The following is a 57,671-nucleotide window of genomic DNA, read 5'->3' on the forward strand; positions in this document are numbered from 1 at the left end:
CCTGGTTTAGCTTGATTTTCTGCACCTGGTTTAGCTTGTTTTTCTGCACCTGGTTTAGCTTGATTTTCTGCACCTGGTTTAGCTTGATTTTCTGCACCTGGTTTAGCTTGTTTTTCTGCACCTGGTTGAGTATTAGATTGTGTATTTCCAGCTTGTTCTACTTTAAATTGATCTTTATTTATATTTTGTTCAAAAACTTTTGAAACTTGTTTTTCCTTTGATAAAGTGTATTTTACAGTAATATTGTTTTTTGTTTTTGTTGCTTCTTTAAATGTAACAACAACACCATCTTTTGTTCCTGAGAAAACAAAATTTTTATCAGTTAATAAAGTTGGCACTTCAGAGAATTTTGTTGCATTTGCATCTTTATATGCAACTTTTATTTCTTTGTTAATGTTTTCAAAATTTATGTTGTTAGCATTTTCTTTAACACATGAAGCTGCTAACATTGATGGGATAATTATCATTGAACCTAATGATAATGTTGTAAGCAAAATTTTTTTACTTTTTTTCATTTTTTTGGATCCTTTAAAATATTAAAATAATTTATTTTTTGTAAATTTAATTAAAGTAAAATTGTTGTTATAAACCACAATAATTATACATCTTTATACTCATTTTATACACAAAAAAATACACAAAGCAACATCAAAATCTTGTTTTTTTAAAATTTATAAATAAAATTCATTTTTCCAAAAAAATGCAAAAATATTAAAAAAAGCAAATTTTGCTTTTAATTAATATGAAAATATTATTTTTTAAAAAAATTCACAAATTCTCTAAACAACATAATAAAATATTTAAAAAACTGAAAAATTTTTAATTTTTTGTGTTTGATTACAGTACAAATTGATAAATTACTTAAAAATTTTTTTAAATTCGCTTTTTTCTTGAGTTAAATTTGCTAAAAATCATATTATCATTAAACTTTATTCTGGGTTATCTAATACAATAATAATTTTTGCATTATTTTTGCGTGATAATTTTTTATTTAAAATAAAAATTTGTTCAGATTCTACCCTTTATCATCTCGTGTATGTTTTATTCAAATTATTGAATTTAAATTATTAAGTTATTTATTATTTTGTCTTTATTTTTTGTAATTTTCTAAAACATATATATTATTTTTTAATTCATTTTTTCTAAATTCATTCATTATTAGTTTTCGTTCAAGCAAGATTTCAATATTTATATTATGTGTTACTGCAAATATTTGTTTCCCATCATTTTTTTATTTTTAGAGTAAAAATAATATTTTATTATAAAAAATATCTAAATCATTTTCAATTTAATCAAATAAAAAATATATGTTTGTTTTATTTAAAAAATGACACAGTAATATTTACATGTGTCATTTTAAGTTATTATTTTTTGGTTTCTATTAAACCGAAGTCTCTAATTAATGCTTGCTTTAGATTTTCAATATAATTTTCTATTTCTTCATCAGCTATATTTTGACTTTTTAGAACTTGATAATGTTGTTTTAAAATTGAGTTAATCATTTCTAATTTTGCTAATAATTCATTTTCGGAATTTTCTTGATTTGATGAATAATTATTAGACTTAGCAACTTCTGGATTATTCATTAAATTAACAACTGATTCTAGTGCAATTCTATCAGTTAATTCATTGAAACGTTTTGAACCTTCTTCAGTATAAATTTGATAAGGATTCTTCTGAGAATATTGAACTAAATTAGATGATTGTCTTAATTTATCCATAACATTAATATGATTTTGTCATGCATTATCAAATACACGTAAAATTATTTGTCTTTCAGAAATAACAAGAGAAGAAATACCATATTTATCAATAAAGTTTTCTCTTAGTTTTTCATATTCTTCAATAAATATTTTTGCAACAAATTCGGATAAATCAGCTTTATCATATTTTGAAATTTCAGATTTTTCAAATTTATATTCAGAATATCTCATTCAATTTTTGTTTAAATATTCTGCAAATTTTTGGTAGTCAAAACTATTATTTTTTAAAACAAAATAATCATTATCAACAATTTGTTTTGCTGAAGAAATAATCATTTTATTAATTATTTCTCCCATATCATCACGTTCTAAAATTCAGTCACGTTGTTGATAAATTAAATCACGTTGTTGTCTGATGACATCATCATAATTTAAAACACTTTTACGGTTATCGTAGTTAAATCCTTCGATTTTCTTTTGTGCTCTTAAAAATGCTTTTTGAATTGCTTTACCTTCAATTGGTTGATCTTTATATTCTTTAAACATTTCTTTTCATTTATCTTGTAAACCAAAACGTAAAATAAGTTGATCATCAAGACTTAGGAAAAATTTAGTATACCCAACATCTCCTTGACGTCCTGAACGACCCTTTAATTGGTTATCTATTCTTCTGCTTTCTGCTTTATCAGTACCTAAAACATATAATCCACCAGCTTCTCTTGCTTCTTGTGAAGGTTTTATATCTGTTCCACGTCCTGCCATATTTGTTGCAATAGTTACAGCTCCTAATTGACCAGCAGCTGAAATAATAGCAGCTTCTTCAGCATTTTGTTTTGCATTTAAAACAGTATGAGGAATGTTTGCTTTAACTAAATATTCATGTAATCTTTCTGAATCTTCTACTTGCGCAGTTCCAATTAATATGGGTTGTTTACGCTCATAAACTTTTTTAACTTCTTCGACAATGGCCATATATTTTGAATGCATATCAACATAAATTACATCTTCATCATCATATCTTACCATTGGTTTATTTGTAGGAATTACATTTACACGCATGTTATAAATATCAATAAATTCTTTTTCTTCTGTTTTAGCGGTTCCTGTCATTCCTGATAATTTTTTAAATAATCTAAAAAAGTTTTGGTAAGTGATTGTAGCTTGTGTTTTATTTTCTGCTTCAATTTCAATTCTTTCTTTTGCTTGAATTGCTTGTTGAAGTCCTTCTGAATAAGCACGACCTTCCATAATACGACCAGTAAATGAATCAACTAATTCGATTTTGTCATCTCTTACAATGTATTCAACATCTAATTTCATAATTTTATGTGCTCTTAAAGCATTTTGAATTCTATGCACTAATTCAGAATTTTCAATGTTATATAAATTACTAAAATTAAAATATGAATTTGCTTTTGAAATACCTTCATCTGTTAAATATACACTTTTAGTTTCTTCATCTATGTAATAATCTTCTTCTGATAATGTACGTACAAATAAATCAGCTACAGTGTATAGAGTACTTTCCTCGTTATCTCCACCACTAATAATTAAAGGAGTTTTTGCTTCGTCAATTAAAATACTATCTACTTCATCTAAAAGAATATAATTCAATCCTCTTTGAACTTTTTCTTCTTTTGATAAAACCATATTATCTCTCAAATAATCAAATCCCAATTCTGAATGAATTGAATATGTAATATCACAATTATATGCTTGACGTTTTAATTCTGTAGACATTTGCGCTTTATTAATCCCAACACTTAAACCTAATCAATTAAAAACTTCTCCCATTTCTGTTGCATCACGTTCTGCTAGATACTCATTTACTGTTGAAACTATAACATTTTCACCTGTTAATGCATTTAAATACACAGGAGCAATTGATGTTATTGTCTTTCCTTCACCAGTTTTCATTTCAGCTACAGAACCTAAATCTAAAATAACACCACCTAACATTTGCACGTCAAAAGGTCTTTTTCCTAGCACACGTTTGGTAGCTTCTCTACTAACAGAAAAAGCTTCAACTCTAATATCTTCAGTAGTTTCGCCTTTAATTAATCTTTCTTTAAATTCAATAGTTTTGGCTTTTAATTCATCATCTGTTAATTTTGAAACATAATCTTCTAGAACATTAATTTCATATAAAGTATTGTAAGCAATACGCATTTCAGCACTTTTAAAATCCATTTTATATCATTTATCTTTTTTATTTTCTCTTTTTGGAATTATTCATTTACCGTTTTCATCGTAATAATTTTTTGAATTAAAAACATTATTGTTATTTTGTTTTTTGTCAAGTTTTTTCATGTATATAATTTTACTATATAAAATTAATTTTATATAAATTAAACTTTATAATGCTTTATAAACAAATTCTAGTTCATTAAATAAAAATAAAACTTGCCGCTAAGCAAGTTTTTTAATTGCTATTAATTTTAGTTTGTATTTCCTGTGAATGCATCAACTAAAAAGTTTGCATAACCATCAACTAATTGAACTGTTTCTGCATCTTTATTATCATATTTGGCTTTTAAATCATCATTAATAAATGATTTAACTAAAAAGTTTTTTAATGAGTTTTTTCCGGTTTCATTTAGTGTTTTCATCACTAAATTTTTACTTTTTATGTTTTCTTCAATAATGTTTTTGTTTTGATTATTAAATTCAATTGTTTGTTTATCTAATTTTTTATCTCCTGCTGCTTTTGCAAATACAGGAACAAGTAAATTACTTGTAAATTCATCATTTAAAATGTATTCAAATTTTGTTCTTTCTTCATCTGAAATTTTTGTTCTATCTGTGAAGCTTTGATTTATTGCAATACTTGAAAATACTTTTTGTATTCCATCAGTTTTTGTTAAATCCAATAAATATTTAAATGCTTTTAATTTACCTGTATATGTAATTGCTTGATCTTTAGATAAAGTTTTTGTTGCTGGTTCTAAGAATTTTTTACTAAAACTGTTTTCTTCATTTACAAAAAGAGTTGTTGCGTTTGAAACAAATACAGCCAATGGGAAAATAGCAATTGTACTTATTAATGAACCACTTAATCTTAATGCTAATGATTTTTTAAATGATTGTGTTGCTTTTCGTCTTTTAAATACTTTTCTTAAGAAAAATAATCATATTATAAAATACACAAATCCAACGGCAACTTCTAGCAATACAAATACTGCAATAGCATATACTGTATATAACAATGATTTAAAATCTTCAGCTCTTAAACCATTATTTTGAGTATAGTTTTTAAATGCTTCGTCAAATTGTTTAACCGCAACATCAAATGTAAATATTGAAATTAATATTGCAATAATCGCCGTTACAAAAGTTACAGTAGAAGCAGTAACTTTTTTCATTAATCCCAACACAAAACCAATTAATAATAAAGCAAAAAATGCAATAATAGGAATATAAGTTAAACCTTCTTGCTGAGAAATATTTAAAAATGATTCTATTGATTTCATATTAACCTACCAATTTTAAATCTTTTGTTGCTTGTCAAGGATTTTTTTGATCAATGTGATCTAGAAATAATTTTCCTTGAAGGTGATCATATTCATGCTGCATAACAATTGCTAAATAACCTGTTGTGTCATAACGTTTCATTTTTCTTTCATTATATGAATAGGCATCAATAATAACACGATTATATCTTTTTACATAACCTTCTTGGTTTGGTCATGCATCAGAAACACTTAAACACCCTTCACCTTGTGCAAGTGCTTGTAATGCTTCAGAATGACCTTTCATAACTGGGTTTATTAATGCATCTTTAAAGATTACATTTCCATCATCATCTTGTACAAAAATATAAAATATGTTTTTTAATATTCCGTATTGAACAGCCGCAACTCCAACTCCTGGTCTAAATTTTGTACCCTCAGTTTGTGAGTCATCAATATGATAAATCATCTTTTGAATTAACAATTCATCTTCTTCTGTTAGAGGAATAGGAACATCTTTTGATTTTTGTCTTAATACCTTTGCTGGTAATTTTGTTAATTTTACTTTAAACATAATTTGATTATATCAAATACTACTAAAAAAATTGAAATCATAAGATTTTTTTTATAATTATTTTATGCTAAGAATTGTGAGTGGAAAATATAAAAATTTAAAAATTGAACAACCTGATAAAAAAATCACTAGAGCAAGTAGTGAAAAACTAAGAGAAGCAATTTTTTCAAGTATCCAATTTGATTTAGAAAATAAAACTTTTTTGGATTGTTTTGGTGGCAGTGGTGCTTTTGGATTTGAAGCAATAAGTAGAGGTTCTTCAGAAATTTTAATACTTGAAAAAAATTCACATGCTTTTAATATAATTAAGCAAAATAAACAAAAATTTGCAAGTGAAAACATTAATATTCTTAATGTTGACACAATAAAATTTTTAGAAAAAAAATCAGACAAAATTTGAGATTTTGTTTTTATAGATCCACCTTATATTAAAAAAGAATATTATGATTTATGCACTCAAAATTTACTAAATAATAACTTTATTAATGAAAATAGCATAATCATTTTAGAATCTAATTTTGAAATTAAAAATTTAGATAAATTTGAATTAATAAAACAAAAAAAATATGGTATTTCCTTTGTTAGTTACTGAAAAATTACTAACTAAATATTTTTATTAAAATTTCACAAATAACTTGTGAACATTTTTTTATATTTTTTTGATAATCACCTGAATTATTATCTTTAAAAATATGATCAGATACAACTTTTATTAAACTTATATCTTTATTTAATAAATAGCAACTTTGCAATAAAGCAGTAGATTCCATATCTACTAATGAAAATGTTTTTAAATCACGATTTTTTATATTTTCTTGCGAAATAAAACTATCTCCACTAATGGAATTTGCAAATTCTAAATTGAGTTTTTGTAATAAATCTGTGTTTAATTCAGTACTTGTTGAGTATGTTTGAGGCATATTTGGTAATTGCCCAATTTTATAATTTGGTAAAGCTGTTAAATCTACATCTCAATATTGTGAAATATTTATTAAAAATGATTTCGCTATTTCAATATTATTATCAAGTGAACCAGCAGTACCGATATTTATTATTTTTGAAATATTTTGATACTTATTTAATGTTACATTTAATGCCAAAGAAGCATTAACTTTTCCTACACCACTAATTGTTAAAATAAATTTCCTACTATTAAAAATACACTCATAAATTTGAATGTTTTTTGTGTTAATAATCTCTTTTTTTGAAACTATATCAAAAAATGATTGTACTTCTTGTAATTCTGCTGCTATTATTAATGTCATTATATTTTTTCTAAAATGTCCTTTAAAAATCTATTATAAATATCATAACTTCTTCCATCAAATGGATTAATACCTAGTAAATAAGCACTCATCAAACTTGAATTTTGTAAGAAGACTATTAGTTGTCCTATTGTATCTTCTGAATTATCTTCCAATGTAATTTGAATATTTTGATAATGACCAACTTTTTGAAAAAGATCACTATATGCATTTTGTGAATATAAAAGTAACTGGTTAGGAGTTGTTGACGGTAATTCAAAATAAGGTTTATTTCTTTCATAATTACCAATGTGTTTTTCATCAAACATTCTTTGAGTAGAAAGAATTGTTAAAAATAAAGAATCTATTTGTTGTGATTTTTTATAACCTTGTTGAAAAAATTGTGATCTTGTTGATATTTCTTTACTAAAGTTAGCAGTATCTAAATAAAGTGATTTGTTTTCTTTTGAATTTGTTTGTGAAAATAAATATTGTCAGTATTTTGAAAAAGTTGCTAAATCATTGTCAAAATTCACAAAAATTTCATGATCTAACCCCATGTTTTTAAGATAAAGTCTAGCAAAGGCGTATTGATACGCAATATTTTGTGATAAATTAGTAGAACTAAAATCTGTACTTGCTTTTGCTGCTCCACTTAAAAGTCTTGAAATATTAATTCCGGCGCATGCCATTGGTAATAGTCCAACACTTGTAAAAGCACTATAAACTTCAGGTATTTTATCTAAAAAATTAAAAATCTTATACTGTTTGTAATTAGCAATTTTATTTAGATTTCCAGTATTTGGATTAGTAGTTATACAAATATACTGTGAAGAATTTTTAAGCCCTAATTTTCGCTCCATTATTTCAGAAAAAAATTGAAAATTTGCCAAAACATCAATATCATTACCACTTTTTGAAATAACATGAATTGCAAAAGGTTTATCATCTAAATAATTTTCTAAATTTTTTAATTCTTTACTATTTAAAATATGATCAAGATAAATTATTTCCATATTTTTTTTATCTTTAAGCGAATTTTGATAATTTATAAAATTATTATTACCAATATAATCAATTACTGATTTTGAGTGCAAACTCAATGAATAAGCACTAATAACCAACAATACTCTAACTTCTGTTTTTCATTTCAAAGATAAATCAATAATTTCTTTAACTTCTAAATTTTTAGGTGTTGCTAAATCTAAAAAATCTAAAAATTCATGTCCATCTATATTTCTAGATGCTATATTAGCATTTAAGGTATAAATAATTTTTTGGTATTTTTCTGTGAATTTTGAGCTTAATTCATTTGCAAGTTTTAAAGAAATTTTACCAATCATTTTTTATCTTTCTTTTCGTAAATTTTAGTAGTTTTTCAAAATTGCTTTCACAATTAAATTCAAATTCAAAAGGGTTACGTAAAAATCTAGGGTGAATATTTTTAAAAGAAATTATGTAATCATTTTTAGCTTCATTATATTCTTTAACAAAAACATCAATTTCTTCGCCAATTCTAAAAATATCTTCAAGATCTCCAATATAGTAATCACTCACTTCTTTTAAATTCAGTCTAAATACCTGTTTATTTTGATTTTCTAAAAGCACAAAACTTTTGTATATTTTTACTACCTTTGCTTGAACAACTTTATTTACGATATTCATACTCATAATTTAATTATATATTACTTTTATTAATAGGTTAAATTTATAAGATATTCAAATAGAAACTAAAAATACTAGATTATAATTTATAATAATTACATTTTAAGGAGTAATATGTTTAAAGAAGAGAGTACATCTTCAATAACTAGAGGACAAAAGGACTTAGATTATGTTGTTTTACAAGTTATTTTAAAAGAAAAATGAATAGAAAAAGGAAGTAAAAATTTAACTGATTTAGAATATATTATTAATCAACAAACAGCAAAAGGATATAGATTACACACATTAAATACTACATCATCAATACATAGTGCAGGATTACTTGGTGTGAATAGAATGCAAGCTATATTAGTTTTTGAAAAAATAAAAAATTAAAATGTATGAAATAAGGAGATAAAAATGCTTAAAAAATATTTGAAAAAAATATTTACTATATTTATAGTTATAAGTTGCTTTTTTATTCCTTATTTTTTTGTTTCTTGTGCTACCCAAACTACAATACAAATGAGCACATTAACACCATGAGCAAAAGATTTTAAAATTAAAAATATTAATTTTTTTAAATCAATTGAATCAAAATATAATGAACTAAAAAATCAAGACATCGACACAAAGAATGCTAAAAATATCACTTTAACTCCTGATTTATTAAGTAATGACAGAGCATTAGTTGAATCTGTGATTACCAATAAAAGTCAAATTGCAATTGTTAATAGTGTTTTTTTAAATAATCAATTTAACGAAACCCAAAAATACATTGATTTCGTTCACCCTATTCTTCTTGCAAAAACATTTGTTCCTAAATATGATGAAAATATGGTTTTTTATGATGTAAATAACAATGAAAAAATCGATGAAATTGTAAAAAAACAAAACAATGATTTTACAAAAAAATCATATAGCAAATGAGATGATAAAGAATATGGTTTTAATTATGGTATTTATCAACATTTTTATGAACCTATTGATAAAAGTATAAATTATCAAAGGGGCGCAATTTTTATTGCAGGAACTGAAGAAATTTTAAAAAAAATAAAAGAAGCATGAAACAATCGTGATTGAAAAACATTTAGTAGTTTTGGAATTGTAAAAAATCAAGATACAAGTTCTGCAACTAGATTTATTTATCCAGAGTTTTTGTTTAAAAAACATTTCAACAAATATAACAAACAATTTACTGGGTTTAGTAATGATGAAAATGAAAATCCAGATAATTATATCAATTATCCAATTCATAATTCAGCAACACATATGGGACAAAGTATTTTTAAAGATTTTCACATTTTCTTAGGCGAAGAAAATGAATATGCATTTCACCATAATGACCCTGACAAAAATTACTTTACAAGACCAAATGGTGAAAAAATTGAAATATTAACCTTAACTGACCCTTTTTTATTTTTTGTAGTTATTGCATCAAACAAATTAAGTGAAAAGGAAATTACTTTTTTACAGCAAGCAATTTTGCAAACATCACAAGAAAATAAAGATGATTTCAGTTATAGAATAGGTATTAGTGGTTATACACAAGAAAATGCTAATAGAGAATATATTAAAGAATTTTACAATAAGGCAAAACAATAATGAACATAGAAATTAGACGCAATATTTTTACTTATTCTCTATATAAAAATAATAAATTAATTAAAACTAAATTAAAACCTCAAGCTAAAATTTTAGTTGCTCTTTTTTTAGTAACAATTGCTATTTTTGCAATTTGACGAACTAATTTTTCAGCTAGTTATGGAGGAATTAGTTTATTTTTTGAAAGTCTTAAAAATATTTTTAAACCTTTTCAAACATCATCATACTTACAAGAAAAAAATTTATGGATTTTAAGCCTAAAATTTTTATGATTAAGTTTTAAAGTAACATTTTTAGGAACTGTTTTAGGTACAATTTTAGCTTTATTTACAGCTTTAATTGGCAACATAAAAACTAACAATAAATTTCAATCATATACAATTAGGTTTATCATTTTGTTCTTTAGGAGTTTTCCTGAATTAATTTATTTATACTTTTTTACAACTAGTTTAAATGGTGAAATATCATCTATTTTATTAATAAGTTGATTTAGTTGAATATGGTTACATAAGTTCATTTCAGAAGCTATTGAAAATGTACCTTCTAACATTTATAGAAGATTAATTAAATTAGGTTATTCAAAAACTCATATCTTATTCAGATATATTTATCCTTCAATTAAAAATAAAATAATAATTTTTAGTTTGTATTCATTTGAATCAAACTTAAGATGAACTTCTGTATTTAGTACTTTAGGAGTTGTGGGTATTGGTCAACTTTTAAATTATGCAAATGAAAGCATATATAAAATGCATGAATTATTAATTCCTTTGCTGGTTTTTGTTGTTTTTATTAGCATTTTGGAATGATTTAGTTATATTACAAACAACTATTTATTAGTTGCAAAATCAAAAAAAATTACTGAAGAAAATTTTTCAAAAATTAAGCAAAATAAAAAAATAAAAACTACAGTGATTTTATTTATATTTGCTACAATAATTATTTCAACAATTTTTATGCTTTTTACCATAAAAAATGCACATTTTTACCCAAATGCACTAAAGAGTATATTTAAAGATTTAATTAATCCAAATTGAAATATAATAACTCAAAACGATAATATATTTTTAATTATTTTAGATTTATTTTTAGAAATATACATAACAATTTTACTTGCGATAATTCTTACTTATATTAATTTAAGATTTACTAATCAAAAAACAAATAACATAATTTTTATGCATATTTTTAGATTTATAAGTACCTTTATTAGAATTATTCCAACAATTGTAATTTTCTTTACAATTGGAATTATTTTTAAAAGACCAGCTGCAGCATTTGTTATCTCATTTGCTATTCATTCTTCTACTGTTATTTCAAAACAATTGAATGAATCAATTTCTAAAATTGAAGATAAAAATATTAATAATTTAATAAGACAAGGGTGATCAAAAGGAAGAATTTTTAGGTCATACATTATACCTTATACAAAAAACAACTCTTCTACTTTTTTAATTTTAGAAGTAGAAAAAAATATTCGTAATTTTATAAATTATGGTTTATTTGGAGCAAGCAATTTTGGTTTAGCAATGGTTTATAGTCAAAGAACTTCATATCGCGACATAACTCCATATGTATGAATTTCTGTATTTTTAATAATAACTACTAATATTTATTTTAATTACTTAAAAAATAAAAAAATAGCTTTCAAAGTAAAAAAAATAGCATTTTTACAAATTTAAAGAACCTTATTTGTTTTTTTTTAAACATTTTTTTGATAAAATTAAATTAGGTGTTTTCACCAACATAATAGAATTATGTAAATATATTTATTTTATAAAGGAAAAATATGCCAACAACAACAACAGTTCATTGAACTGACAACCTTGTTAAAATATTACAGGCGCAAGGTATGTGAGGTGGTGTTTTAGCTACATTTGCTTTCATTATCATCGGATATGTTGTAACACGTAAAGGAATCTTTACAAAAGAAATTAATGGAAAGTTATCAAAATTTTTAATTAGTTTTGCGTTACCATTCCTATGTATTATTGCATTTATGCAACCAGCTAATGCATCATTAGGAAAAGAAATTGGTGTTGTAATAGGTGTTTCAATAGCATTTTATGTTATAGCAGCAGTTATTTCAACATTAGTTGTAAAATTTGGACCAAATTTAGTACCAAAATTAGTTACTAAAAAAGCAGAACAAATTTTCACTGAAAAACAAACTGGGGATGCAGTAGCATATAAAGATGAAGCTATAAAAGATATTCAAGCAAAATTACTAACAACAGTATTAATGCTATCTTATGGTTCATTACAATTCTTTGCTTACCCATTAATTATTGCAATGAGTGGAACAATATTTAATGGTTCAGCTCTAGCTCTAGCTCAAATATGATGTATACCATATATGATTGCAGCATTTTCATATGTAATGCTTTCATATTCAGGAGAAAAATTCTCTAAAAAAAATATTAAACCTATTTTAAAAGCAGTATTTAGTCCAATGATGTGTGCTTTATACTTATCATTAATACTATGAGCTTTACAATTTGCAGTGCCATCAAAATATGCAATAGTAAACAATATACCATATCAAAAAGTTGAAAATGGAGCTCAATTTTGAGCAGGATTCAAAGCAAATTTACCAGCTATAGGTAAAATAATAGACTCAGGTGCAGCAATTATTTCTCCACTAGCATGAATGATTATTGGAGGAACATTAGCTTCTTCAAATATTAAAAAAGCAGCAGCAGATAAAAGTGTTTGAGTAGCTACATTACTAAAATTAATATTAATGCCATTAATTATGTTCTTAATTGCTTTAGTATTAGTTAAATCAAATGCAATTACTCCATCAACAGGTGTTCTATTAACATTATTAGGATCTACTCCTCCAGCTGCAGTATGTATTATATTCTCAGTAGCCGCAGGTCACTCAAAATCAATATATACAGCAGAAGTTTCATCACTATCAACATTGCTATGCTTAGTGGCAATGCCAATATGAATAGTTATTTCTTATATATCATTTAACTAGTATTAATGTATACAAAAAACACAGCGATTGCTGTGTTTTCTTTATCTTATTTTTTTTCTTTATTTTTAACTCCATCATTATGACATTTTCTGCAACGTGCTTCATAATTTGATGTATCATCTAAAAGCAATACATCTACATCATTTGATTTTCTGTATGAACAACTCGCTAAGTTATGACATACGACACAAACAGCTTGAAGCTTTGTTACTCTTTCTGCTAAAGACAGTATTTGTGACATATTGTAAAAGGGTCTTCTTAAAAAATCTTGATCTAATCCACTTAAAATTACTAAGAAACCCTCGTTTGCAAGTTGATTAACAACTTCTACAATATCATCACCAAAAAAATGAGCTTCATCAATCACTATTGCATTTGTATCTTTATTAATTAACTCATACACTTTTTTTATATCATCTAATACAAAAGTATTATGTTCTGTTCCTGCTCTTGATACTATTTTGGAAACGCTAAATCTTGTATCAAATGAAGGTTTTATAACCAATATTTCATATTTTGCATATTCTAAAATTCTAATTCTTCTTAAAAGTTCTTCACTTTTTCCGCTAAACATAGGTCCTGTTATTACTTCTATCATTCCATTTGAAAATTTATTGTACATATTTTCTCCTTTAATTACTAAATAAAAACAACTATTTAAGTTGTTTTTAAGTTTAATCCTCGTCAATAACGCAAATTATTTCATAATTAATATTTTTATTTTCTTTTTTAATTTTTACCTGAAATAATTTTTTATTTGCCCAAAATGTATAATCACCTGAACGTTCATTTAAAGTTAAAATGTTTACCGGAATAAAGGTACTTTCTTCTTCTTTGACTAAACAATCAACTGTTCATCCGTATTTTGATGTGTTATCATTATACAAATGAAAATGCATGTTTCTGCCTGCAAAATCAGGCTGAGCTTGATTCTCATTGTTGAAATACTTGTTTCAAATATTTTTTGCTTGCTCTTTAGAAATATTCATTTTAATCACCATTATATTTTTCTGTAATTAATTTGGGTTCAAAAAGTAAATTTTGAATTACATTATTTTTAACATTTACTGAAATTAAAAATTTAAATTGTTTAATTTTTAATTTATTTAAATTTGCAGTTATTGATATAAGTTGAGTAATTTTATCAAAATAACTTTTGAATATTAAATCATCGAATTTGTAATATTCTAACTGATTATTATTATCAACATTAGCATAAATTGCATCAAATGTAAAATGATCAATTAACTCCAAAAATTTTTCTAAATTAGTTAAATTATCATTTTTATAATTTAATATAAAATCCGTTATATCTAATTCAAATTGTTGAGAAGTTTTAATATTTATGCTTGTATAAACGCCTTTAAATGGATTTAAAATATTTTCCGAAACATTTACATTTTTAAAATATTTATCAGGATTATTTTTTATAATTTCATCTAATTTTTTAATATTTACTTCATAATCTTCATATCTTTTTTTAGTGGTTTCTAAAGATAGAACTATTTTATTAACCTCTTCATTTAATTGACTATCATTTACTGATTGAATTTTTAAAATTTTTTTAACAAATTCAATTTTATTTTTTGGTTCATTAAACATTGCATTTTTAAATTCTTGATTGATATTTGACCCTTTAAAATAAGGAGTTAATTTATATTTAAAAATATTATCAAAATCTTTTGCAGTGCTTGATTTAAATTTAGAAATTTGAACACTATTAATTAAAACAATTGGTTGAGATTTAAATTCTATTATATTATTGTTAATTTCAGGTTCTATTTTTAAATTTTCTAAATTACGCACATCAATTGCACCATCTTTTATTGCTTTAAAAGGACCATCTTTTTTTGTAATAGTTAATGTACTAGTTAAAATTATAGGAACTAAAATAATACCAATAAAACAAGTCAATAATCCACTTAACATCAGATAAGAAAATTTAAATAATCGAGTTTTTTTTAACTTATTTGGAGCTTTGCTTTTTTTCATAAAATTATTATAATATATTTATTTTAGATTTTTGAATCTAAAATATAAAATAAATCATAAATCCTTTTTTTATTAATTCTTGATAAAAACTCGTCATCTAATTTTCCTTTATTAATTAAATAAGCAACAAAATTAACTATAATTCTATATTTAATGAAATTATTTGGCTTATTAGTTTGATATGTTTTTCAAAACAATTTTTCTTGATCATTATTTCATTGCATATGTTCAAATAAAATAGCAATATCAATAAAAGGATCATTTTTAGCTGCGTTTTCCCATCCAATTAAAAACACACTTTGTTTTTTTGAAAAGAAAATTGTATTAATTGATAAATTATTATGACAATTACTTGTTGGTTTTAGTTTCAAAATTCACTTAGAAATTTTATTTATAATTGCAGAATTAAAATCTTGACGAATATTTTGTTCACCAACCGAACAAATTAATGTTTTTAACCTATTTTCTATATTATATTTAGGAAATTCAACCTTAGAGTTGTGCAAAATTTTCATCGCCCTTGCTAAAGCTCTTATTCTCATATTATTGAAAGTTAATATGTGGTTTCTTTCCATTCATTTTCAAATAATAATTTTTTCATCTTCATAAATGTAAGGCGGAACAAAATAAAAATTGTCTAATTCTTTCATATTTAAATTTCTTTTAAAAGTGCTTTTATTTTTTTGAATAATAAAATATGAATTATAATTATATTTTTTTGTTTGAAAAGGCTCTAAAGCTCTTGACAATTTAGGAATAGGAATTTCTTGATGTATATAAAATTGTTCAAACCCTGTTTTTAAATATTGTTTAATAATATAAATATATTCATCAAACTTCTTATCTTCTAAATTAAATTCATTCATTAAAATATTTTTATCAATCCCTAAATTAATATGAGCCATAACTGGATCTACATATCTTGAATTTAATGAACAATTACCAAAATCGATAATTTTTACTTTCCCTGATTTATTTACCAAAATATTTGACCTATTTATATTGTTGTGACAAAAAACTAAATCTTCATTTAAATATTTTTTTATAATTTCATCATATTTATGATCATCTATTTTGTTTAAATATCAGTTAAATTCACTTAATTGAATATCCATTTTTTGTAATTCTTTAATTTCTTGAATTATATTTTTAGTAATTGTTTTATCAATATGAACATATGTAAGATCATTTCCAAAAAATCATTTTTTTATTAAATAACCATCTTTATAAAATAAATAGTCATCAAATGAATTTGCAATTATTTCTTCCTGAGTAATGCCAATATTTTCTAGCTTAGGTATTCTTATTTGCACAATAATATTTTTATATTTAGCTTGAAAAGTTTTATTTTTAAAAGATTCATAAACAAAATACACATCAGATATTTTAGAAGTAATTATAGATCCGAACACAGGTGTAATTTCATCTAAAAACTTAGTAAGTTCTAGTTTTGATAATCTTTCCATTTGCATAACTAATCTCGTTTCATAGCATTAAGTTTTTCAAAATAAGGTTCAATTTTATTTATACAATGAGATTCATCAAATGGTTTTTTGTCTTGTTTATTAACTCATAAAACCACTAAATAATTAACTAAAATTCGATGTATTTGTAAAATGTATGGACTAAAATCATCTCCATAACCTTCTAAAAATACTTGAATTTGTCGATCATTTAAATTTTGTGATTCAATAAAATAAGCTAAATCAAAGTGAACATCACCCATAGTAGCATATTCTCAGTCTAATAAATAAATTTTATTGGTTTTATTTTGTTTTATAAAATTTGCTAAAATCACATCATTGTGACAAGGCGCTGATGTATCAACATTTTTTAAAAATAAATTAATTTTTTTATAATATTTATCTAAAACTGGAATTCTTATTCCTTTGTCATGTATCATTTTTCTATAAACTTTAAATCTTCTTGCTAAATTATTGGCAGGTAACTTCATTTTTGAATTATGTAAGGTAATTAATAGTTTACCAGCTTCTTTTAAAAATTCATCATCTAATGTTGGTGTTTTACCATCTATGAAATTAGTTATTAAATACTCTTTATTATCTTCAATAACTCCAGGATAAAAATCAAATACATTTAAATCTTTGTAATTCACCGCGTGATTAAAACCTTCATATTTTTTTTTCTTTACAAAATAATTATTTTGTGAATCATAAAACACTTCATTAGTAAAACCTTGTTTTTCATATTTTTTCATGTATCCTTCTTTATAAAAATTCACAAAATAATTTGTGAATTTTTCTTATTAAAAATCAATATTTGAGGCGTATCTTGCATTTTCTTGAACAAATTCACGGCGAGGTTCTACTTCTTCACCCATTAATGTTGTAAAAATAGTATCAGCTGCTGCAAGATCTTGAATTTGAACTTGTAACATTTTTCTATTTTCTGGATTCATTGTTGTTTCTCAAAGTTGCTCAGGATCCATTTCTCCTAATCCTTTATATCTTTGTATATTAACTTTTGTTTTATCAATTGATGCCAAAATTTCATCTTTTTGTTCATCTTTATAAGCATATTTAACTGTTTTTCCATAAGTGATTTTATATAATGGTGGTTGAGCTAAATAAACAAAACCATATTCAATCAATGGTCGCATATAACGATAGAAAAATGTTAAAAGCAATGTAGTGATATGTGCTCCATCAACATCAGCATCTGTCATAATAATTATTTTATGATATCTTAATTTATTAATATTAAATTCGTCACGTATACCAGTACCTAAAGCATGAATTAATGTACCAATTTCTTTATTTTCTAAAACTGATTGAATACTATTTTTTTCTGAATTAATAACTTTTCCACGTAATGGTAATATGGCTTGAATAGATCTATCACGTCCCATTTTTGCACTACCACCAGCTGAATTACCTTCGACTATAAACAATTCAGTTAATTCAGCATTTTTAAGTGATGAATCAGCTAATTTACCAGGTAAATTACCAAAATCTAAGCCATCTCTTTTTCTTGATGCTTCAGATGCAGCTTTTGCAGCTAATCTCGCATGCTGTGCTTTAAGACATTTTTCAATTATAGATTTTGCAATTTGTGGGTTTTCTAATAAATATCTTTCAAGAGTTTCACTTAAAACTTTATTTGTAGCACTACGAGCATCTTTATTTTCTAATTTTCCTTTTGTTTGTCCTTCAAAAATTGGATTTGTATGTTTAATAGAAATAATTGCTACAAGACCATCTTTAACATCATCTTTTGTCAATTTTTCTTTGTCTTGTTTAATTAATTTATTTTCTTCTGCTCATTTATTAAATATCCTTACAAGGGCATCATTAAATCCTTGTTCGTGGGTTCCACCTTCATTTGTTGATATATTATTTGCATATGACACAACATTAGTTGAATAAGTTTCATTATATTGCATTGCCACTTCAACAAGTACATCACTTGCGTTTTGAATACGAGAATCTAAAAATGATCCTTCAGCATAAATAATATCTGGGTTAATAGGTTTTTTGCCTTTTGAAAGTTCTGAAACATAATCAACTATACCGCCTTCAAAGTAAAATGATTTAAATACTTGTTTAGTTAAATCATTGACATTTATTCTCAACCCTTTATTTAAATAAGCTGTTTGTTTTGCTCTATCTGCAATTAATCCAAAATCAAAATTATTTTTTTCCATAATTTTGAAATCTGGATGAAACATAACTCTAGTTCCTGTTTCTTCATCTTTGTATTCATCAATTATTTTTAATTCATCACTTGGTTTTCCTCCGTTTGAATAATGTTGATAATAAACGCTTCCGTGTTTTTTTACTCAAACTTGAAAATCATCACTTAAAGCATTAACAACACTTGCTCCAACTCCATGCAATCCACCAGAAACTTTATAACTTTCAGAATCAAATTTACCCCCTGCATGTAAAACAGTAAACACAGTTTCAACTGTACTTATTCCTGTTTTAGGGTGTTTATCCACAGGTATTCCTCTTCCATTATCAATTACTTCAATAACATTATTGGGGTGTAAATTAATTGTTATTTGATCACAAAAACCTGCCATAGCTTCATCAACTGAGTTATCTACAATTTCTCAAATTAAATGGTGTAGCCCCTTAAATCCAATACTACCAATGTACATACCTGGTCTTGTTCTAACCGCTTCTAAACCTTCAAGAACTTGAATATTACTTGCTGTATATTGGTCTTTCATTGTATTATTGTTGTTTTTTGTTTCCATAAAACCTCGCTTATATATAAATTTTACTCTAAAAGAATGTTTTTTTTAATAAATACATTTATTAAAAAAGAAACTAAATAAAAATAAAAAACACATCAGTGTTTTTTTAAATCGTTATTTTATAAAGATGATGTATCAACATCTTGTCTTTCTAACTCTGTAGCTGTAAAGAAAGGTAAATTATGTAATTTCATGTTATTTGCAACAACAATAGCAGGGAATTTATAAAGCATTGAGTTAAAATCAGTCACTCTTGCATTATAAATTCTTCTTGCTGAATAAATTTCATCTTCTTGCATAACTACTTCATTTGAAAATTGTTGATATAGTGAGCTTGCTTTTAAATCAGGATATTTTTCAAATGTAATTTTTAAACCATTTGTTACATTGTTTAAAAGATTTTGTGTTTCCTGTAAATTGTTTGAATCATTAAAATTAGCATCTTGAATTTGTGAGCGATATTTAGTAATTTGTTCTAATAATTCTTTTTCATGTGTTTTATAACCTTTAACAGAGTCTATCATTTTAATTAAAGTTGCACGGCGTTTAGCTTGTGCAGCTTGTATTGTAGAAGAAGCTTCTTGAGCTACAACTTGTTTTTGATTAAATTTATTTTTATATTTTACTGGCAATATTCAAATAAAAAATAATGTAAAAGGCGAAGCAATAATCAATAGTAAATAAAACATTACTTTTTGTAAAGTTGAGGCTTTTGCATGTTGAATAGTGTTGTCAACATTTATTGTTACGTTTTGTTGTTCATTTCTTGAGTCAAATAACATAAAATTACTCCTTAATAAAAATAAATATACCTATATTATATATTATTTATAAAAGATACCATTTCCATTGTTATATTTTTAGGTATTTTATTTGGTTCATTTATAAATACATATATTCCTTCTGAATCGATTTCTAGTGAATAAAAATTATGGTATGTTTTAAATAAATTATTAAAATTTTTTATGATTTCTATTGAATCATTCAATAGTTCTTTATCAATATTTAACTGAAAATTTCAGTACAATTTGTGTGTTGAAACAGTATAAAGTAAACTTTTATCTTCTGTATCATAAACAGAAATTGAATCTTCCATTTTATTTACAAATGAATTTATAAATTGGCTGTTTTTTAATTTATAGTTAGAACTAAAAATAATTGTTTTATTTTCTGAGAATTTAATATAATCATCATAATCCACACGAACAGAAACAGCACCAACATTAAAATCACTTACTGTAACATATTTAATTTTCTTTTCAATATATCAACTTCATTGATCTAAATTGATAAAATGAACATTATTTCCTAAAATTGACCTTTGAAATTTTTCATAAATAAAATCTCTAGCAGGTTTTTTAGTCTTTAATGAAAAATATTTGTTGTTATTTAATTTATTGATAAAAAATAAATTATTGTATGTTTGTGTGTCGTGGTTTTGAATATTTTGTTTATCGATATAATCAAATGAAAATTGTTTATTTGTATTATATGTTTCACTTGCTAAATATTTATTTGAAAAAATTAAAGTCAATGAAGCAAGAGTATCTCTTATGTATTCTTTTATATAACTTTTAATTTCTAATTGGACATCTTCAATCGATAATGTTTCAGAATTTTTATTGTGAGTTATTTTTAAAAATCAATCGGAATTATTTTTTAATATTTTATTATACACTTCATATTTTTTGTTGTAAACTATAAATCCATTTGAAGTTTTTTCAAATTCAGAGTTAAATATATTGTTTTTTGTTGCATAATCATATCAATCAATGTATCTATCTTGAGTTATTAATTGAAAAAAATTTACAAAACTTAACTCATCATTATATTTAAAATTGTATCTTGTATAAATTTCTTTGTTTTCTAAAATGAGTTCATTTCTTTTAGTCATTTTCTTAACTTGTTGTGCTGTTAATGGTTGAGTGGAGATAAATTTTAAATTAGGTAAATAATTTGTTAAATATAAAGTTGTGTGTGTTTGGTTTAAAAATGGCGCAGGGTGCTGATAATTAGCAACAACTGTTTTTGTATATGTTTTACCATCTTTTACGTATCTTACCAGTCTTGAACCAGTATATAATATGTTTGAATATGTTAAATTATAAAAATCTAGGTCATAGAAAAAATTATTTCTAATATCATATTTTTCAATACTTCTAAAAAATATTGGTACTTTTGGATTTGAAACATTGATATTTTCTAAAACTTCATTAAAATTGTTGTTATTTACTTTGAAAATCCCCATTTGACTTAGTACAAATTTCTTTACATCATTTAACGAAAATGAGTTAAAAATTTGATATAAAAGTTTTTGTTTTTCGTTTGTGATTTGTGTAATAACTTTGTTTTTATTGGCTGCAAAATTATTAAATTCATTAATAACATTTTTATTTTTCTTAAAAATTTTTCAAAATGCAAACCCGATTAACACAAAAAATAAAACAAAAATTATAAAGTTAATAAACTTTTTGAGTTTCACTGATAAACTTTTTGCTTTTTTCTCTATATCTTCACGATGCATTTTAATTTGTTTAAGCTTAAGATTTACATTTGCTTCAACATTATTATTAATTTGTTTGTATCTCAAATCTATAAATTTATTAATATAAGTTTCTATTTCGTGAACATTTTTTTCGTAAAAATTTTTAATGGGGTTTATATGTATATTTTCATAAGATATATCAGTATCTTTATTTTCCATATTTTCCATCCTCTGAATCTAAATTTAAATCTTCTTCATCTTTTATAAGAGAAAATCTTTTTTGCTTTTTATATTCATTTTCTGATTTAGTCAACGTGTAATTTTCAAAATCACTTGCTGTTATAAAAATATTATTATTTTCATTTTCTTGAGTAGAAATAATATTTTGTTCAATAAATGATTGTTCTTTAGTAACATCATTAAAAGTTACATCATTGTTTTTTTTATCTAAATCGATAATTTCAAATTCTGTTGTGTCAAAGGGATTATCGTCCAAGTAATCAAGTTTCACCTCATCAGTAGCTGTATTTTCATCTGCTGAATCTAGTTTATTAAATAAATTATCTTCTTCTATATTAATATTTGCTGTTCATGATTCTATATTTTCATTTTTTTTCATTGTTTGTATAGCATTATTTTTGTAATTTGTTTTATTGTAACTATCATTTTTTCGTTTTGCAGACATTCTTTTTGCTTTTGAAAATGAAAATAAATAAAACTTATGTGTTGGTATAAAAAATATGATTATTGATATAATAAATAGAATTATTGAAAGTACAATTGCTAAAAATTGGCTACCCATACTACTAAAAATAGCGAATACAAAACTAGAAAATATTCCTGAAGTAAACTTGTTAGGTAGGGCAGAAGAAATTACATTTGAATAATCTTTAAATCAATTATCAAAAACTTTCGGTAAATTATTACCTGCATGTGACATTTTTTCATAACTAGATACATTGTAAATCATACCTGCAAAAATAGCAATAACAAAACTAAAGACTAAATATCTTGTAAAAGAAAAGAAAAAATGTTTTAAAGTAATTTTTCCTTCTCAATCAAAAATTTTCATAATTGAAAATAAAATAATAGCTAAATAAAAAAAAGATGAATTAAAACCAAATAAAGCTCCAAAAGTATATGAATGGATAGTTGTTAACACAACAATATCACAAAATGAAATTATTCAAAAGAAAAACGTAACAAAAGCAATAATTGTAAAAATAAAAGTAGGAGTTTTTCAAAACTTTATTTTTTTAATCTTCATTGCATTATTTCTTTTGAATATATTATTAAATTTCATATAAATTCACCACCACAAGTGGTTCTTTGAAAAGAACTTTAAATATTTTTTTTCTAATCACTTTTCTTAGTTTTTCTTGAGTATCACGTAAATTTATTGTTTTTGGATCTAATTCTTCAAATTCTTTGTTAAAACATTTTGAAACTATTTCATTAATTTGTTCTTTATTTTCTTTACTTATAATTCCATAGCCAACCACATTAATTTCACCTAATGGTTGTTTAGTTTTATAGTCTATTAAGCAAGAAACACCTATCATACCATCACGAGCTAGTGTTTCTCTTTCTTTAATTACTTCATATGAAATATCACCAACTCCAAATCCATCAATAATAACATCACCAATGTGTCTTATTGAGTGTTTTTGAGATATTAATTTGTATTTTTCAAATTCTGCAACTTTTCCATTATTTAAAATAATACAGTTATTTAAATTCATTTTTGCTTCAGAAACGGCGTCATTTACTGCAACTGTTAAATAACGATATAGACCCTGAATAGGAATAAAATATTCTGGTTTAAGTGCTTTTATTACATCAACAATATCTTGTTTAGCAGGATTACATGAATAATATTCAAAGCTTGATAATTCGATTAAATTAGATGTAGTTCTTGCAATTTCATCAAGCGTTAAAGCATATTTCACTTCTAAACCATTAACAGGAGGAGCTATAAATATAACAGCATCTGTTTCTTTAAATTTTAAATAAACATCATTTGAAGAAGCAATTCTTAAAAATCTTGTATATAATCTTTCAATTGCACCTGTAACTAAAATAACAGCATTATCCACTTCATTTGCAATTTTATAATCAATAAATTCAGGAAGCTGCAAATTAGGTGACATTTTTTTAACTAAAGATATTAATTTTGAATAATTTAATCCGTATGTTATGACTGGTCTATTATATTTTTTAGCCAATAATAAAATTTCATGTGCAGTAATCATATCTTCGTCATATAAACCAACAATTATTCTATTATCTGCTTTAGTTTCAATAAATTTATACTCTACCTGGCTAGTAATTCATAATTTATCTATTGTTCTACCTGGTGAATTAGAATGACCAGAATCCATAATTAAAATTTTTAGCGGATAGTCCGGAATTTGTTTTTTTATTCTTTGTAAATCTGTGTTTCCATATGGTCCTAAGTTACCAACCACAAAATTAGTTAAAAATAGAATATTTCCATTTTTGTAATTAAAATTTAACCCTTGAATTCCTGGCAAAGCACCAGCTAATGGTATTGGAGTTATCTCTACGTTATTAAATTTCATTTTTTGATTAAATGTAATAACCTCAAAATCGCTATGTTCGATATTATATTTAGAAATTCTTTCTAAAATAATAAATTTATTGAAACTAGATGTATAAATTTTTAATCCTCTAATTCTCATTAATAGTCAAGGTAAAGCACTGAAACTTTCGTTATGTATATCAGTTATAAAAACACCTGCAATATTTTTTTCATGTTTTTCTAAATAATCAAAATCAGCGATTAAAGTGTCTATTCCATTATGACTATTGATTGGAACTTTTGTTCCTGAATTTATAATATAAATTTTTGATTCTATTTCTAAAATGTAACAATTTTTTCCATTTTCATCTTGCCCTCCCAAAGCAAAGAAGTTAACTTTTTCCATTTTATTCCTTTCATTATTATGTGAAATATTAAAAATAATAGTAATTTATTATTTGATATATATTATTTAAATATTTTAAACTAAAACCTTCAATTTAAATATTTTTAAATAAATAAAAAATGCAGCTGCATTTTTTTGTATGTTTATTCTCTATCGAATGAATGAATAGCATTAAGTATTGCCTCCATAACCTTATCAAAAGTTATTTTTTGAGTTGTTTGTCCTAATTTTATTGCTTGATTAATCGCAGAATTAACAGCGTCTCTAAAACTATTACTATTTAAATCTGCAATATCTTGGTAAGGAATAGGACCGTTTTCATTTTCTGATTTTTCTATATTATCCAAAAATGTATTTAAAAATGGGTTAGGACTTGTTTTTCTATATTCTTTGACAAAATTATCTGATGGAAATAAATATCCACTTTTAAACGCAAATGTTTCGACTGGGGTTAATGATAGCGATAAACTTTTATTAACTTGAATTTGTATTTTATAATCTGAATATAGTCATTTTAAAAATATTTTTGTTGCTTTATCAGCTTTTTCACTTGCATGGAGTCCAATAATTGATGGTCCTTGAACAATAAATGTTCCTCTGTTTTTACTACTTGAGTTATTTTTTAAAGGAATAGAAGTTATAAGAGCTTCGTTTTTCAACATTGATGGTTTAGAATTATTATCTATCTTATTAAAGTTTTTTAATAATCAATACGCATAATAATTTTTTGGTAATTGTTCTTCTAATTTATTAATTTCTTCAATAGTTTTTGCCGACTTAATTCCTGTTAAAATACTGTTAACTAATTTTATATCACTTTCACTTGGTATTTTTTTTGTAAAGTAAATTTTTTGAAAATCTTCTTTGTTATTTAAAAATAAATCTTTAGAAGGACTTGAATTGTGAAGAATTTTTAATTCTGATAAGCCACCTGAAAATTCTTTTATTTCATTTATATTTTGATTTGTTATAAATGCAGAGCTTTTTGTGGGTTTTTTGTTTTTTCACTCTGTATATTCTTGAGTATTATTTGGCTCTAAATTGTATAAAAATGTATCTGCACCAACTCCGGCTCCCCCATTAACTCAATCACCTATTCCTAAATATGATATTGTTTCATTTTTATATGAATAAGATTGAGGCACATATTTTACGTAATTATATGCCAATGATGATGATATACTATATAGCATTACATGTTGAGTTTGCAAAGTTGTTGAATTAAAATCGGTTGCAATATTAAATTGAGTATAAAACCTCCCTGTGTTAGCTAAATCTACATACTGTTTTAATAAAGAAGTAAATTCATTATTTTCTTTTTTTGTAATAGCTTCATAATAATTTAAAATATATTGTTTTGATTTTAAGGGTTTTAAATAATAATCATCAAAATTATTATTTGCCTGATTATACATTTGCATAAATAATTCGTTGACTGGATTATCCATACCTAAAGCAAATAATTTGTTTGTATTGCCAATATTATTTAGTATTTTTGCTATGAAATAACTAAATTTTAACATTCCGTCATATGTTGAAATAATAAAATCATCTAACTTATTAATTTCATATTCACTAAAATCTATTTGATTTGCATCGTTTAATTTTCATAAATTTTCTAAATAATCTTTTGAAGCTTGATTTTGTTGTTTAAATAACTCTAAAGATTCATTTAAAATTGAATTATTTTCATTAGATATCAACATATCCGTATGTGTTTGCGAATATTTAGTATCTAAAATATTTAAAATGTATCCCAGCAATAATTTATTAACACTTAATATTTCAGAAGATTGTCCAAAAGGTAAAATTCATTTCTTTGAACTATCTAATCCTAATATTCTATATGATTCAATTGTAGATTTGTTTACTAAGTCAGTATTAACATCATCAAGGTCTAAAATCATGTCATGTGACCCTAAAAATACTGCTGTAGAAGGATAATTTAAAACTAAATTACCTAAAGTTTTTTTATCTTTTGCAACTATTTTTTGCTTTAAATTATTATATACATCGGTGTAGCTAAAACCAAAATTATAATTAGATTCTACTTTTAACGCATCTTTTAATTCTTGGCTATTTTCAGTATCATCTAAATATTTGTTATATTCTGAGATAATAGTTTCTAACGCATCATGTCTTTTAGCATCAGTTGTTGGTCCAAAATGCGAAATAATTCTAATTTTTTCTGCGACTTTACCACTTTCTTCATCTTTTGAAAAATATGCATTTTGATCATATTTAGTTACTCTTTGACAGCTTGCCCCCATTGCTGTGAAGGGAATAACTAAAGTTAAAACTCCTACTCATTTCAAAATATTTTTAAATTTGAACATAATTAAATTATATATGAAATATATAAAAACTAAAAAATACAAGAAAAAATGTTGTTGCTATTAATTTTTTGATTTTTTTTATAAAAATAAAAAATGTCAAGAATAATCTTGACATTAAAAATATAAATAATTATTTTTTGTATAATTCTTTGATTTCGTGAGCAATTTTTTTAGCATCAACCATAAATAATGGTTCTAATGATGGTAAAGGAATTGTTACATCTGGTCCAGCTAAACGAACTGGAGCAGCTTTTAAATCATCAAAGCAGTATTGGTTAACACGTGTAATAACTTCTGAAGCAATTGATAATGTTGAAACAGCTTCTGTAACAGCAATAACTTTTCCTGTTTTCTTAACTGATTTAACAATTGTTTCTGTATCCATTGGTTTTAAAGTTTGTAAATCAATAACTTCAACTGATCCTTCAAATCCTTCTTCGTTTAATTGTTTTAAAGCTGCTAGTGTTTCATGAACCATATGTCCGTATGTTACAACTGTTAAGTCTGATCCTTCAACAATAACATTTGCTTTACCTAATTCAACTTTGTAGTATCCTTCAGGAATTTCTTGTTTGAACGCACGGTAATCACGTTTGTGTTCTAAGAAGATAACTGGATCTTCACTTTCCATAGCTGCAATCATTAAACCTTTTGTGTTGTAAGGTGTTGAAGGCATAACTACTGTTAACCCTGGAATGTGTGAGTAAATTGTTTCAATTGATTCTGAGTGGTGTTCTAAAGCTTTAACCCCTCCACCTGCTGGCATTCTAAATACCGCAGGAACACTGTATTTTCCACGTGTACGGTTACGCATACGAGCTGCATTTGTACAAATTTGTGCTAATGCATATCATGAGAATCCTGAGAATTGGAATTCAACAACTGGTCTTAATCCTGCAAGTGCAGCACCAATTGCTGTCCCAGCAATAGCTGATTCTGAAATTGGAGCATCTCAAACTCTATCTGTTCCAAATTCTTGTTGTAATCCTTCTGTTGCACGGAAAACTCCACCTTCGAACCCTGCATCTTCACCATATAGAACATATTTTTCATCTTTAGCGAACATTAATTTTAAAGCTTGGTTTAAAGCACCTATATTATTTACGGTAATTTTTTTATCTGACATAATTTATTTCCTTAAAATACTCAATTATAAGTATTTTTTCCCTTCTTCAAGTTGTTCTTTTAATTCAGGTGTAAGTTCTTTATATGTGTATTTAAAGATGTCTTCATATCCTTCTTTTGTTAAATCTTCTGTAGATTGTTCATATGCTTCTTTTGCTGCTTTAAGTTGTTCATCTCAAATTTGATTTTTCAATTCTTCTGTTAAGATACCTTTTTCAAATAAGAATTTTTCAATACGGTGCATTGGTTCTCATTTTTCTTTTTCTTCTTCTAATTCACGTGAACGGTAAACACGTGGGTTATCTGAAGTAGTGTGTTGTCCTTGACGTCATGAAACAAATTCAACTAGAACAGGTCCATTTCCTTGACGAATGTATTCAGCAACTTCTTTAGCAACTTCATAAGAAGCTAATAAGTCGTTTCCATCAACACGTAGTCCTGGGATGTTATATGAAATAGCTCTTTGTGATAATGTAGAAACTGTGTAACTGTTGTGTTCTGGAACTGAGATAGCTCATTGGTTATTTGCAACTACATACATAACTGGTAAGTGACGTACTGCTGCTATGTTTAGTGATTCATGGAATTCACCCTCATTTGTTCCACCATTTCCAATTAATGATAATACTAATGGTTTTTCAACTTTTTGTTGTTTTAATGCATATGCAACTCCAGCTGCATGTGATAATTGTGATCCTATAACAACTTGCATAGGTGTTGAATTAACATCAGCTGCAAAGTGAGCACCTTGTTCTGACCCTCTTCAATAGTTAAACATATTTCTCATTGTTACACCATGTGCTAACATTGTTGCTAAAGCACGATAGTGAGGTACCAATCAATCTTTTTTAGTTAAAATTGCTCCTAGAGCACTTAAAAATGCTTCTTCTCCTAAATTAGGTGCAAATGTTCCTAAACGACCGGTTTTTTGTAATTGTAATGCATACATGTCTAATTGACGTGACATTACCATGTATTTATACATTTGTAATAATTCTTCATTTGTAGCTGTTGTTTTGTAATTTTTGTCAATTAAATCTCCATTAACATCTACTAAACGAATCATTTCATCTTTATCTGACATTACTAGGCCAGGTTTAATATATTTGAAATCCATTTGAAATATTTCCTTTCGTTTTCTTTGCAATTTTTTTATGCATATATATTATAAATTATATTTTTGAAAAAGTTTTTAGAAATCAGGCAAAAAAATTATTGAAAAGCAAAAAAAACAACGTTAAAAATAACAAATTTTTGTTTTTTTGAAATTTTTTTGTTTTTCTTACCGTTTATAAATTAAAATTATTACGAGAAAAACAAAACATAATTATAAATAAAAGGAGATTATTTAATGGAATTATCTAAATACTCAAAATATATAAATGATTTGCTTAAAGAAAAAGCATCTGAAAAAGTTTTAAGCGTTTTATTTATAGATGGAGATGATAAAAGAGCTCGTGAAGCAGCTAAATATTTAAAAGACAATAATTTAGCAAAACCTATTATGTTATTAGAGACCAAAAATCAAATTGTTGATGATGGACTTGAAAATCTAATAATGGAAGAATTAGGAGCACAAAAAGATGCATATGCTTTAAAACTAGCAGAAATAAGAAAAGGAAAAGAAGATTACGAAACAGTAAGAAAATATCTTGACACTCGTCCATACTTTGGTGCAATGATGTTAAGAAATAAAGATATAGATTCAGCAGTTGGTGGATTAATTTATTCAACAGCAGATATTTTAAGAGCTGCATTTAAATCAATCGGACCAAAACCAGGAATCAAAACAATATCATCACTAATGGTAATGCACAAAGGTGATGAAAAAGTTATTATCAGTGACCCTTCAACAGTAGAAAAACCTACAGCTGAACAATTAGTTGATATTGCAAGAAACGCAACAGAATTTGCAAGAACAATGAAAATGAATGATCTAACAGGATTTTTAACATACTCAACAAATGGTTCAGGTAAAGGAGAAAATCCAGATTTAGTAAGAAAAGCAGTTGCACTTGCAAGCGAAGATACTTCTTTAAATATTATTAAAGGAGAAATGCAATTTGATGCAGCTTATAATTTAGACGTAAGAAAACACAAATTCCCTTCAGCACCACAAGAAGAATTAGGAATTTATGTTTTCCCTAACTTAGAAAGTTGTAATATAGGAGCTAAAATGGCTCAAAGATTAGGAAACTATGGAGCAGTTGGAGCAATAATCCAAGGTGTTAATGCAGCTATTAATGATTTTAGTCGTGGAGCAACAGTACAAGATGTTATCGATGTTACTTCAATTACAATCTTAAAAGGATATGACTTTTTAAAATAATGAAAAAAATATTAGTAGTTAATCCAGGTTCTTCATCATTAAAATGATCTTTATATTCAAAAGATAAATTAGACTTAATAGCAACAGGACTTTGTGAAAGAATAAATTTAGATGGTAGAATAATTACCAAATTTCAAGGACAAAAATATGTTGATGATTTAAATTTACCAAATCATACAACTGCAGTACATGAATTAATTGAACTATGAAAAAAATATAACATCATTCACGATTTAAGTGAATTAATTGCAATTGGATTTAGAACACCATTTTCAAGTAAAAAATATTTAAGTCCAGTTATTTACGACGAAGATGTTAAACAAGCAATTGAACGTACTACAAAATTTGTACCACTTCATGCACCTGCAACTTTAACAACTGTTGATGCATTTGAAAAAAATATTCCTAATATAACAAAAATAATTGCTCAAGATACGGCTTTCCACGTTACTATGCCAAAAATTAATAGCACATTTGCAATTAACCAAGAATGAGCTAAAAAATATGATATTTTTAAATTTGGTTACCATGGACTAAGTCATGATTACATTACATCAAAAATGAAAAAAGTTTTAGGTAAACAAAAAGTTAATATTGTTATTGCTCACCTAGGATCAGGTTCAAGTGTTTGTGCAGTTAGGGATTCAAAATCTATTGATGTTTCAGTTGGATTTAGTAGTTTAGATGGACTAATTATGGGAACACGTTCAGGAAATATTGACCCAGGTATTCCTGATTACTTAATTAGAGTTGAAGGTTGTGACCCTCAAGATGTATTTGAAATGATGGTAAAAAAATCAGGTTTATTAGGTGTAAGTGGATTATCAAATGACATTAGAGATTTACATGAAGCAGCAGCTAATGGAAATGAAGATGCAGCTTTCGCAATAGATTTATTTGCTTCAAAAGTAGTTGATTACATAGCAAGCTACATTAATAAAATTCAAAAACCAATTGACGCTATTGTATTTACAGCAGGTATTGGTGAAAATGATGAAATTATAAGAGAAAAAGTTGCAAATCAATTACAAGTTGCATTTGGTGTAAAATTATCTCAAAAAGCAAATTTAGAATCATATGATGACTATAAACTAATTTCTTCAAAAACTTCTAAAATACCAGTATATAAAGTAAGAACAAACGAAGAAATAGTTATTGCACGTTACGTAAAAGAATTAAGTAAATAATTTTCAATACACAGCTTATGCTGTTGTATTTTTTTAATTTGGCTCAAAATTGAAATAAATTTATGTGATTTTCTGTTTTAAGGTTAAATATAAATTATAATTTTATAAATAAAATTAACAATTTTTAGTTAGGAGAATTATGTTTAATAAAAAAATTATTATATTTTGTGGTCCAAGTGGTGTTGGAAAGGGCACTATTGAAGCTAGATTATTTGATGATATTGCCTTAAAATTAAAACTTTCTGTTTCAGTAACAACGAGAGCACCTAGAAAAGGTGAAATCGAAGGCATACATTATTATTTCATTTCAAAAGAAAAATTTGAAGAACATATAAAAAATAATGATTTAATAGAATGATCTCAACATTTTGATAATTATTATGGAACTTTATATAGTAATTTACAAAAAATAACTAATGAAGGGTTTATCCCATTTTTAGAAATTGAAACAAATGGAGCTATTCAAATTTTAAATAAATATAAAAACCAAAAAATTGAAGATAAAATTATTTCAATTTTTGTTATGCCACCTTCATTTAAAGAATTAGAAAGAAGAATTACTGAAAGAGGTTCAGAAACACCAGAAACAATTAAAAAAAGAATGGAAAAAGCTTTTGATGAAGTTAAATACTCAAATTTATTTAAACACACAGTTGTAAATGACACAGTTGAGGGTACTTATTTAGAAATTAAAAATATAATTGAGAAAGAATTTAATTTATAATGGCAATTAAATTTGTCATAAAATCAGAAACAGGACCTATTAGAAAAGAAAACCAAGATTTTGCAGGTTTTATAAACAAAAATAATGTTTATATGGGGATTTTATGTGATGGCATGGGAGGACATAAAAATGGTTCTGTTGCTTCTAAAATTGCAGTTAAAGAATTTATAGATTTTTTTTCAAATTCACAAATAGAAAAAATTGATGCATTTGATTCTAAAAATATTCAAAAATGATTTCAAGATGGTTTAGAAAAAGTTACCAAAAAAATGAAATCACTAGCAAATATGGATATTCAATATCTAGATATGGGGACAACATTAGTTCTTTGTTTATTTTTTGAAAAAGAAAAAGAATTATATATTTTTAATTTAGGTGATTCTAGAGCATATTTATATAATGGTTTTTTACATCAAATCACAAAAGATCAAAATATTATGAATTACTTAATAGAAAAAGAAGATCTTAGTCCTGAAAAAGCAAAAAACATTAAAGGTTGAGATCGTTTAGTAAGCGCTTTAGGACCTAGAAAAAATGGAATAGCTGACACTTTTTCTGTTCATAAAAATTCTAATCCTAAATATATTATTTTAACTTCAGATGGTATTCATAGTTTTGTTCCTAAAATTTTATTTGAAACTATTTTAAATGACAATTCTTCTATTGATAAAAAAGCAGATAAATTAATTAAAAATGCAATTGAACTAAAATCAAATGATAACCTTACTTGTTTAATTATGGAGATTAAATAATGGAACAAAAAATGCACAAATTAACATCACTTTACAATGTTATAAACAAGAATTTAGGTAAAGGTGGTATGGGTTATGTTTGACTTTGTGAAAATAAAATCACTAAAGAAAAAGCAGCAATTAAAATTTTAAAAAGTGAATATACTTTAGTAGAAAAAAACCGTTTTCAAAACGAAATACTGAATTTAAAAAACATAAATAGTAAATATGTTGTTAAATACTATGATTCTAATTTTAGTGAAGATGAACAGTGAATAAGTATGGAATATGTAGAAGGCGAAAGTTTGAAACAATGTATTTTAAAACAAAAATATTTAGATTTAGAAACAGCACTAGACTATGCTAAGATGATAGCTCAAGCATTAGCAGATATCCATAATATGAATTTAATTCACCGAGATTTAAAAAGTTCAAATATTATAATTGCAAATAATGGAGATGCAAAAATTATTGATTTTGGAATAAGTTTAAGTAGCGAAAGTGAAAGATTAACAAAAGAAAATAATGTAATTGGGACAGCCGAATATTTAGCACCTGAATTAATACAAAATATAGAACCCGCTTCATTTCAAAGCGATATGTATAGTTTTGGAATTTTATTATTTGAAATGTTAGAAGGCACAGTACCATTTACAGGTCATGAAAAATTAGTTGCTCACATAAATAGCAAAATACCAAATTTAACAAGATTAAACACTATGATACCCCAATCAGTGCAAAATATAATTAACAAATGTTGTGCTAAAAGTCCTAGCAATCGATATCAAAATATGATGTATGTATTAGATGATTTAAAACATGCTCTTGATCAAGATAAAATGATTGAAAAAAAAATAAATCCTAACAAAAAGAAAAGAAAAACTCTTGTTGAAATATTTGAAAATAAAAATTTTACATTATCATTACTTATTACAGGTAGCATTTTGTTGTTTATTACTCTTATATGTTTGATACTATTAACAAAAGGAATAATATAATGAAAACAGGTAAAATAATACGTTCTATTGCTGGCTTTTATGATGTAAAAACTCAAAATAAAGAAATAATAAGAACTAGAGGTAGTGGAAAATTAAGGTTACTTAATATTAAACCAACTGTGGGAGATTATGTTGATTTTAGTGAAGATAATATGATTCAAAAAATTCATGATCGAAAAAATACATTTATCAGACCTAAAATTGTTAATGTAGATCAAGCAATTATTGTTATGAGTTTAGTTGAACCTAATTTTTCATATGAATTAATCGATAAGTTTTTAATGATAATTGAAAATAAAAGAGTAAAACCGGTTATTGTATTAACCAAAGGTGACTTAACAAATGATTCAAAATTAAATTATTTTAAGCAACAAAATTATGAAGTTTTTGAAATAAATTACAAAAATAGCACCGGTTTTAATAATTTACATGATATTTTTAAAAACAAAACTAGTTTTTTTGTTGGACAAACCGGAGTAGGAAAAACAACTTTAATTAATTTTCTTGCTAAAACTAATTTCGAAACACAAGAAATTTCTAAAGCATTAAATCGAGGAAAGCATACAACAAGGGAAGTATCATTAATAGAATTTAATGGTGGCGAGATAATAGACACACCAGGATTTAGCTCGATTGATTTTGATATTACTTTAGATGAAGTAGCTACAGCATTTTATAAATTTTCAGAAGCTGCTAAACAATGTAAATTTAGAAACTGTAAGCATAATTTAGAAACAATTGAAAATTGTGAGGTAAAAAGACAAGTACAAAGTAATGAAATACCTGAAATAAGATATAAAAACTATTTAACATTTTTAAAACAAATTATAGAAAAGGAGTAATATGAATAAAAATTATGGACAAATAAAATTTATAAATTCTTCACTTTTGGATTTTGAAAATAAAGAAAATGCACACGTTTTTATTAATAAACTAATAAAACACGGTATAAAAAACATTCATTATGATGTTATGGATCAACAATTTGCAAAAAATTCAAAAAGTTTTTCTGTTGAACAAATAAAATTAGCTTATAAAAATGCCAATTCACACACAATGGATGTCCATTTAATGGTTAAAGATCCTGAAAAATGAATAAAAGAACTTGATTTTGTTGACTACATTTCATTTCATTATGAAGCAGTAGGTGCTACAAAAGCCTTGGGACTAGTAAAAAAATATCAAACTAAAGATTTAAAGTTAGGACTAGCTATCAATCCTTCTACTTCGTTTGAAGAAATTAAAAATTTAATTAGTCATTTTAAATTAATTTTAGTTATGTCAGTTGAAGCAGGAGCCGGTGGTCAAGCTTTTCAACCTGAAATATTAAATAAAATTTCACAAATTAAAGAATATATTTTACAAAATTCACTAGATACAAAAATTATGGTAGATGGTGGAATTAAAAAGGAATTACTTGATAAAGTATTTTTATCAGGAGTAGATTTTGCAGTGATGGGTTCATATATTTTAAAAAATGATGATGAAAAAAGTTTAAATGAATTGAATTCGCAAGCTTTAAAGTGAAAACAAATTTATTTAGCCGGTGGATGTTTTTGAGGTATGCAAGCATGACTGAAACTTCAACAAGGAGCAATCAAAACTTGAGTAGGTTATGCAAATTCTGATATTTTAAAACCTTCATATCAAGATTTAATTAATAAAAAATCAAAAGCAGTAGAAACTGTGGAATTTATTTATGATTCATCAATAACCTCACTTGATAAAATTTTATACAATTTTTTATTGACAATAGATCCTACTTCACTTAACTTTCAAGCAAATGATATAGGTCTTCAATATAGAAATGGAATTTACTGAAATCAAAAAAAATTTTCAAAACATGAAAATACATTAATTGAACAAGAAATTTTAAATACTATTAAAAAAGCACAAGAAAACTACCAAAAACCAATTGTTACTGAAGTTTTAAACTTAGAGAATTTTTACTTAGCAGAAGAATATCATCAAGATTATTTAGATAAAAATCCAGGGGCTTATTGCCATATAAAACTATAAGATGATTTTTAAATATAAAGAAAATGAACAACTTGATGATTTAGTACAATATTTATTGTCTAAAAAATTTGAAGCTATTTTATTAAATGGTGAATTAGGAGCAGGTAAAACATATTTAACTGCGCAAATAGCATCAAAATTAAATATTACTCAAAAAATTATTAGTCCTACTTTTAATACCATTTTTGTCTATGATGGTTTAGTTCATATTGATGCCTATAAATTAAAAGGTAATTTAGAAGCTTATGAAGATTATTTTGAAAATAATTTAGTTGTTATTGAATGATCTAATAATATTGACCATCCATTTAGTCACTATGCAAAAATTAATGTTTATTTAGAAAATGATTTACATGTATTTGAAATAGTGGAGGAAAAATAATGAATTTATTTTATGATACTTGTCTTGATGATTTAGTCGTAATTTTATTTGACCAACATTTTAATTTAATTTCTTATAAAAAAATTGATAAATTAAATAAAAAGGTTGATGTTATTCCCAAACTAACGCAAGATATTTTAGAAGAAAATAATTTAAATATTAAAGACATAAAAGGTTTTTATTTAAATGCAGGTCCTGGTAGTTTTACTGGTTCAAGAATTGCTATAACTTATTTAAGAACTATTTCACAAATTTTAAATACAGATATCTATACTACAACAAGTTATTTAATTATTAATAAACAAACAAAAAATAATGTAATCCATTTAAAAAGTTCAAAATATTCTTCTTATGAAATTGTTTTAGATGAAAATAAGAATGTTATTTCAACAACATTAATAAAAAATCATGAAGTAAATGAAATTAATTATAATGATTTAATTTATAACTTTAAAAAATATTTAGACATATTTAAGAAAATAGAAAATTTAGAAGATTTAAAAGTTATTTATTTTCATGAACCACAAATAGGAGATGTTAAATAATGATAATTTTAGGAATCGAAACTTCACATGATGATACTTCTATTTCAATTTTAGAAAATTCTAAAGTAGTTAAATTAGTTACTCTTACTCAAACTCAAATACATAAACAATACGGTGGAACTGTTCCTGAAATTGCTTCTAGGTTACACGTTGAAAATATTTATAAAGCAATTGAAGAAATCAAAAAAGATTATGATTTAAATAAAATCGATTTAATAGCTTATACAGCAACACCAGGATTAATAGGAGCATTACAAGTTGGTTTCTTAGCAGCACATGCATTAAGTTTGGCTCTAAATAAACCAATTGTGCCTGTAAATCACTTGGATGGACATTTTTTTAGTGGTTCAATAAATAACAAAATTTCTTATCCTGCACTTTGTTTATTAATAAGTGGAGGGCATACACAAATAATATATGCAAAAAATCATCTTGATTTAAACATAATTGGTCAAACTTTAGATGATGCAGTTGGTGAAACCTATGATAAAGTAGGAAGAAAAATGGGTCTTGAATTTCCAGCGGGTCCTAAAATAGATAAAATAGCTTCTAATAATACAAGACAATTAAATTCCAAATTTCATTTACCTATAACCGACAATAGATATGATTTTTCTTTAAGTGGTATAAAAACTCAATTTATCAATTATATTAATAATTTTATTAATAGAAATCAAGAAATACCAGTTAATGAAATTTCATGTGATTTTCAAAATTTAATGGTTGAATATTTAAAATCAAAAATGCAAGCAGCAATTAAAGAATATAATCCAAAATCAATAATTCTAGCGGGTGGAGTAAGTGCTAATTTATCGATTAGAAAAATGTTTTTAACTTTACATGAAAATGCTATAATTCCAGATTTAAAATACGCAACGGATAATGCTGCTATGATTGCCCAAGCCGCTAAAATTTTTTATCGAGGAACTATAAATAAAAAAAATACAGAAAACAATTAATTTCTGTATTTTTTATTTTATTATCTTGTACTCTTATCATACGGAATACCAGAAGCAGCAGGGGCTGCAGATCTTTTAGATGTTGCAACCATTATTATTAAAGTTAATACAAATGGAATTAAAGATAATAAATCACTATATTTTCCTAATGTATCTGGTTTCATTAATGGTAATGTAACACTAAGTGATCTAAGTAGACTAAATACTAAAACACTAAGTGAAATTCAAGGAATACGTCATTGACCCATAATCATAATTGCAAGGGCTAAATATCCTAACCCATCAACTTCACCTTTAAATTGTGTAGGTCCTGACTGAGCAAAAAATGCTCCTGCGATCCCTGATAAAAATCCACTAATTAAAACACCTTGTCATTTGTATGAAATAACATTTACACCAGCAACGTCTGCTGCTTGTGGATTTTCTCCTATACTTCTTAATTTTAACCCTCAAGGAGTAAATTTAACAAGTACAAATGATCCCACTAAAATTACAATTGTTAAAACTAATCTAAATGATAAAAGATTTTTATATGAACTAGTATCAGAACTCAATGCTAGTTCTTTTACAAAGAATGGAACAGATTTTGAACCACCACCATATGTATATAATAATATAATAGCAAGACCAAACGCTAACATATTTATAGCAAATCCACTAATAGTTTGATCCGCTTTTAGTTTTATGGAAGCAAATCCATGAAGAGAAGCGAACAATGCACCCAAAACACCTGATAATGGTATTAAAAATAATTGATCTCACATTGAAGCATTTTCTCCTAGATAATATCCAAATACTAAATAAGATATTGCTCCTATAATCATCATCCCATTAATTCCGATATTGATTGTACCAGTTCTTTCACTAAACATTCCACCTAAACTAGCAAGAGATAAAATACAAAATGTCAAAACAAACATATAAATAAATATTTGCATACTATTTTTCTCCTTTAGCTTTTATTAGGTGACACTTTGTAATTATTTTTTTATTAATTTGTTTAGAAAGATCTTGGTAAATATTTTCTGTTGATTTTTTAAATTCTAATTTTTGAGCAGTTTTTAAACTCTTATATAAATTAATTTTGTTTTTAAGATTATTAAATCCTAAATCGTCTAATGTTTTTTGTAAATTAATTTTTAAAGATGATAACTTGTTAAAGTACTCTAATTTTTGCTCTTCAGTATACTGATCTGTCTTTTGTAATAAAAGTTTATGAATTTCTTTATTGGTTGATGATTTAACCTCTTTAAATTGAGATTTTTTTGCTTTGTGTTCGTTTTTTGCTTCTTTTATACTTAATTTATGTTGTTTAGTTAGTGAAGTAAGTTTTTTGGTATGCTCTTTTTTAAGCTCTAGCCATTCTTTATTTGTGTAAAGTAAAATAAATTTCTTCATTCAATAAATAGGTTTGAAATAACTAAACATAATGCTTAATGCAGCCATAAAAATAATTAACCCAGTAACCATAAACATACTTTCACCGTTTAAATTCATTAAAAATAAACTAGGTTCACCGGTTTTTAATAATGCATAAAATAGTGAAGTAAATATGATTCCTACAGGAGCATTTAATGCTAGTAAACTAATTGCAATGGTATCAAAACCAAGTCCTAATGGTGTTGTTAAATCAACCATTTGACCTTGAAGTATTACATAATAAATGAATCCAGCAAATCCACTTAATGCACCTGAAATTGATAAAACTGATACAACAATAATTTTTTCATTAGTTCCTGAATATTTTGCATTAGTTTTTGAAAGTCCTACCATTTTTACTTTATATCCAATTGTAGTTTTTGAAAATACAAATCACAGAACAAGAGAAATAATAACACCAAAACCTAATGCAGCAGAAATAAATGCTTTTTTATCAGATGCTAAAATTTTTAATTGTCTAGTACCATCTCCAGTATCTAATAAAAACTGTTTTGCAATTGTTCCATCTGATCAAATTGCCCCATTTGTTCAGTTGAAAAAATAAATACAAAGATATACAACTATTCAATTTAATAAAATTGTTGAAATAACTTCATGCACGTTGAAAAAAGCCTTTAATAAACCAGCAATCATTGCTAAAAGCGCACCAGTTATTATACTTATAAACATTAATAAAACTAAATATCCAGCTGAAATAGTTTTTGAAGGATCTAGTAATTTAAATATGATTAAAAAACTAATTAATGACCCAAACATCATTTGTCCTGAAACACCGATGTTAAAATATCCGGATTTAAACCCTAAACCAACTCCTAAACTACCTAATAGAAATATTGATAAATATCCCATTAAGTATTCTTTATTTCATGATTTAAAGGCACTAGTAAAAATTAAATTAAAGAATTGTAATGGATTTTTTCCGATCATTGAAATAAAAATCATACTTAATAAAATTCCCATAATAATTGCTCATAAACTACTTGCAATTTTTCTTAAAGATGATTTTTGCTGATCCATTCTAATATAAACAGAAGCATTGTGAACTAAATTTTGTAATTTACTTGTAAAGCTTTTCATTAATTCACCTCACTCTCTTTTTCAAATGAATCTGACATATATAATCCAATTTCTTGTCTTGTTATGTCTTTTGCTAAGCTTTGTTTAACAATTGAACCTTTGTTTACAATTGCGATTGTATCTGCTAAGGCCAGAATTTCATCTAATTCATAACTTATTAATAAAATTCCTTTTCCAGCAGCTTTTTCTTTTAAAAGTCTTTCATGAATATTTTTAATAGCGCCAACATCAAGTCCACGAGTAGGTTGCATAACAATTATAAAATCATGATCATGTGACATTTCTCTTCCAACAATAAATTTTTGTTGATTACCACCAGATAAACTACGTGCTTGACTTATACCATTTCTAGTACCACGTACATCATATTTTTCAATAATGTCATTAGTCATTTTTGAAATATTTTTACTTTTAAAAATACCAAATTTTTGATATGTTTTATCTCATAATCTCCTCAATACTAAATTCATTTTAATATTGTAATCTAAAACAAGACCATGAGCATGTCTATCAGTAGGAACATAAGAAAGATTTAATTTTGACCTTTTTAGTGTGTTTAAATGTGTAATATCAATTAGTTCATTAGTTTTAGGAGAAATTAATTTAATAGATCCGGTTGTAGGTTTTAAAACCCCACTAATTAATTGTTCAATTTGTGTTTGTCCATTACCTTCAATTCCAGCAATAGCTAAAATTTCTCCTCTGTGAACTTTTAAATTTATGTTTTTAAGAGGTTTTTGACCTTTTGTATTAACATTTGTTACTTCTAAAACAGTATTTTCTTGGTCAAAATCATTATTTGTATTTGTAACTTCTTCTAAGTTACCGCCAACCATAGCTTGTGCAAGTTGTTCAATTGAAGTATCTTTAACATCACAATTTAAAACAACTTCACCATGTCTAATAACAGTTGCAGTATCTGCTATTTCTTTAACTTCTTTTAATTTGTGTGAAATAAATATTATAGTTTTTCCTTGCTCTCTAAAAAGTTTCATTGTTTGCAATAATCCCGCGATTTCATCATCTGTTAAAACAGCTGTAGGTTCGTCGAAAATTAAAATATCATTATCACGGTATAACATTTTCATGATTTCAACTTTTTGTTGAACTGGAATTGAAGATTTACCACTTAAGGCATCTAGTTTGAAATGTAAATTAAATTTTTTTTGGATGATTTCAATTTTTTCACGTGATTTATTTTTATCCATAAAACCACCTGCTTTTTGAAATTCAGCACCTAATATTATATTTTCTAAATTTGAATAGATTTTAACCAACTTAAAATGTTGGTGCACCATTCCTATTCCAAGATTATTAGCCATATTAGGATTTTTAATATTAACATATTCTTCGTTAATTTTAATTAATCCTTTTGTTGGTTCATACAACCCGAATAAAATAGACATAAGTGTAGATTTACCAGCGCCATTTTCACCTATTAAGGCGTGAATAGTACCTTTTTTAACTCTAAAACTTATGTCTTTATTCGCTATTATACCTGGAAATTCTTTAGTTATATTTTCAAATTCAATAGCGTACATTTTTATTATGCATTAACTATTTCAACTAGTTTATTTAATCTTTCTTGTCCGTTATTGATTTCTGCACCATTTTCTTCAGCTTTTAATGAATTAACATAAGCTTTTTTAGCTTCTGATAAACCTTGGAATTTTGCCATTGCTGCATCTAAATCAGCTTGTGCTTTTGTTGTTTTTTCAGTTGTTTCTAAGTTAGCTTTTGAAACACCTGTTCAGTTTTGTGCAATATTTCCAACATTATGACCATTTGATTGTCCTAAAACAAAACCATGTAATTTTGCTGAATTATTTGAGTATAATCCCTCTAAAACATCGTATACTGATTGTCCAATTCCTTTGGTAATTGATGTAAAGAAATGATCTTTTCTGGTTGAAACAACGTTTGTTTGATCAACGTCAACTCCAATTACATATTGGTCGTCTTTTAAGTTATCAACAACAACTGTTGTAGCAGGTCCTGCAACTGGTAAGATAATTGTTGGAACTTTTTGAGATGATCCACCATTTAAAATATTTTGAACGATTGGATTCATTTTATTTCCTACAACAAATCCTGTGTTTAAATTAACTTTATTTTCTTGTGAATCTTCTTGGTGTTTTACTTTAGCGGTTGGATTTTCATCATTTCAAACTTTAATACCTTTTAAGAATCCTTCGTTAAAATCTGTAACACCAGGAAAGTTTCCTCCACCAAATGATGCAACTCATCTTTTATCTTCAGGAAGTGTTGATAAGAATTTAGCAGAAGCATATCCAGCTACTCATCCACTTTCTTTTGTGTTATATTGTAATGAAATTGAATATCCTGTTGGAATTCCGGGTTCAGTATCAGATATTGGTGTTGATGCATCATAGTCAACTGCAATTATTACAACACCTTTCTTTTGCATTTCTTCTTTGTGTAGATTATAGAATTTTTTAATTGCTGTGTCATGTTTAAATCCTACAGTAATTCAGTATTTAAATCCTGTATTTAATATGTTTGTATAAATTTGTTCATATTGACTTTCTGAATTAGGTTCAATTGAAGGAGTATCATTTGAAAGTCCTAAATCTTCAATAATAGCTTTTATTCCTTCATATGCTGATTGATTAAATGACAAGTCATCAATGTGTCCTGCATCTGTAATAACTATTGCTTTATTAGCTTTAGCTTCATCAGTTACATTAACATTTGTTGAGTGTTTAATGTTAGATATTGTTATTTGTTTTTTTGTTTCGTCAGTTGTTTTTGCATTTGTATTTCCTGATGTACATGAAGCAGCTAATGTTGGTACTGCAATCATGGTCGTCACAACACCAAGTGCTGCAAAACTAAATAGTAATTTTTTAGATTTTTTCATATTTTTCCTTTATTTTTATAGTTTTATCATTTGTTATCTATATTATATAGTAAAAATTTAATGTTTATTGTTTAAATTAATGACGTCGCTATTTTAGCTCCTTCATCTATTAAGTTATTTATAACATTATTTTGGTCATTATCAACATTAGGAAATGCAAAAATTTCCTTTCCTTGTTCCAAAAATAAGTCAATTTTGTTCGAAAATGTTTTGCTTTTATATAAAGAATACAAAATTAATTTTTCACTTACTGCTGCTAATAATCTATATGAAGATATTTGTTTATTTAACAGATTCATTTTTGAATCATAATATTCACTTATAATTAAAAAATTATTTTCAAAATTTCTTAATTCTGGAAATGAACTAAAAATACTTTGAATGTTAAAAGAACTAATGAAAATTATTTTTTGTTTATTTTTTAAAAAGTTTAATACTATTTTCATTTCTAAAATATTTTTAGCAGTAGTAACCAATACAGTATCTGGATTTTTTTCAAATAATTTTTTAGTTGTGAATTCAATTAAATCTTCAATATTTTTTGTTAAATAATTACCAGATAAACAAATTTTATTTTTATGATCTAAAAGTTCTAAATTACCACTATAAAAAATACAAAACGGAGGTTTATAAACGTTTTTAAATTCAATTGGATAACTCTTATCTAAAATTGTTATGTAATTTTGAAATTCAATTTCTTGTACTTTAGTTTGTAGTTTTTGTAAGTTGTCTTGAGTAATTTTTGAAGGTTTATTTAAATCTTCTAAAATTTTCTCTCAATTTCCTCTATTTTTAAAAGTTAAGTATAGTAAAAATATATTCATTATCTCTCCTACTTTTATAAGTAAAAAAATATAGCAAACTGAAAATATTTTTAGATTTTTTTACAATAGAATAAAATATATAATTATGAATTTGAAACTTAAACAAAAACTTGAAATAAATTCTTGAAAAGACTTTTGAATGCCAAAAGATATAAAAATGATTTTAAAATTAACTTTTCCTATCTTCTTACAAATTTTAATCAATGTAATTGCAACAATAGTGGGTTCATTAAGTGTTAATTGATACTTAAAAGTAACTCACGAAACAGGACAAGTAGTTGGAACTTATTTTTATGCACTAGCTAAAGTTATTTTAGTTTATAACTTAATATCTTTTATACCTACATTAGTATCTAGTGGAGTTTTAATTATTTGTAGTAATTTAATTGGACAAAATCGGCACAATGAACTTCCTAAAATTATTTGAACTGGAGTGTATGTTAACTTACTTATTGCATTTGTGTTTTTTATTTCCATGTGATTTGCTTCGCCAATCCTACTTGAAGCAATGGGTTCAAAAAGCACAATAAAAATTTATGATCAAAATCACAATGTTTTACATGATAATGAATTAATGTTTACTACTAAATATTTAAGATATATGTTATTTTGGTTGTTTTTTTACTCAATAGCACAAGTTTTTGCAGCTGGATTGCAAGCAATTAAAAAAAATAATATTGCAGTAATAGGGGCAATTATTGGTAATTTTTTTGCAGTTGCTTGAATGTATATTTTATTATATGGCTTTTCTAAATACAATCCAATTTATTTAACGGCTTTTGATTATACATTAGGTGCTTTAATTCAATTATTAATAAATTTTGCTTTTTGCCATTTTTTAATTTTTAAAAAATATAAAACTAGAATTAAAGATACATTTAAATGAGATTATGCAAAAAAGACACTTGTTTTAGGAACACCTATTTCACTAGAATATGGTGTTTGGACTATAAGTCAATTTTTAATTAGTAGCGCAATAAGTACAGGTGGATTAGGTGACCAATATATTGGAATGTACCGTGCAATAATTATGATAACAGGAATTACTACTGCATTTAATACAGCATTAGGTGCTGTTACTAATGTTTTAATAGGTATTGAAATAGGTAAAGATGATAAAAAACGAGCCTACAACTTAGCGTGACAATTATTTGTAACCGGTTTATATTTTTCACTTTTAAGTGGAATTATATTAATTTCTTTAACTTATCCATTACTTAAGTTATATCAAATTGATACATTAACTATTAATAAAATTGGTTATTGAATTATGTTTTTTAGCGTTTTAAAAATTATAGTTGATACGGCTAATTTAACAATTTTAAGAGCTTTATGAAGTGCGAATGATATTTGGATTCCTATTTTAATTAGTCTAATAACGATGATGGTTGTGCAAGTTTCACTTGTTCATATTATTTTGGACGTTTGATATAAAAAAGGAGATTCCACCTTAGCTGCACCTTTTGTGTTTTCAATTGTGTTTTTATCCTTAGTAACTGACCCAGGATTAAGATCAATGATTTACATAAGAAGATGAACAAAAAAAACCTGACATAAGTATGCTAAGAAGTTTTAAAGATGTGATATAATTTTCTTGTTAGAAATATGAACAATGGTAGCCCAAATGGGCTTCTTTTATATGAAGGGAGTAAATTATGTACGGAATTGTTTTTTATTTAAAAAAAGACTTATTAAAAGAAACATATGGTAATGACGATTATCATGCAGCATATGAAGAAATACGTGCTATTCTAAGGCATTATGGCTTCCATTGATTGTCAAACAGTTTTTATTATTCACGCAATATTAATAATTTAGCAAATATTTATAAAGTTATTAGAATATTGAAAACAAAAGAATGATTTAAAAAATCACTTGTTAGTTTCAATGTTTTTAAGATGCAAGATATGAGTGATTTTACGCAACTAATTAAAGATGATTGAACACCTTCAAATCCTTTGATGTCATAATCAAGTAGCTACTGTACTTGATTTTTTATTTTTAAATTATATAAATGATTTAAAAATAATATAAAATTTTATTTTTTAAAAGCAAAATTTTAGACATTAAAAAACAAAGCCTTAATTTTAAAAAAGAATTAAAATTGATATCCTACCAAATCGAAAAACAAAAATTCTTTTTATTGATTAATTAAATTTATAATAAAAATCAAGCGCAATACTTGCTGCGCTTGATATTTTTTATATATTATTTTTTCTTAAGTATCATAAATTTATCTTCAACTGCTGCATCTGTATATGCAGTTCATTTAGTCATGTCAACTTCATGTTCTTCATTAATAGAATTATCAAAAATCTGTCTATTTGAAACTGCAATAACTTTATTATTTGCATCACTTTTATTTAAATTATATAATTCTTCTAAAAGTTTATTATAAGCATCAAAAATGTTGAAAGAAGAATTTAAAAGTCATTGTCTTGCGGATACTTGTTTTCCTTCACCCACCTCAATTACATGGTTAGTTTTATGTACAATACTATTTTCTGATAGTTTTCCTCCACCTTCATACTCATATATAGCGAAATCAGGAATATTTATACCCATTGGTATGCTTGTTTGAGTTTCTGAAACATATTGATCATTTGGTTTTGTTTTGTTTATGGTTATTTCATTTTTAAGAATATGATTTGAATTTTTAAAAGCACCACTGTCAATTGTATATTCAAATGTTTGTGTGTTTTCATTAAATCCTTTAAAACCATTTCAACGTTTAAATGTATTTATACCAAAAATATCTAATGTTTGTTTAGCTAACTGAAGAGGTGATAAAGTTTTACCTGTAATATCTTTAAATGTATTATCAGTATTTAAATATGAATTATCAGCATCAACATTATTTTTCTTTTTATATTCTTGTTCATAATAATTTATTAAACCTTGCAATAAATATGTAACTATTTCGTAATAACCATAATTTTTTAAATATTGTTTACTTTTTGCTTCATTATCACTACTTAGAACTTTTTCTTTTGTACCACCCAATAAATCTAATACTCAATAAGAATCTAAATTTTTTTGAGTATCTTCTGGATATATTCAATAATTTGAAGACAATAATATATTGTAATTATTATCAATTGGCATAATAGTATTTTCATTGCCTTTTTGATTATTTTCAAATAAATACAGAGCATATGCAAACTCTACTGGATTAGCTTCTACTTTATCTAAATTATTAATACCATTTATTAAACGTGATATATCATTTATATTAACAACTGAACTTGATGCTAATTTATTGTTATTTGAATCAAAAAATCTTGGTTTACCTGAATAATATTTATCATCAGATGTTAATGCTTTGCTTGAAATAGTATTTCTTTCTTTTGTAATTTCTCTAATTTCTTTAACCTTTTCGTTTCGATATTCACTAAAATGTCCTGATGATACTGATTTAGAAATTATTTCATCTGATTTCTTAATTACATTATCTAAAATTTCTTTTGAATTGTCTACTGAACTTTTCGTATTTTTTGAAAATTCATTTTCTGCTTTTACAATTTCAGACTCTATATAATCAACTATTTTTTCTAATTCAGGGTAGTCATTTTTATATTTATTAACAAAATTTAACAATACTTTTGCTAGAGCATATTGTTTTTTATAATCAAATAAATAATATGAGGTATCTAAAAAATAAATACCGTTTTGAAATTCCAAGTCATATTTCGGATCGTTTTCTGTAAGGATACCAAATGTTGAAAATCCCCTATTTCCAAAAGTATCATACATTGTCAGTGAATATGAAAATACATTATGGCTTAAACTTTCTGTTAATTTTTTATACAATTCACTATTATTTTGAACTTGATTTAAATAATAGTCTTTTGCATATGAAACATAATTATCAAAAAATGATTTTTGACTTTTTACAGTCTGAGTTGCTTTTGTATATAGTTGTAATAAACTTTCTTCAGTATTTTCATTACCAATACTTAACATTCATGAATCGTATGTTTCTTTTATGTTATTAGATTCTTGAGTTTTATTTCTACCTTTTTCAATAGAATCTACGAAATCTGCAAATGTAAATACATCACTATTTTCAATATCGTAATAATTTGAAACAAAATTTTTATATGACTCAATAAATTGAGTTTTAAGTTCTTCAAATTTTGATTTTATATTTGAAAATGTATTTGATATTGCACTATCACTTTGATTTAAAACAACTAATTTATTATTTAATTGTTCCAATGTTACAGGATTATTTTGTAATTCTTCTGCTGTAAATTTTGATTTTAAATTATTAATTTCTGTTTTAAGTGCATCTTCTTGTTCATGCATATCTGCTTGTTTAGCTCTAACTATAGATGCTAATTTTTCATGTGAGGAATCATCTAATCCTTCAACAAAATCAACAAGTGGTTTATAGAAATTAGTCATTTCTATACCTTCACCAAAATTTTCTTTTGCTTTATCATTTATTGCTTTATCGATTCTGTAATTTACAGCGTCAACATAACCTTGTTGATATTGTTCCTTTAATTTATTATATTCTTCAATAAGTTTATTTAATTCTTCTTTATTGTTTTTATCGATACTTTTTGCATCGTTAATATATGAAGCCATTTTTTCTTCAAGTTTAGTGATATTTTCTGGACTAAGAAGTTCAATTGATTCTTTGTTAGAATCTGCAATATAAACATCTTTTATTAAATTAATAAAGTTTTCTTTATCTTCATTAATTTTCTTTTCAAAATCTTTTTGTTCTTTTTTATGTTTTGCTTCATCTAAAGCATCTTGTAGTGCTTCAATTGATTTTTGGATATCATCTGAAGATGGAAGTGGATTTACAGTTGGTAGTGATTTTTTATCTTTATCTGATTTTACTTGTTCTAAGTTAGAAGTTACATCAGAATAATTTGAATCTTTTGAAACAGAATCAATAAATTCTTGTGCATCATCACTTAATTTTTCGTATTCTTTTGCTTTAACTAAACTATTTGCATTATCTAAGATTTCTTTTGCTTTTTGATATTTTGTAGCATCTAGTGGATCAGTAAGTGCATTATTTGCTTTAGCTTGCGCATCTTCCATTATTTTTCTTAATTCTGCTTTAAATGCTTCATCTTGAATATTTTCAATTTCATCTTTTATATCATTGAATTTTTTTAATGATTCTTCATATGCTTCTTTATTTTTTTCAAGTTCTGCTTGTTTTTTAGCTTCTAAATTTTTATTTAAATCATCAATTGCTTGTTTAGCTGCTTCATATGCTTCTTTTTGTTTTTGCTTGTTTTCTCCTGGTTCTTGAAGTTTTTTATCTAATTCACTTTGAATTTCTGCTAATTTATCATTGTAGTATTTTTCAGTTTCAGGATATTTATCTTTTAAATCATTTTTAGAAGTATTCTGAGCATCTAGTTTTGCTTTTTCATATTTTGCTTTTGCTAATGCTACTTCTAATTCTTTTTGTTTTTCGTTATAATCAGTTACAGTAGCGGTTGAGTCATTTTCTTTAGGTTCTATGAAATCACCAGCTGATTCTTTTACTTGTTTTAATTCATCTATAATAACTTGTTCTTCTTGAACATTTTTATCTAAATCATTAGCAATAAAATCTTCTATATTTTTAACTGCTTTTTCATAATCTTCTTGAGCTTTATTTAAAGCAATATCAGCTTTAGCTTGTTTTAATGCTTCTGTTGCATCATCATATGCTTTTTTAGTTTCTTGTGGAGTTGTTGCAGCATCTAAATCTTTTTTAAGTGAACCATCTTCACCTATTATTTTATCTATTGCAGCTTTATATTTTTCTAATGATTTTGGATAGTTTTCAAATTCTGAATCCGCTACAATATTATCTTTTTCAGTTTTGTAATTATTTTTAGAAGTTTCTACTGCTTTTGCTTGTTCAAAAGCTATATCTAAAGCTTCTTTAAATTCTTGATATTTTTTAGGGTTTAAAACATTATCAGCACCTATATTACTTTGTTTATAAGTATCTAAAGTATCAGTTAATATTTTTTTAGCTTCTGTTTGATCTTTATCTAAGCCATCATTATATTTTGATACATCACTGTATTTATTTAAATATTCATCGAATTTTTGTTTTATTAAATCAATTTGTGGAATTTCTGCTTTTAATAATTCAGTAGCTTTATCAATTTCAGATGCTACTGATTTATCATTAATTCTTACATCTTTTTGTGGTTGTAATTTATTTATAATAGCGGATTTTATTTCTGAATATTTATCAGGATTTGTATCATCTTTAAATATATTTAAAATATCATTATAAACTTTATCAAAATCAGATTTTGATTTAGCTAAAACAGCATCATCATATGCTTTTTGTAATTTTGGAAGTGATTCTTTTAAAATCTCGACTGTTGGTTTAGGTGTAGATGTTGAAAGTGCTTTTGGATCTTCTGAATCTATAATTGCTTTTAGTGTGTCATAAATTCCATGATATTCTGGGTGTTTATTTGCATCTTCTACATTAGTTTCATCTAATTCAGTTAATAATGATTTTGCTTTTTTAGATAAATTATCATAAGCATTTTGGAAAATGACTAGTTGTTGTTGTTTAGCGTCTTCTAATGCTTGATTTAAATCTTTTGTTGCCTGATTTATTGATTCTTCAGTTGCGTTTGAATTTGTTTTATTTGATTTTTGTAATTCAATAGCAGAATCTAAATTTTCTTTTGCTGTATCAATTAATTCTTTTTGTGAATCATTTGATAATAATTTTTTATCTGTTTCAAGAGAAGTTGCAAATGTTTCAGCTTCTAAAGCTTTTTTATCAAAAATTTCTGATGCTTTTAAAACTTTTTCATCTGAATTTAATTTAGCTAATGCATCAATTAAATTTTGTTCAGTTGAAGAATTGTTGTCATTAATACCTTGTGCTACTGCTAATTCTTTTAAAATCTTATTAACAGTGTGTTCATGTTCTGGTTTTGTAACAAAATTCCCATCTGTGTTTTCTTGTAAATTATCTTGAACATATTTTTTAATTTCTTCAATTTTTGTTTGTAAATTAGTTCTTGCTTTTTCTCTTTTTTCTTTGTTTGTAGTATATTCTGTATCAGCTTTATTTATTGCATCTGATAATTCTTTTGCTTTTGCATCAAAATTTTCTTTTGTTTTATTATCGTTATTTTTAAAAAATTCTTCAATTTGGTTTAATACATCTTTTAAAGTATTATAAAGTTCTTCATCATCTTTATTTAAAACAGGTTTTTTAATTTCAGTTAATTTAGCTTTTGCTTTTTTAACTTCGTTATCATAATTATCTTTTGATTCTTTTAAAGCTTTTGACGCACTGAAAATTTCAGTTAATTTATCAATTGATTCCTGAATATTTTCAACTTCAATTTTGTCTTTTGGTTCAAGTAAAGCAGCATTAGAGTCTTTTTCAACTAAATTAGATTCATCTGTAACTGATTTTTTTAAAGGATCTTTAATAAAATCAAAATCGTTATTATTTGCTAAATTTTGATCTATATAATCATTAACTTTATTTTTAAGAGTTTCAAATTCTCTAAATTTACGGTTTTTATCCGTTTCTTCTTTTTCTTCTTTTGCTTTATCAAGTGCTTCTTGAACACCTGAAGCTGCTTTTTTTGTAGCTTCAATTTTCTCTTTTAATGATTTGTTATCATCTTCAAGAATTTTTTTAAGATCTTCTTGAATTTTTGTTATTGTTTCATCTAATTTTTGCGTAATTACAGGATATTTATCAGTTAAAACATCTGTTTTATAAGCATCAACAGCTTCTAATTTTCTTTTATATACTTCTGTTTCTCAATCAAAATCAATTTTATCTTTTTGATTTTCCACTGAATTTAATTTTGCTTTTAATTTTTCTTTTGCTTCTTTTATTTGATCGCTTGTTGATTTAGTATCTTTTTTAGCAACAACTTCATCAGTTTCTGCTTTTGTTGTTGTTAATTGATCGGCTAAACCTGGATATTTTGAATTATTTGCATTAATTAATTCAAGTAAATCATTAACATCTTCAACTACTTCATCATATTCAGTTTTTTGTTCTTCACGTTTTTCATGAGTAGCATTTACTTCTTTTTTAACTTCTTCAAAAACTTTTTCTAATTTATTTTTTTGATCTTGAATGTTTGAAGAATCGTTTGAATTTGCTACAACTTCTTTTGTTTTATCTAAAGCTTTTTGTAATTTTTGAATTGACTCTGTATCTTCTGGATGTTTATGTTTGTTGATGTAATCTTCTATATCTTTAAATAAAACATTGATGTCATTTTTTGCTTGTTTTTTGTTTTCGATTTTTGCTTCGTAATTTTTTAAAGCTTCTGTTGCATCTACAATTTGTCTAGTGGTTGAATCTGGATTATTTCTTACTTTATCTTCTTTGGTAATTAATTCTGTAATTTCTTGTTTAATTGATTCATATTTAGGATCTGTTAATCCATCCTTTATTTTGTTTAATTTAACTTTTTGAGCATCATAACCAGATAATGCTTCGGCTTTTTTAGCTTCTAAAGCTTCTATTATTTTATTTGCTGATTCATATATTTTGTCAAATGTTTTTAAATCAGTATCTTGACTTTCGACAACCAAAATATCAGATACATATTTTTTAATATCTAAATATTTTCCATCGTTAAAACTATCTATAAAATCATTTGCTAATTCTTTAGCCAAGTCAATATAATCTATTGCATTATTTCTAAAAGCATCATTTACTTGTTTTTGAATTTTTGTTGCGTTTACATAACCCAAAATATTGTTTATGTTTGTATATACAACTTTAAAATCTTCATTATTCATTCCAGTATCATATTGTTGTTTTGAATGTTCTAATAATAAATCTTTGATTTTAGTATCATCCGGAGTAGTTAATGTTTCATTAGCATATTTTGTGGCTTCGTCATAAACTCTTTGAAGCTCTTGTCATGATATTTTATGAGCTTTTTCTATTGCATCTTCAAGTTCTTGAATCAATTCATATTTAGCTTCTAAAATATCTCCTACATTAGAATTTTCAAAACTAATATCTTTTATAATTTCATCACGATTGTGTAATTCTTCTTTGTATAATGAATTATAAAAATCATGTTTTGAAAGATCATTTGTAATAAAATCATTCAATTTTCTTAATTCTTTTTCATAATCTGCATAGGCAATTTGTCTAATATCATTGTCTTTAATTGCCTTGTCCTTTTTTGCTTTTTCATAAGCTTCTTGAAGTATCTTTACTTGCTCATCAATCTCGTCTTGAGTTGATTCACGATTAACATGTCTATCAGTTTCAAATTTTACACTTTCAAGTTCTTTTTTTATGTCAGAATATTCATCAAATTTAAGATGATTATTAATATAATCTAAAACTTCTTTGTTTAGTTTATCATATTCATAAAAATTTAATTTCTTTTGATTTTCTACAATATCGCTAAATTTTTGTAAAGTAAATTTAAGGTTTTCAATTTTTGTTTGAACTTTTAGAAAATTATCCTCAAAAAGTCTTAAAACAGGATTATCATCTAAAATATTTTGAACCACTGTGTTTAAAAATAAATCATTGCTTAAATTTTTTTCCTTAAAAGTTTTGAGTTCTTTTCACAATTCTCCTTGCTTTTTCCTTAAATTATTTAATCTTATTTCTTCCAAAATAAAACTTGTTGTAGTGGCTGCTACAGCACTTATAGAAAGTGCAATTGCAACGGCTAAACGATGTTTTTTATTTCTTTTCATTTTTTTCTCCTTACTCCAAAACAAATAGTTTGTGGTTATATAATTTTCAAATCTATCTTAATTCATTGTAAAGACGTATTTAAAAATGCTTAATTAGAATTAAACACATAATTATAATTGAAAAATAAACAAAAAACAAAAATAACAATTTTTTTTGTTATTTTTTACAATTTTATTTGTTTTTTTATTTCAGTGAAACTACATAAATATAAATTAATTTAGATTATTATTTTCCCGATTTAGCCAATCCGGTAATTCATTAAATTGCTTTTGGTCATATAAGTCAGGGTATAAATGACTCAATATTCTCATTTTTTCGTAAAATGATCCTGGGTTTTGAGTTGTTTTCCCGTCTCCTAAAAAAGCTCCTGCTTGGGTATCAATTACCATTGCAGCTCCATAAGTTGTTGCTGTTTCTGTATATAATGATGTAGCATTTCCTTCAGAATCAAATAACATTGTTCCTGAAGAACCGCCATTTAAATCTAATAACTTAGAATCCACATGAATTGCAGGAAGTGAGGTAGATACTCCACCATATTGTAATCTTGATAAAGGTGTAGTTAAATTTCCTATTAAATATTCTCTATAACGTTTTCCATCATTTGTATCAGGGTTGGCATGTTGTGCCTGAACAGGAAATGAAGCTAATGTTCATGTTAAATTTGAAAATGTAGAAAGGTGTAAGTTGTGAATACTTGGTTTTAATGTTTTAAGATTTTTTGCAGCCATGAAAAAGTCATATACTCTTCTAATGCTTTTATCTTTGTCTTCAGAAACATTATCAATTGGTTTATTGTGATAATATACAACTCCATCTCTTGTTTCAAAAACACTGAAAATATCTTTAAAATCAGCAATTCCTATAATCATATCAGCTCTTGAAAGTGAATTGTTTGTATGTGCTGAATACGTCCCTCATTTTTCATCAACATTAATATCACCATAATTATTTTTAAATTCTGTTTTAGCATCAGGGAATCTTGAATCATTATCAAATGCATTAATTAAATCAACTTTTACTTTTACATCATTTCATTCAATACCTGGATAAAATCTTTCTCTTGTATCAGGTTTATGAATACTTCAACCGCCCTCTGGCCTATTAATAGGTAAAGCGGTATCAAATCTTGGATTATCAAATGTTTTTGATTCTACAGGATTAAATCTTCCTCAAACATGTTGATTTGTTGAAACAAAAAATTTATAATCATTAGGATTATCAGGATTTACTTTACCAATAATTGCTCAAGTTCCTTCACCAGCTTTTTCTTTGTCAAAATTAAATGTTCTTTGTCTTGCATTTTGAACATTTATTTCATTATCTTCTTTATATAACCTTGTAGATGAACCTTCTAATTCAGGAATATTATGTTTATAACTATCTTTGAAATTTAAATGATCTAATCCGATAGTTTTTATGTTCTGTGGTTTGATTGCTTCATATGTAATAGGAGTGTTGCTATTAATATCTGAATAATAAATAAATAATGATGAACTACCTAAAAATGCTGAATTATTTAAGGATAGATAATGATCGCCAATCCGTTCAAAAATTTTTGTATCATTTGCTTTAGACTTAATTTTAAAAGTTAGTGAATTTCCACTTAATTCTGCTGCAAATGTATAACGAGATGCAATTAAATTTTTTAAGTTTTGTTGTTGATTTGTTGTGTGTCTTATTGCCAAATACTCAAAATTTAAATCATTTAATGTTTGAGAATCTTTTATTTTTTTATAGGGAACAGATAAATAAACAAAAGATTTAGATACATTTCTAACGGGTCAATATGCTGAACGAATCCCTTCCTCAAATCTTACAAAAGGTTCAATTTCAACTAAATCAGTTATCTCTCTTTGTTTAGGATCAAATTCAAATCCTAACGTTATAATTGCATCATTTTCATGTAAATTTAAATTTTTAAATGCAGAAATATCTTTTGTAATTGTAGCTTCTGTAAATTTATCATTGAAATTTCATTTTAGATTATTAATTAATTCTCTTGGTGAAATAAAATGAGTGTTAATTTGTTTTCCATTGTGTGTTAATGTAAATTTATTTTCTGCTAATTTTTGACTTTTTTCTCTGTCGTCATTTTCAATAACCTTAGCTTTGTATCAATTCTCTCTTTCGTAATTTATTGCTGCATAATGATTCTGAAGTGAATATTCTATTGTTTTTGATTCGTTATTTTTATCTTTAATTAATAATGAATCTTTAGTTTCACCTTGTGTTTGGTCTGCTAAATAATCATCTTTTGCTTTACCATAATCAAATGTATAAGAAAATTCTTTATTACTTAATGAGTTAATACTATCTGCAAATTTATCTTGCGAAATTACTTCATTTAAATTTATAGATTCTACTATCCTTACACTCTTTAATGTATAAAGTTGTTCTTCATAAAACCCATTTAAATTAAATTTATTTCATTTATTGAAAGGAACAATTACTTTTTGCTCTTTTAAAAATAGATTTCAATAATTTGTACCTATTTTTTCAAATTCTTGAGGTGTTCTTGTAAAAATTAACTCAACTGATTTATTATCAAAACGTTTAAAATCTTCATTATTAAAATTAAAAGCAATTGAACCATAAAGATTTTTATTTGTTTCATCTTTATATATATTAAAGTCAGTTATTTGATAATTTTTATTTTGATTTTGATAATTTTTAAATGTAACATAAGAAACAAATGGGTATGTTTTTATTTCATTATCAAAAACACCTCTTGTTATAATAAATTCTTCAACATTTTTAGGTAAAGAATTTAAATTTATATTGTATGAACTACCGCTCTTAGTTGCTTCAAAAATATTACTGTATTTAACAAAAGGATTTGTTGATTTTATTTCAAATTTTACATTTTGAAAATCTCCAGGATTAGATACTAAAATATTTAAGTTATTATCTTGTTTTGATACTTGATATATTGATGGTAAGTTTTGTACACTTTCAGATTCTGATGGTTGATCAGATATTGTTATTTTATTTGAAACATTACCTAATCATTTTCATTCATGTTCATTTCATCCCAAAACTTCAATTCCTATTATTTTTTTAATATTAGAAACATTAAAAGTAATGTCTAGTTTAGCTGTATATGGATATTGTCTAAGTTTCTTTTCAATTGACATTTCACCAGATTCTAATTTATTATCTTTAGTTAATCATACCAATCTTGCTTTTGAAGGAAATGTATAATTATTTGCAATCGGTTGCATTGTAACTGCAAATGAATGATAGTTATTTCCTGAATTTCAAGTTGATCACTTGTATTCATTTGTGACCTTAAATTTATAAGAATCTTTTCATATTTCTTTACCCAGTAAATATTCTCCTGCAGAAACAAATTTAACTTCTTCTGAATTATTTTTTATAACTTTTAATAGTTTTATTTTGTAGTTTTCAACTACATTATTTATGCTTGTAACTAATACATATTTATTAGTAGAAGATGGAGTTAAATTTATTTCTTGTTCAGTAGAATTTTCACCATTTGAATATTTTAATTTATAAGTATCTGTGTTATTTATTTCAATGTCTGAGGCAATTTCAACTGTTA

The 57,671-nt window shown here is 25.2% G+C and carries 43 protein-coding genes and 1 pseudogene (1 of these 44 running past the window's edge); 17 read left to right on the top strand and 27 right to left on the bottom strand.

All coding sequences use genetic code 4. From position 1 onward, the window contains the following. The 4 genes and pseudogenes from N8G13_RS00005 to def all read right to left on the bottom strand — a co-directional run. Window positions 1-515, bottom strand: a pseudogene (locus N8G13_RS00005) (hypothetical protein); the annotation flags it as partial. 849 nt (window positions 516-1,364) lie between these two features. Further along, entirely contained in the window at window positions 1,365-4,013 is a 2,649-nt protein-coding gene (gene secA / locus N8G13_RS00010; RefSeq protein ID WP_391510152.1) for a preprotein translocase subunit SecA, read from the bottom strand. Window positions 4,014-4,141: 128 nt separating this feature from the next. Next, entirely contained in the window at window positions 4,142-5,173 is a 1,032-nt protein-coding gene (locus tag N8G13_RS00015; RefSeq protein WP_262288914.1) for a hypothetical protein, read from the bottom strand. A 1-nt stretch (window position 5,174) separates the two neighbouring features. Beyond that, complete coding sequence (def, locus tag N8G13_RS00020; RefSeq protein ID WP_262288915.1) at window positions 5,175-5,726, bottom strand: peptide deformylase; 552 nt, start codon at window positions 5,724-5,726, stop codon at window positions 5,175-5,177. A 64-nt stretch (window positions 5,727-5,790) separates the two neighbouring features. On the opposite strand from def, the gene rsmD reads away from it, so the two are divergent. Next, window positions 5,791-6,333 (top strand): 16S rRNA (guanine(966)-N(2))-methyltransferase RsmD, encoded by a 543-nt coding sequence (rsmD, locus tag N8G13_RS00025; protein WP_262288916.1) that lies wholly within the window; start codon window positions 5,791-5,793, stop codon window positions 6,331-6,333. On the opposite strand, the gene N8G13_RS00030 is transcribed toward rsmD, so the two are convergent. Genes N8G13_RS00030 through N8G13_RS00040 form a run of 3 tightly spaced genes read right to left on the bottom strand, consistent with a single transcriptional unit; the run spans window position 6,326 to window position 8,635 of the window. Further along, window positions 6,326-6,991 (bottom strand): 5'-methylthioadenosine/S-adenosylhomocysteine nucleosidase, encoded by a 666-nt coding sequence (locus N8G13_RS00030; RefSeq protein ID WP_262288917.1) that lies wholly within the window; start codon window positions 6,989-6,991, stop codon window positions 6,326-6,328. The genes rsmD and N8G13_RS00030 overlap by 8 nt on opposite strands. Next, on the bottom strand, window positions 6,991-8,313 hold the full coding sequence (locus N8G13_RS00035; protein ID WP_262288918.1) for a hypothetical protein: 1,323 nt from the start codon (window positions 8,311-8,313) through the stop codon (window positions 6,991-6,993). The genes N8G13_RS00030 and N8G13_RS00035 overlap by 1 nt, the downstream gene beginning before the upstream one ends. Beyond that, the gene (locus N8G13_RS00040) at window positions 8,303-8,635 is read right to left on the bottom strand and encodes a hypothetical protein (protein WP_262288919.1); all 333 of its coding nucleotides are present in this window, start codon (window positions 8,633-8,635) and stop codon (window positions 8,303-8,305) included. Before N8G13_RS00040 ends, N8G13_RS00035 begins: the two co-directional genes overlap by 11 nt. 114 nt (window positions 8,636-8,749) lie before the next feature. Between N8G13_RS00040 and N8G13_RS00045 the strand changes: the two genes are divergently transcribed. The 4 genes from N8G13_RS00045 (at window position 8,750) to N8G13_RS00060 (ending at window position 13,205) form a co-directional block, all read left to right on the top strand. After that, window positions 8,750-9,010, top strand: a complete 261-nt coding sequence (locus N8G13_RS00045; RefSeq protein WP_262288920.1) for a DUF4177 domain-containing protein — start codon at window positions 8,750-8,752, stop codon at window positions 9,008-9,010. 24 nt (window positions 9,011-9,034) lie between these two features. Continuing rightward, a complete protein-coding gene (gene cypl, locus N8G13_RS00050) occupies window positions 9,035-10,219 on the top strand; it encodes an ABC transporter thiamine pyrophosphate-binding lipoprotein p37/Cypl (RefSeq protein ID WP_262288921.1) in 1,185 nt (394 codons plus the stop codon). Beyond that, entirely contained in the window at window positions 10,219-11,901 is a 1,683-nt protein-coding gene (locus N8G13_RS00055; protein ID WP_262288922.1) for an ABC transporter permease subunit, read from the top strand. Before cypl ends, N8G13_RS00055 begins: the two co-directional genes overlap by 1 nt. Window positions 11,902-12,008: 107 nt before the next feature. Next, entirely contained in the window at window positions 12,009-13,205 is a 1,197-nt protein-coding gene (locus N8G13_RS00060) for an AEC family transporter (RefSeq protein WP_262288923.1), read from the top strand. Window positions 13,206-13,251: 46 nt separating this feature from the next. On the opposite strand, the gene N8G13_RS00065 is transcribed toward N8G13_RS00060, so the two are convergent. The 13 genes from N8G13_RS00065 to pdhA form a co-directional block, all read right to left on the bottom strand. Beyond that, window positions 13,252-13,827, bottom strand: a complete 576-nt coding sequence (locus N8G13_RS00065) for a thymidine kinase (protein WP_262288924.1) — start codon at window positions 13,825-13,827, stop codon at window positions 13,252-13,254. A 52-nt stretch (window positions 13,828-13,879) separates the two neighbouring features. Continuing rightward, complete coding sequence (locus N8G13_RS00070; RefSeq protein WP_262288925.1) at window positions 13,880-14,194, bottom strand: hypothetical protein; 315 nt, start codon at window positions 14,192-14,194, stop codon at window positions 13,880-13,882. A gap of 1 nt (window position 14,195) precedes the next feature. After that, on the bottom strand, window positions 14,196-15,197 hold the full coding sequence (locus N8G13_RS00075) for a hypothetical protein (protein WP_262288926.1): 1,002 nt from the start codon (window positions 15,195-15,197) through the stop codon (window positions 14,196-14,198). A gap of 23 nt (window positions 15,198-15,220) precedes the next feature. Further along, the gene (locus N8G13_RS00080) at window positions 15,221-16,669 is read right to left on the bottom strand and encodes a phosphotransferase family protein (RefSeq protein ID WP_262288927.1); all 1,449 of its coding nucleotides are present in this window, start codon (window positions 16,667-16,669) and stop codon (window positions 15,221-15,223) included. A 2-nt stretch (window positions 16,670-16,671) separates the two neighbouring features. Further along, window positions 16,672-17,415, bottom strand: a complete 744-nt coding sequence (locus N8G13_RS00085; RefSeq protein WP_262288928.1) for a phosphotransferase — start codon at window positions 17,413-17,415, stop codon at window positions 16,672-16,674. A gap of 48 nt (window positions 17,416-17,463) precedes the next feature. Beyond that, window positions 17,464-19,392, bottom strand: a complete 1,929-nt coding sequence (gene gyrB, locus N8G13_RS00090; protein WP_262289110.1) for a DNA topoisomerase (ATP-hydrolyzing) subunit B — start codon at window positions 19,390-19,392, stop codon at window positions 17,464-17,466. 146 nt (window positions 19,393-19,538) lie between these two features. Then, window positions 19,539-20,201 (bottom strand): LemA family protein, encoded by a 663-nt coding sequence (locus N8G13_RS00095; RefSeq protein WP_262288929.1) that lies wholly within the window; start codon window positions 20,199-20,201, stop codon window positions 19,539-19,541. A 35-nt stretch (window positions 20,202-20,236) separates the two neighbouring features. After that, on the bottom strand, window positions 20,237-22,123 hold the full coding sequence (locus N8G13_RS00100; RefSeq protein WP_262288930.1) for a hypothetical protein: 1,887 nt from the start codon (window positions 22,121-22,123) through the stop codon (window positions 20,237-20,239). Beyond that, a complete protein-coding gene (locus N8G13_RS00105; RefSeq protein WP_262288931.1) occupies window positions 22,113-23,207 on the bottom strand; it encodes a hypothetical protein in 1,095 nt (364 codons plus the stop codon). The genes N8G13_RS00100 and N8G13_RS00105 overlap by 11 nt, the downstream gene beginning before the upstream one ends. Further along, window positions 23,197-24,852 carry a ribonuclease J gene (locus N8G13_RS00110; protein ID WP_262288932.1) on the bottom strand — a complete coding sequence of 552 codons (1,656 nt, stop codon included), beginning with the start codon at window positions 24,850-24,852 and terminating at the stop codon, window positions 23,197-23,199. Before N8G13_RS00110 ends, N8G13_RS00105 begins: the two co-directional genes overlap by 11 nt. Window positions 24,853-24,995: 143 nt before the next feature. After that, window positions 24,996-27,188 (bottom strand): P68 family surface lipoprotein, encoded by a 2,193-nt coding sequence (locus tag N8G13_RS00115; RefSeq protein ID WP_262288933.1) that lies wholly within the window; start codon window positions 27,186-27,188, stop codon window positions 24,996-24,998. A gap of 130 nt (window positions 27,189-27,318) precedes the next feature. Next, entirely contained in the window at window positions 27,319-28,314 is a 996-nt protein-coding gene (locus tag N8G13_RS00120) for an alpha-ketoacid dehydrogenase subunit beta (protein ID WP_262288934.1), read from the bottom strand. A 24-nt stretch (window positions 28,315-28,338) separates the two neighbouring features. Then, the gene (gene pdhA / locus N8G13_RS00125) at window positions 28,339-29,430 is read right to left on the bottom strand and encodes a pyruvate dehydrogenase (acetyl-transferring) E1 component subunit alpha (protein ID WP_262288935.1); all 1,092 of its coding nucleotides are present in this window, start codon (window positions 29,428-29,430) and stop codon (window positions 28,339-28,341) included. Window positions 29,431-29,664: 234 nt separating this feature from the next. On the opposite strand from pdhA, the gene N8G13_RS00130 reads away from it, so the two are divergent. The 10 genes from N8G13_RS00130 (at window position 29,665) to tsaD (ending at window position 38,187) form a co-directional block, all read left to right on the top strand. Continuing rightward, complete coding sequence (locus N8G13_RS00130) at window positions 29,665-30,642, top strand: phosphate acyltransferase (RefSeq protein ID WP_262288936.1); 978 nt, start codon at window positions 29,665-29,667, stop codon at window positions 30,640-30,642. Beyond that, complete coding sequence (locus N8G13_RS00135; RefSeq protein WP_262288937.1) at window positions 30,642-31,829, top strand: acetate/propionate family kinase; 1,188 nt, start codon at window positions 30,642-30,644, stop codon at window positions 31,827-31,829. Before N8G13_RS00130 ends, N8G13_RS00135 begins: the two co-directional genes overlap by 1 nt. Before the next feature lie 139 nt (window positions 31,830-31,968). Next, window positions 31,969-32,553, top strand: coding sequence for a guanylate kinase (gene gmk / locus N8G13_RS00140; protein WP_262288938.1), 585 nt, complete (start codon window positions 31,969-31,971; stop codon window positions 32,551-32,553). Continuing rightward, window positions 32,553-33,305 carry a protein phosphatase 2C domain-containing protein gene (locus tag N8G13_RS00145; protein ID WP_262288939.1) on the top strand — a complete coding sequence of 251 codons (753 nt, stop codon included), beginning with the start codon at window positions 32,553-32,555 and terminating at the stop codon, window positions 33,303-33,305. The genes gmk and N8G13_RS00145 overlap by 1 nt, the downstream gene beginning before the upstream one ends. Next, entirely contained in the window at window positions 33,305-34,282 is a 978-nt protein-coding gene (locus tag N8G13_RS00150) for a serine/threonine-protein kinase (RefSeq protein WP_262288940.1), read from the top strand. The genes N8G13_RS00145 and N8G13_RS00150 overlap by 1 nt, the downstream gene beginning before the upstream one ends. Beyond that, complete coding sequence (rsgA, locus tag N8G13_RS00155; RefSeq protein ID WP_262288941.1) at window positions 34,282-35,124, top strand: ribosome small subunit-dependent GTPase A; 843 nt, start codon at window positions 34,282-34,284, stop codon at window positions 35,122-35,124. Before N8G13_RS00150 ends, rsgA begins: the two co-directional genes overlap by 1 nt. Before the next feature lies 1 nt (window position 35,125). Further along, window positions 35,126-36,301, top strand: a complete 1,176-nt coding sequence (msrA, locus tag N8G13_RS03305; RefSeq protein WP_316043853.1) for a peptide-methionine (S)-S-oxide reductase MsrA — start codon at window positions 35,126-35,128, stop codon at window positions 36,299-36,301. A 1-nt stretch (window position 36,302) separates the two neighbouring features. Next, entirely contained in the window at window positions 36,303-36,683 is a 381-nt protein-coding gene (locus tag N8G13_RS00170; RefSeq protein ID WP_262288942.1) for a tRNA (adenosine(37)-N6)-threonylcarbamoyltransferase complex ATPase subunit type 1 TsaE, read from the top strand. Then, on the top strand, window positions 36,683-37,228 hold the full coding sequence (locus N8G13_RS00175) for a hypothetical protein (protein ID WP_262288943.1): 546 nt from the start codon (window positions 36,683-36,685) through the stop codon (window positions 37,226-37,228). Before N8G13_RS00170 ends, N8G13_RS00175 begins: the two co-directional genes overlap by 1 nt. Next, a complete protein-coding gene (gene tsaD / locus N8G13_RS00180; RefSeq protein WP_262288944.1) occupies window positions 37,228-38,187 on the top strand; it encodes a tRNA (adenosine(37)-N6)-threonylcarbamoyltransferase complex transferase subunit TsaD in 960 nt (319 codons plus the stop codon). Before N8G13_RS00175 ends, tsaD begins: the two co-directional genes overlap by 1 nt. A gap of 20 nt (window positions 38,188-38,207) precedes the next feature. Here the strand turns inward: tsaD and N8G13_RS00185 are convergent, their stop codons facing one another. The 5 genes from N8G13_RS00185 to N8G13_RS00205 all read right to left on the bottom strand — a co-directional run bounded on the left by N8G13_RS00185 (window position 38,208) and on the right by N8G13_RS00205 (window position 44,409). After that, on the bottom strand, window positions 38,208-39,125 hold the full coding sequence (locus N8G13_RS00185) for an ABC transporter permease (protein ID WP_262288945.1): 918 nt from the start codon (window positions 39,123-39,125) through the stop codon (window positions 38,208-38,210). Window position 39,126: 1 nt separating this feature from the next. Continuing rightward, the gene (locus N8G13_RS00190; RefSeq protein ID WP_262288946.1) at window positions 39,127-40,704 is read right to left on the bottom strand and encodes an ABC transporter permease subunit; all 1,578 of its coding nucleotides are present in this window, start codon (window positions 40,702-40,704) and stop codon (window positions 39,127-39,129) included. Beyond that, the gene (locus tag N8G13_RS00195) at window positions 40,704-42,245 is read right to left on the bottom strand and encodes an ABC transporter ATP-binding protein (RefSeq protein WP_262288947.1); all 1,542 of its coding nucleotides are present in this window, start codon (window positions 42,243-42,245) and stop codon (window positions 40,704-40,706) included. Before N8G13_RS00195 ends, N8G13_RS00190 begins: the two co-directional genes overlap by 1 nt. A 5-nt stretch (window positions 42,246-42,250) precedes the next feature. Continuing rightward, entirely contained in the window at window positions 42,251-43,585 is a 1,335-nt protein-coding gene (locus tag N8G13_RS00200) for a BMP family ABC transporter substrate-binding protein (protein WP_262288948.1), read from the bottom strand. A 71-nt stretch (window positions 43,586-43,656) separates the two neighbouring features. Then, a complete protein-coding gene (locus N8G13_RS00205; RefSeq protein WP_262288949.1) occupies window positions 43,657-44,409 on the bottom strand; it encodes a DNA-processing protein DprA in 753 nt (250 codons plus the stop codon). An 85-nt stretch (window positions 44,410-44,494) separates the two neighbouring features. Between N8G13_RS00205 and N8G13_RS00210 the strand changes: the two genes are divergently transcribed. Together N8G13_RS00210 and N8G13_RS00215 are read left to right on the top strand one after the other, a co-directional pair. Beyond that, a complete protein-coding gene (locus tag N8G13_RS00210) occupies window positions 44,495-45,985 on the top strand; it encodes an MATE family efflux transporter (RefSeq protein ID WP_262288950.1) in 1,491 nt (496 codons plus the stop codon). A gap of 79 nt (window positions 45,986-46,064) precedes the next feature. Continuing rightward, entirely contained in the window at window positions 46,065-46,379 is a 315-nt protein-coding gene (locus N8G13_RS00215; RefSeq protein WP_262288951.1) for a virulence protein, read from the top strand. 238 nt (window positions 46,380-46,617) lie between these two features. Here the strand turns inward: N8G13_RS00215 and N8G13_RS00220 are convergent, their stop codons facing one another. After that, complete coding sequence (locus N8G13_RS00220) at window positions 46,618-54,105, bottom strand: hypothetical protein (RefSeq protein ID WP_262288952.1); 7,488 nt, start codon at window positions 54,103-54,105, stop codon at window positions 46,618-46,620. Between the two features lie 213 nt (window positions 54,106-54,318). Continuing rightward, window positions 54,319-57,671 carry the 3' portion of a hypothetical protein gene (locus tag N8G13_RS00225; RefSeq protein ID WP_262288953.1) on the bottom strand. The gene runs 772 nt beyond the window's last position, so 3,353 of the gene's 4,125 nt are visible here — the last part of the coding sequence; its start codon lies off the right edge, out of view — the gene reads right to left on this strand; it ends in the stop codon at window positions 54,319-54,321.

This window comes from Mycoplasma zalophi, assembly GCF_025486335.1.
GTDB lineage: Bacteria > Bacillota_I > Bacilli_A > Mycoplasmatales > Metamycoplasmataceae > Metamycoplasma > Metamycoplasma zalophi.